This is a genomic window from Myxococcus llanfairpwllgwyngyllgogerychwyrndrobwllllantysiliogogogochensis (assembly GCF_006636215.1).
In the GTDB taxonomy this organism is placed as follows: domain Bacteria; phylum Myxococcota; class Myxococcia; order Myxococcales; family Myxococcaceae; genus Myxococcus; species Myxococcus llanfairpwllgwyngyllgogerychwyrndrobwllllantysiliogogogochensis.
Genome location: NZ_VIFM01000081.1, coordinates 1 through 40992, shown reverse-complemented (window position 1 = coordinate 40992; position 40992 = coordinate 1). Strand labels below are relative to the sequence as shown.

Here is a 40992-nt window from a genome sequence, read left to right as displayed (position 1 = left end):
AGAGGTGTATAAGAGACAGCCGTGCAGCCCCCCGCCGCCGAGGGCGAGTCCGTTACCCGTGACGACCTGGAGGCCACCAAGCAGGAGCTGCGCGGAGAGATTCGCGCGGAGGCCGCCAAGCAGTCCCTCAACGGCGAGGAGTGGAGCGAGGAGTACCCGGAGGAGAAGCGCAAGCTGGAGGTCTTCACCCTCGACGGCTACTTCCGCCTGCGCCCCACGCTCTTCTACAAGTTCGACCTGGGCAGGGTCCCCGTCCCCAACCAGGATATCTTCCCCGCCGTGTCGGGCCGCCGGGGGGAGAACACCCAGTCCTTCGCGACCATGCGCCTGCGCCTGGACCCCACGTTCAACGTGTCCGAGCAGGTGAAGATCAAGCTCCAGGTGGACGGCCTGGACAACGTGGTGATGGGCTCCACGCCGGACTCGCTCTACCCGGGCGACCAGCGCAACGTGTTCACCATCTTCTCCGAGGACCAGGAGTCGCTGGGCGACACGCTGTCGGACTCCATCAAGCTGCGCCGCGCCTATGGCGAGGTGAACACGCCGGTGGGCATCCTGCGCTTCGGTCGCATGGGCAGCCACTGGGGTCTGGGCATGCTGCGCAACGACGGCAACTGCTTCGACTGCGACTACGGCGACACGGTGGACCGCATCCAGTTCGTCACCGAGCCCTTCGCGGGCTGGTACGTGACGCCCATGCTGGACTTCAACTCCGAGGGCTCGCAGTACCGGGGCGGCGCCCAGGGCGAGCCGGTGGACCTGACGCAGGCCGATGACGCCCACAGCTGGGTGCTGGCCATCGCCCGCCGGGACACGGATGCGCAGATCCGCTCCAAGCTGGACAACAACCAGGGCGTGCTCCAGTACGGCCTGCACTTCACGTGGCGCACGCAGAACTACGACAACGTGAAGGACGCCAACAACCAGCCCACGGGCGCCTTCATCCCCCGCGACGCCTCGCTGTACATCCCGGACCTGTGGCTGCGCTACGAGGAGCGCAACTGGCGCCTGGAGTTCGAGCTGGCGGCGGTGCTCGGCAACATCGGCAACCGCGCGCTCGCGGCGAATCAGACGACGTTCGACCAGAGCCTGAGCGTCGCGCAGTTCGGCGGCGTGGCCCAGGGCGAAGTGAAGGTCGCGGACAACAAGCTGACGCTGGGGCTGGAGCTGGGCTTTGCCTCCGGTGACAAGGCGCCGGGCTTCGGCAACTACCCGGGCCGCACGGGCTCCGCCGCCAACGGCTACACCAACCCGGGTGACGTGGAAGGTCCTCAGTACCGCTGCGACGGCGGTGGCTGCTCCGACTCCGCCATCCGCAACTTCCGCTTCAACCGCGACTACCGCATCGACCTCATCCTCTGGCGCGAGCTGATTGGCGGCGTCACCGACGCGTTCTACGTGCGCCCGTCCGTGAAGTACGCCGTGGCGCCGGGCATCGACCTGTATGGCCGCCTCATCTACTCGCAGGCGCTCTACGCGGAGTCGACGCCGTCCTTCACCAGCAAGTCGCTGGGCGTGGAGGTGAACGCGGGCGTGGACTACACCACCGAGGACGGCTTCCTCGCGGGTATCGCCTACGGCATCCTCTTCCCCATGGGCGGTCTGCAGGCCTACACGGATGCCCTGAAGGCGGATCTGGAGACGCCGCACAGCATCCGCGGCTGGCTGGGCGTGAAGTTCTAGCCATGAAGCGCGCCCTCACGTCGCTCGGGGTCGCCACCGTCCTGGTGTTGGGGATGGTGGCGTGCGGCATCAAGGGTCCGGCCAAGCCGCCTCTGGCGGCGCCGGTGCCGGCGACGGAGACCCCTCCGCCGCCGTCGGACACCGCGCCCGTAAGCGTGGAGTCCTCGGGGCCGTCGATTACTCCGACGACGGACGGCGGGGTCCTGACCCCCACCACCATCGTCGACGCTGGGACACCGTGAGCTCCTTTCCGTATCGCAAGGGCGTACTGCACGCGGAGGCGGTGCCGCTGCCCGCCATCGCCGACGCGGTGGGCACGCCCACCTATGTCTATTCCACCGCCGCGCTGACCCAGCACTTCCGCGCGGTGACGGACGCGTTCGCCGACGCACGGCCCCTGGTCTGCTACTCGGTGAAGGCCAACTCCAACCTCGCCATCCTCCGGCTGTTCGCGGGGCTGGGCGGGGGCTTCGACATCGTCTCCGGCGGCGAGCTGGCCCGGGTGCGGCACGCCGGCGGCGAGGCGGCGAAGACGGTGTTCGCGGGCGTGGGCAAGACGCCGGAGGAGATGGAGGCCGCGCTCGCCGCGGGAATCCTCCTCTTCAACGTGGAGAGCGCCGAGGAGTTGGAGGCGCTGGACGCCGTGGGCCGTCGCCTGGGACGCCGCGCGCCGTTCGCGTTGCGCGTCAACCCGGAGGTGGACCCGCGCACGCACCGCTACATCGCCACCGGGTTGAAGACGTCCAAGTTCGGCGTCCCCTTCGAGGAGGCGGTGGACCTCTACGCGCGCTCGAAGAAGATGAAGGGCGTGCGGGCCGCGGGCCTGGATTGCCACATCGGCTCGCAGCTCACCCAGAGCTCGCCCCTGCGCGCGGCGCTCACCAAGGTGGCGGGGCTGTACCAGGCGCTGAAGGCCCAGAAGCACGCGCTGGAGTACCTGGACGTGGGCGGGGGCCTGGGAATCACCTACTCGGACGAGACGCCTCCCTCGGCGGCGGAGTACGCGCGCGTCGTGCTGGACGCGACGAAGGACACCGGCGCGCGGCTGGTGCTGGAGCCGGGACGTTCGCTGGTGGGCAACGCGGGGGTGCTGCTCACGCGCGTGCTCTACCGCAAACAGACGCCCGCCAAACGCTTCGCCGTGGTGGACGCGGGCATGAACGATTTGCTCCGTCCGGCGCTCTACGAAGCCCACCACGCCTTCGTTCCGCTCCTCAAGCGGCGGGGCAAGGCGGTGGAGGTGGACGTCGTGGGGCCGGTGTGTGAGTCCACCGACGTGCTGGCCAGGGCCCGTCCCCTGGTCCTCCCCCAGCCGGGCGAGCTGTATGCCTTCCTCAGCGCCGGGGCTTACGGGATGAGCATGGCTTCTAACTACAATTCCCGTCCCCGCCCGGCCGAGGTGCTGGTGGACGCAGAGGCGTGGCGGGTGGTGAGGGAGCGCGAGCGCACCGAGGATCTCTGGCGCGGCGAGCGGGCCTGAACATATAAGCGCCGGAATGAAGACCTTCGAAGGTTCCATGACGGCGCTCGCGACTCCGTTCCGGAACGGCGCGCTCGACGAGTCGGCTTACCGGGCGCTGGTGCGCCAGCAGATTGAAGGCGGCACCAGCGTGCTCGTGCCCATGGGCACCACGGGCGAATCCGTCACCATGTCGGCCGATGAGCAGGCCCGCGCGGTGCGTGTGGTGGTGGAGGAGGCGAAAGGCCGCGTGCAGGTGCTGGGCGGCGCCGGCTCCAACAACACCGCGGAGGTGATTGCGAGCGTGGGGCGCGTGCGCGACGCGGGAGCGGATGGCTCGCTCATCGTCACGCCGTACTACAACAGGCCCACGCAGGCGGGGCTGGTGGAGCACTTCCGCGCGGTGGCTCGCGCGCATCCGGGCTTCCCGATTGTCGCCTACAACGTCCCGGGCCGCACGGGCGTGGACCTGCTGCCGGAGACGGTGCAGCGGCTGTGCGACTTCCCGGAAGTGGTCGCCATCAAGGAGGCCACCGGCAACATGGCCCGGGCGGTGGACATCCTGGAGAAGTGCGGAGACCGGCTGACGCTCCTGTCCGGCGACGACTTCACCGTGCTGCCCTTCATCGCGTGCGGCGGCAAGGGCGTCATCTCCGTGTCCTCCAACGTCGCGCCCCGGCTGATGGCGGACCTGGTGGCCGCGGGTCGCGCGGGTGACTTCGCCAAGGCGCGTGAGCTGCAGGTGAAGATGAACAACCTGCACCGGCTGCTCTTCGTGGAGTCCAGCCCCATCCCCGTGAAGTGGGGGCTGCACCTGTTGGGCCTCTTCGGGCCGGAAGTCCGCCTGCCGCTGGTGCCGATGACCGCGCCCAACGCGGAGAAGCTCGGCGACGAGCTGCGACTGCTGGGCCTGCTGAAGCACTGAGCGCCACGACACGACACCGAGGAGCGCGGCCACATGATTCGCACCGTCATCACCGGCATCACCGGTCGCATGGGCAGCACGTTGCTGCGTCTGACGCGTGACGCGGAGGACCTCCAGGTGGTGGGCGCCACGGAGCGGCCGGGCAGCGCCGCGGTGGGCCTGGACGCGGGCCTGGCCGCCCGGCTGGGCGCGCTGGAGGTGCAGGTGGTGGATGACCTGGCCCGCGCGCTCGACACGGCGACGGCGGACGTCGTCATCGACTTCACCAGCGCCGAGGTGAGCGTGGCCCACGCGAAGATGTGCGCGGCGCGCGGCGTGGCCTTCGTGTGCGGCTCCACGGGCTTCTCGCCGGAGGCCACGGCGCTCTTGGTGGAGAGCGCGAAGGCGATTCCCATCGTCGCGGCGCCGAACATGTCCGTGGGCGTCAACGTGGTCATCCGCGTGGCCGCGGAGCTGGCGCGGGTGCTGGGGCCTGGCTTCGACGTGGAGGTCCTGGAGGCGCACCACCGGATGAAGAAGGACGCGCCCAGCGGCACCGCGCTGCGGTTGGCGGAAGTGCTCGCCTCCGCGCTGGGGCGCACGCAGGACGACCTGGCGTTCGCCCGTCACGGACAGATTGGGGCTCGGCCCCCCGACGAGATTGGCGTGCAGACGTTGCGGGGCGGGGATGTGGTGGGCGAGCACACCGTGTACTTCTTCGGTGAGGGCGAGCGCATCGAGCTGACGCATCGGGCCACCAGTCGAGACCAGTTCGGCCTGGGAGCGCTGCGCGCGGCGCGCTGGGTGGTGGGCCGCCCTCCGGGGCTGTATGACATGGCCGACGTACTCGGCTTCCAGAGGACTTCATGACGACCGCCCGCTACTGCCGCTTCCTCCACGAAGGCCGTGCGAACCATGGCCGCGTCGAGGGCTCCGAGGTGGTGGTGCTCTCCTCGGCCCCCTGGGTGGGCGGGGTCAAGGACACGGGCATCCGCCGTTCGCTGTCGGCGGTGACGCTGCTGGTTCCCTCGGACGCGTCGAAGGTCGTCTGCATCGGTCAGAACTACCGCAAGCACGCGGAGGAGATGGGCAAGCCCGTCCCCACCGAGCCGCTCATCTTCACCAAGCCCTCCACGGCGCTCAACGGCCCGGGCTCGCCCATCCGCATCCCCAAGGCGAGCCAGGAAGTGCACTACGAGGCGGAGCTGGCGCTCGTCATCGGCGAGCGGCTGAAGAACGCGGACGAGACGACGGCCGCGCGCGCCATCTGGGGCCTGACGTGCTTCAACGACGTCACCGCGCGCGACATCCAGAAGCGCGAGACGCAGCACACCCGCGCCAAGGGCTACGACACCTTCGCGTGCGCGGGCCCGTGGGCGGTGACGGGGCTGTCCCCGTCGGACCTCCAGATTTCCTGCCGGGTGAACGGGCAGGTGCGCCAGGACAGCCGCACGTCGGACATGGTGTTCAGCCCCGCTCGCCTGGTGGCGTTCATCTCCCACATCATGACGCTGCTGCCGGGGGACCTCATCAGCACCGGCACGCCGTCGGGGGTAGGGAAGCTGTCGGCCGGCGACTCGGTCGAGGTCGAAATCGAGGGAATCGGGACGCTGCTCAATCCAGTTGAGATGGAGCCGTGAGCACCATCATCTATGTCGGGTTGGGCTCGAACGAGGGGGACCGCGAATCCCACCTCGTCGCCGCTCTCACCGCGCTGTCCCGCATCGATGCGGTGGCCGTGCTTCGTTGTTCCTCACTCTTCGACAGCGCCCCGGTGGGGCCGCCGCAGCCGCGCTATCTGAACGCGGTGGTGGCGTTGGACTGCGATTTGTCGCCGCAGCGGCTGCTGGTCATCCTTCAGCAGATTGAAAAGGACCTGGGGCGGCGGCGCGAGCAGCGTTGGGGCCCGCGCACCATCGACCTGGACATCCTCTTCTGCGAGGGCCAGGTGGTGGCCGACCCTCACCTTCAGGTTCCCCATCTGGAATTGCACAAGCGTCGCTTCGCCCTGGAGCCGTTGGCGGAGCTGTCGCCTGCCTTGCAGCACCCCGTGCTGGGAATGACGGTGAAGGAGCTCCTCGGGAAACTCGCCCCGCAGGATGTCCGCAGGAGTGAGGCCACCGCGTGGCCCGAAGCGAGCCTGCCGAGCAACGAGACATGAACCTTTCCCTGGCCCTGGCCACCGCGGCGCTGCTCGCCGCCGAGCCTTCCCCGTTGCCCCCTGGTCACCCGCCCGTCCCTCCGGGGACCCAGGTGTCGCCCGCGAAGCCGTCCGCTCCCTCGGGAGGCGCGCTTCCCGAAGGCCATCCCGCCGTGGAAGGTGGCGCGTCGCCCACCGCGGCGCCCACGGGGGAGCTGCCCTCGGGTCATCCTCCGTTGTCCGGCACCGGCAAGGCACCGCCGTCCGCGGAGGAGCTGCTGCGACAGCTCGACTCGACGGAGGGGCTGCAGGGGCGGGAGAAGACCTTTGAAATCGCGGCGTCGCTGGGGCGCCTGTACTACCTGAACGGCCGCAACGCGGAGGCGGGCACGTACCTGCTGCAGGCGGACGAGCGCGCGAAGCCGGTGCGCGACGTGTTCCTCGCGCAGCGCAAGAAGCTGGGCAAGGCGACGCTGGCCACGGCGGAGGCGGCGGGCTGCGGGTTCACGCCCGGGCAGGCGCTGGAGGCGATGGGCGCGGTGGCTCAGGAGCGCGCGAAGAAGGGCGACGTGGCGGGCGCGGCGGCGTGTGCTCGCGCGGCGCTGGAGCCCGCGCTGGAGACGGGCGTGATGCGCGCCAATGCGCTTTTCCTGTCGGGCAACGCGGCGGGCGCGCTGGTGGCGTACGGCGCGGTGCTGGAGGTGGAGCCCCGGCACGAGGAGGCGCTCTACGGGCGCTCGGCGGTGTTGTTCGAGACGAAGGGCGAGGACCTGACGGCGCTGAAGCAGGCGCGCGAGGGCTTCGAGGCGGTGCAGGTGATGAACCCGACCTCTTCGCGCGCGGCGGCGGCGAAGCGGCTGGTGACGCTGCTGGATGAGACGGTGAAGGCGGGGGGCCGGGCGAAGCTGCTCGCGTCGCGTGCCGAGGACCGTCGCATCCGGTTGGCGCAGGCGCCGGCGGCGCAGGGGCCGGACGCGCCGCGCCCGCTGACGCGGGAGATGGTGGACGCGGTGCAGAACACCGAGCGCACGCCGGAGCTGGAGCAGGGCCTGGCGAAGCTGGTGGACGAGGGCGAGGAGCACCTGTCGAAGGGGCGCTTCCAGGAAGCGCTCGGCAACTACACGCGCGTGGTGCCCTTCCAGCCGGAGAATGGCCGCGCGAAGGCGGGCATGGCCTGGGCGCTGACGGGCCTGGGACGTCCCATGGCCGCGCGAGTGTGGGGCGTGGCGGTGCAGACGGACCCGGCGTCGGTGGAGAAGCTGGGCGACACCCTCAAGGCCAAGGGCGACGACAAGGGCGCCAAGGCCCTGTGGGAGAAGCTGGCCACGGACGCGCCGGACTACGCCAACAAGGCGGGGCTCCAGGCGAAGCTCACGCAGTAGGCGCCACATCGAGCACGGGCGTCACGCGACGCCCGATGCTCAGAGTCGCCAGTCTCCTCCGTGGCACGACGTCGAGCTCGGCGCCTCCGTCGGAGTGAGCCACCCGGAAGCAGCCACGCGACGTCTGATGCTCAGAGTCGCCGTCTGCTCCGTGGCACGCCATCGAGTCCGGCGCGCTGGGAGTCTCCGCCTCCGTCGGAGTGAGCCACCCGGAAGCAGCCACGCGCCGCCCGAGTGCTCAGACGAACTTCGCGGCGAGCAGGTCCTGCACGTCGAGCAGGCCCACGGCGCGGCCCTCGACGTCGACCACGGGGAGCTGGTCCACGCGCAGCTCGCGCATCTGCGCGGTGGCGGCGATGACCAGGGTGTCCGGCGTCACGCACCGCGGCTGCTTCCCCATGATGTCGCGCACGGGGATGGCGAAGTCGGTGAGGCCCTGCTCCACGCGGCGGCGCAAGTCGCCGTCCGTGAAGATGCCCACCAGCCGTCCCCTTCGGTCCACCACGCACGCGGCGCCTGGACGTCCCGGCGTCTTCGTCATCACCCCGACGACCTCAGACAGCGGGGCGATGTCGCGTACCAGCGGGTTGGCCGGGCCGGTGCGCATCAGCTCGAAGACGCGCTGCACGGAGCGGCCCAGCTTCCCACCGGGATGCAGGAGCGCGTAGTCATCCGTGCCGAAAGGGCGCGAGCGCATCACCGCCATGGTGAGCGCGTCGCCCAAGGCGTGCAGCGCGGCGGTGGACGCGGTGGGCACCATGCCCATGGGGCACGCCTCCGCGATGCGGCCGATGTCCAGCACCACGTCCGAGCCCTTCGCCAGCGGACTCTGAGCATCCCCCGTCAGCGCGATGACCGGCGTGGCCATGCGCTTGAAAGCGGGCATCAGGCGCAGCAGCTCCTCGGTGGAGCCGCTGTTGGACAGGGCGAGGATGACGTCTCCGCGCGCCACGCGGCCCAGGTCCCCGTGCACGGCCTCTGCGGGGTGCAGGAAGACGGAGCGGATGCCGGTGGAGGCCAGCGTGGCGGAGAGCTTCTGGCCGATGTGGCCCGCCTTGCCCATGCCCGTGACAATCACCTGGCCCGCGCACGCGCGCACCAGCCGCACGGCCTTGAGGAAGGGCGCGCCCAGCCGCGTCGTCACGCCGAGGATGGCGTTCGCCTCCGCCTCCAGCACATCGCGTGCGCATGCGAGCAGCGCCTCGTCGTCCGGCTCGGGCTCGGACGAAGGGGCTGGCGTGGAGCGGCCGGGGAGGGCGCGCAGACGGGGCTTCTTGACAGCGGAGCGAGGGGAGCGGGCCATGGCGTCGGCTTCGCCTTGTACCTGCCGGACACCACCGTGGCCACCCTTGACGCGTGGGGGGGCATCGGTTACGCGCCTGCTCGCCCGGCCCCCCAGGCCGATTCCTTTTCCAGCCCTTCACCGGGCCACCCAGGAGAGTGACGAGATGAAGTTCTTCATCGACAGCGCGGACGTCGAGGAAATCCGCAAGGCCCACGCCATGGGCTGCGTGGACGGCGTCACCACCAACCCGTCCCTGCTGGCCAAGGTCGGCCGCGGCCTGGAAGAGACCATCCGGGAGATCTGCTCCATCGTCGACGGCCCCATCAGCGCGGAGGCCGTGTCCCTGGACGCTGAGGGGCTCATCGCCGAGGGCCGCGTGCTGGCGAAGATTCACGACAACGTCGTCGTGAAGATTCCCATGGGCGTCGAGGGCGTGAAGGCCGTCAAGGCGCTGACCGCCGAGGGCATCCGCACCAACGTCACCCTCATCTTCTCCGCCAACCAGGCCCTGCTGTGCGCCAAGGCCGGCGCCACCTACGTGTCGCCCTTCGTCGGACGGCTGGACGACATCTCCCAGGACGGCATGGAGCTCATCTCCAACATCCTGGAGATCTACCAGAACTACGATTTCGACACGCAGGTGCTGGTCGCCAGCGTGCGCAACCCCGTGCACGTGCTCCAGTCCGCCCGCATGGGCGCTCATGTCGCCACGCTGCCCTACAGCGTCATCACCCAGCTGGCGAACCACCCGCTCACCGACGCGGGCATCAAGAAGTTCCTCGCGGATTGGGAAAAGGTCCCCAAGGCGAAGAAGTAGACGCACCCTGGGTCCCCGGAGGGCCTTCGTGGCCCCCGGGGTGTCGCTCGCCCCCCTGGGCTCCACTTTCCCAGGCGGGTTGGGCTGGAGATTTCGCGGCGCGGCATGTATTCGTTGACTTCCGAATCAACACGTCGACGCACCCCGAGGAATCTCATGGAATTCCAGCTCACCGAGGACCAGCGCGCGCTCCAGCAGGCGGCGCGCAAGTATGCCCGCGAGGTGGTTCGCCCCAAGGCGGCGCACTACGACGAGACGGCCACCTTCCCCCGGGACCTGCTCGCCACGGCGTTCGAGCTGGGCCTGCTCAACATGGCCGCCCCCACGGAGTACGGCGGCGTGGGCCTGTCGCATCTGGACCAGACGATTGTCGCGGAGGAGCTGAGCTGGGGCTGTGCGGGCGTGGCCACGTCCATCATCGCCAACGACCTGGCCAACCTCCCCATCATCCTCCACGGCTCCGAGGACCAGAAGAAGCGCCTGCTGAGCCACTTCGCCGAGCGGCTGAAGTTCTCCTCCTTCTGCCTCACCGAGCCGGAGGCCGGCAGCGACGTCGCCAACATGCAGACGACCGCGCGCCGCGAGGGTGACGAGTACGTCATCAACGGCGCCAAGTGCTTCATCACCAACGGTGGCCACGCCGAGCAGTACACGGTGTTCGCCACGGTGGACAAAACGAAGAAGCACAAGGGCATCACCTGCTTCGTCGTCGAAGGTCGCCCCAAGGGACTGTCGGTCAGCAAGCACGAGAACAAGATGGGCCAGCGCGCCAGCGACACCGTGTCGCTGACGTTCGAGGACGTGCGCGTCCCGGTGGCGAATCGCATCGGTGAAGAGGGCCAGGGCTTCGCCATCGCCATGGCGACCCTGGACAACAGCCGCCCGCTCACCGCCATGTTCTCCGTGGGCATCGCCCGCGCCGCGCTCGAGCACTCCATGGAGTACGCCTCGCAGCGCAAGACGTTCGGCAAGCCCATCATCGAGCACCAGGCCATCCAGTTCATGATCGCCGACATGGCCATGAACACCCACGCGGCCCGCATGCTCACCTACGAGAGCGCGTGGCTGTTGGACCAGGGGCAGCGCAACACCCTGCAGTCCAGCTATGCCAAGTCCTTCGCCGCGGACATGGCCATGAAGGTCGCCACCGACGCGGTCCAGGTCTACGGCGGCTACGGCTACATCAAGGAGTACCCCGTCGAGAAGCTGATGAGAGACGCCAAGCTCATCCAGGTCTACGAGGGCACCAGTCAGGTCCAGCGGCTCGTCATCGCGAAGGAACTGTTCAGGTAGAAAAGCAGAACTGTGTCCGGCGGCCGTTTCCCATTGCCGCCGTGACACCCGGATGCCTATTAACCCAGACCGTTCGCGCGTCGCGTCAATGCGGACCGCACGGACTGTTTTCCAGCCTTCATAAACGCCTCCCGCAAGGAGAAGCCCAGCCGTGAAGATCCTCGTCACCGCCAAGCGCGTGGAAGACCCCGAGTCCAAAATCAAGGTGAAGCCCGACGGCTCGGGCATCGTGCAGGAGGGGCTCAAGTACAAGATCAACCCCTTCGACGAGATTGGCGTGGAGGAAGGTCTCCGGCTCGTCGCCAAGCACCAGGGTGAAGTGGTGGTGGTGTCCATCGGTGGCAAGGAAGTGCAGGAGCAGCTCCGGCACGCCCTGGCCATGGGGGCTCACCGCGCCGTGTGGGTGAATCACACCGGTCCGTTGGACCAGTTCGGCATCGCCGCCCTGCTCCAGAAGGTGACGGAGAAGGAGAAGCCGGACCTCGTCATCCTGGGCAAGCAGTCCATCGACGACGACCAGAACCAGGTGGGCCAGTACCTGGCCGAGTTCCTGGGCTGGGGTCAGGCCACGTTCGCATCCAAGGTGGAGTCGATGGAGAGCGAGCAGGAGAAGAACAAGGTCCCCGCCGTGACGCTGACCGCGGACGGCAAGGCCGTGCGCGTGATTCGCGAGGTCGACAACGGGCTGGCGACGCTGGAGTGCCAGCTGCCCGCCGTCGTGACGACGGACCTGCGCCTCAACACGCCGCGCTACGCCAGCCTCCCGGGCATCATGAAGGCGAAGAGCAAGCCCATCGAGGAGCTGACGCCGGAGAAGCTGGGCGTGGATGTCGCCCCGAAGATCCAGATCGTGAAGCTTTCGTCCCCGCCCGCGCGCAAGGCCGGCATCAAGGTGCCGGACGTGGCCACGCTGGTGGACAAGCTGCGCAACGAGGCGAAGGTCGTCTAACCCTCTCGGAAGATACGGAGACACTCCCATGCCAATCGTTCTCATCGTCGCCGAGCAGCAGCCGGACGGGCACCTTCGCAAGGCCTCTCTCAACGCCATCACCGCGGGCAAGCAGCTGGCCGACAAGGCCGGCGCGGAGCTGCACATCGCCCTCATCGGCAAGGACCCCGCGAAGGTCGCCGACGAACTCAAGGGCACCGGCGCCAAGGCCGTCCACGTGGGCGCCGCCGCGGAGCTGGAGCACTACCTCGCGGAGACGTACGCCCCCGTTCTCGCCACGCTCGCCACCGAGCTGAAGGCGGACTACGTGGGCATGGCGTCCACCGCCCAGGGCAAGGACCTGCTGCCCCGCCTCGCCGCGCGTCTGAAGGCCGCCATGGCCACGGATATCACCGGCCTGAACGGCTCGGGCGCGGACATCACCTTCAACCGTCCCATGTGGGCCGGCAACGTGTTCGCCGAGGTGAAGCTCACCACGCCGGTGAAGGTGTTCACCGTGCGCGCCACGGAGTTCGCCGCCGCCGGTACGGGCGAGGGCGCCGCCGAGGTGAAGGCCTTCGCGCCGAAGGTCGAGGCGTCGAAGACCAAGTTCGTCGAGTTCAAGGAAGTGAAGAGCGCTCGCCCGGAGCTGACCGAGGCGCGCGTCGTCATCTCCGGTGGCCGTGGCACCAAGGGCGACTTCAAGGAGATTGAGGCGCTGGCGGACGAACTGGGCGCCGCGGTGGGCGCGTCCCGCGCGGTGTGTGACGCGGGTTGGGTTCCCAACGACCTGCAGGTCGGCCAGACGGGCAAGGTGGTTGCTCCGTCGCTGTACATCGCCGCGGGCATCAGCGGCGCCATCCAGCACCTGGCGGGCATGAAGAGCTCGAAGACCATCGTCGCCATCAACAAGGACGCCGAGGCGCCCATCTTCCAGGTGGCCGACTACGGCATCGTCGCGGACCTCTTCAAGGTCCTCCCCGAGCTGCGCACGGAGCTGCACAAGCTGAAGTAGCACTCCGGCCCGCAAGGGGCTCAAGACGAGGGGCGACGTGGGGCAGTGTCCCCGCGCCGCCCCTTCGTCGTTTCCGGTGTTCGCGCCTACAGCTCGATGTCGCTGTCGCGTCCGCGCTCCGGGGCGTCCTCGTCTCCAGCGGGCGGCTCCGTCGGAGGTGGCAGGGGCGCCTCTTCCGCGCCTTCGTCCTCGGGGAACGCGTCGGGCGCTTGGGGTGCGTCGTCGCGCAGGTCGATGCGCGTGCCGTCCTCCAGCTCCACCGCGAGGGTGTCGTACCGCCACTCGCCCTCGCCCTGCTTCTTGGCGTCGACGTGCAGCATGCCGTCCGCCTGGGGCCCGTCGAGGGGAATGGCCAGCCGCGCGTGCGTCACGCCGTTGACGGTCCGCACCGACGTCTGCTTGGGCAGTCCGTTGTCGATGGGCGAGCCCAGCGCGGTGCGCACCTCCGCGTCGGAGCGGGCAATGGCCACCGCCTCCGTGAAGGCGTCCATGTTCTTCAACGACGAGTAGCCGAGCCCCACGAGCGCGAAGCCCAGGCAGCCGCACGAGGCCAGCACGCCCAGGCAGCCCACCGGCACGAACCACTTCCAGTTGCGGCTCCACCACCCCTGCTGTGGCACCAGCGAGCCCTCGGGCGTCGCGTCCATGACCTCACTCCTCCTTGAGCCACCTCCCGGCGGGGCGGCGCTCCTCTCTTAGCGAGCCCGGAGCGCGCGGGATAGGGCCCCGGGTTCCAGTCGCCTCGCGTCGGTTGGTGTGGGAGAGGGGAGCGGGTAGATTCCGGCGGACGAGCGACAGGGGAAGGCTCGTGTGGGGCCGGACTTCCCTGGAGGTGGCGCGTGCCGCCGCGGAAGACGCCGTCCACCGAGGTGCTGCTGGACGTGCTGGAGGCGCTGCCTCCGGGCCAGAAGCTCTGGGTGCGAGGTGTAAGCCAGGACCTGTATCCCCTGCTGCGAGTCGGTGACGCGGTGAGGGTGCTGCGCTGTGGGCCTGGCGCGACGTCGCGCGGGGACGTGGTGCTGGTGCGTCAGGCGCGGATGCTGACGGCGCGGGTGGTGGTGTCCACCCGTCCCTGGAGGACGGCCACGCTGCTGGGCGCGGAGGAGCGCTCGGGTGGGGAAGTGCTCGGCCGGGTGGTGGCGCTGCGGCGTGGCCGGTGGCGGGTGCCGTTGCCCAGGCCCTTCCGACCGGCGCTCTGGGTGGCCCAGCGGACCCTGGCGACCGCGTGGGCGAGGCCCGAGACCCGGCTAGTCTATCGGGGTGTGAGGGACTTCTTCTTCTCCGGCTGGTCGAAACCGCTGCGGCGCCACCTGGTGGGGCCGCTGGCGGTCCGACTGCTGCGGGCGGAGGACCAGGACGCCCTGCTCCTCTTCGCGAGCGAGCGACTGGTGGTGTCCGCCAGCTTCCTGCGCCGGCAGCTTCGCGAGCGTTGGGGGCTGGAGGACTCCGAGCGCCGGGGCGCGGCGGCGGGTGCGCTGGACGCGAAGGGGAGGCTTCACGGCTTCGCCTGGGTGGACTCGTATCGGCAGGAGGGGTTGCCGCTGGAGGGCGTCTGGGTGCGTTCGTTGGTGGTGGCGCCTCAGGCCCGGCGGATGGGCGTGGCCACGCAGCTGTTGGCCTGTCTGCTGATGGAGGCACACCGACAAGGGGAGCCGAGCGTCCAGGCGGATGTGGACGAAGACAACGCCGCGTCGCTGCGAACGTTCGAGAGGGTGGGCTTTCGTCGGTCATCGGACGCGCTGACCCGGCGGACGAACGAGGCCTGGGACGCCGCGGGGCGCTCCAAGCGACTGGTGGTCCTGGAGCGGGACTCCGGGCGCTGAAGTCGCCGGGGTTGCGTGAGGGCTCGCGGTGAGTCAAAAGCACCCGCGCCGCGCCTTCGCGTCGTGAGGACTTCCGTGAGCATCTCCACTCCCGACAGCATGGGGCGCGGGCCGACTCGCCTGGAGCGACTCAAGGGCCTCCAGGCGGACGGCGCGCTGCTCTTCATCACCCTCATCTGGGGCGTCACCTTCGTGGTGGTGAAGGACGCCCTGAGCTTCGCGGACCCTTTCACCTTCCTCGCGCTTCGCTTCGGGGTGGGCGCGGTGGTGTTGAGCGCGTTGGCGGGGCGACAGGTGTTCTCCCCGACGAACCTGCGCCATGGCTCGGTGCTGGCCACCTTCCTGTTCCTGGGCTTCGCGCTCCAGACGTGGGGGCTGACGCTCACCACGCCGTCGCGTTCGGCGTTCATCACCGGGATGGCGGTGCTGTTCGTCCCGCTGTTGTCGCTGCTGGTGTTCCGGCGGATGCCGAAGCCCGCGGCGCTGATGGGCGTGGCGTTGTCGGCGGTGGGGCTCTACCTGCTCACGCGGCCCGCCCCGGGCGAGGGGGGCGGCTGGCTGAGTGTGGGCGAGCTGCTGTCGCTGGGCTGTGCGGTGGCGTACGCGGGGCACATCACCCTCACGGAGCGCTACGCGTCGAAGGAGGGCGTGCTGGGGATGGTGGCGGTGCAGCTGTGGGGCGTGGCGCTGTTATCGGCGGCGTGCCTGCCCTTCGTGACGCGCAAGGTGGAGTGGAATCCGTCGCTGGTGACGGCGGTGCTGGTGTGCGGGCTGTTGCCGAGCGCGCTGGCCATCAGCATCCAGACGTGGGCACAGGCGCGGACGTCGGCGGTGCGCGCGGCGGTCATCTACGCGTTGGAGCCGGTGTTCGCGTCGATGTACTCGGTGGTGCTGGGCTACGAGGTGCTGGGCGCGCCGGAGGCGATGGGCGGTGGGCTCATCCTGACGGGGGTGCTGGTGGCGGAGCTGGGGTCGCCGGCCTGGACGTGGTGGAAGTCAAGGCGACGGGGAGTGCAGGGGACGGGCTGACGCCGGAGGCTGCTCCCCGGGCGGACAGGCGGAGGTCGCGAGAGAAGCGGCCCACGGGTGGGTGGACGCGCTATATCCGGGACCCTTCTCATGAGCGTGGAGCTGCGTCGAAACGGGTTGCACCTGACGGGCACCCTCCTGTCCCTGGACGCGAAGCGCAAGTCGCCGCTGAGCTTCGTGAGCCACGGACATTCGGACCACATCGCCAGGCATGAGCGCACCATCGCCACGACGGCGACGCTGCGCTTCATGGAGCATCGGCTGGGGCCGGTGAGTGCGCCGCTGGCCGCGCCGTATCGCCGTCCCTTCGAGCTGGGGCCGCTGGTGCTGGAGCTGCTGCCGGCGGGGCACATCCTGGGCAGCGCGCAGCTTCGCGTCATCCGCTCGGACGGGCGGCGTGTCGTCTACACAGGGGATTTGAACGTGGTGCCGTCGTTGACGGCGGAGGCGACGGAGGTGGCGGAGTGCGACACGCTCGTCATCGAGTCGACCTTCGGTCATCCGCGCTACCGCTTCCCGCCGCGCGACGAGGTGTGGGGGCAGGTGGAGGCGTGGATTCGGCGGCAGCTCGAGCGGGACGCGGTGCCGGTGGTGCTGGGGTATCCGCTGGGCAAGAGCCAGGAGGCGATGAAGTTCCTTGCGGGCAAGGGCTTCTCGCTGGTGGCGCACTCATCGATTTTCGAGGTGGCGCAGCTCTACGCGGAGCTGGGTGTGCCGATTGAGAACCTGCGGTGCTTCCACGGGAAGGTGGAGCCGGGCGAGGTGCTGTTCTTCCCGCCGCACCAGGCGCGAGGTGGAGCGCTGGCGCATCTGTGGCCACGAGGCACGGCGGTGCTGACGGGATGGGCGATGGACCCGGGCGCGGCGCGGCGGTACGGCGCGGACGTGGCGTTTCCGGTGTCGGACCACGCGGACTTCCCATCGCTGATGGCCTACGTGAAGGCGACGGGGGCGAGCGAGGTGATTACGTGTCACGGCTTCGCGGAGGAGCTGGCGCAGGCGCTGCGGGACGCGGGCGTGGATGCCCGGCCGCTGGGAGGCAAGCCGCAGCAACTGTCGCTGCTGTGAGGCGGCGAGGGCGTGGACTGGAGTAGAACGGGGCCATGCCTTCCCGTTCTCCGCAGCTCGTGGGCCGTGCGGTCCGCGTCCTGGTGTGCACCGAGAAGAAGACCTTCGTGACTCGGGAGTTGTCCGAGGTGCGGGTGACTTTCGAGGGAATCGAAGGGGACCGGCACGCGGGGCACACGAGGCCGGCGGACGTGCGCACGCCGTGGTATCCGAAGGGGACGCCCATCCGGAACACGCGGCAGCTCTCGTTGGTGTCGACGGAGGAGCTGGCGTTGGTGGCGGAGACGCTCGGAGTGCCGAAGGTGCTCGCGTCGTGGCTGGGTGCGAACCTGGAATTGACGGGGGTGCCAAGGCTGACGCACGTGCCGCCAGGGACGCGGCTGTTCTTTCCCGACGACGCGGTGCTCGCGGTGGAAGGGGAGAACGAGCCGTGCATCGGACCGGGGAAGGTCATCGAGGAGCACCATCCGGACCGGGTGAAGCTGGCGAGTCGCTTCGTGAAGGCCGCGTGGGAGCGCCGGGGCCTGGTGGCCTGGGTGGACCGGCCCGGTGTCATCCGCGCGGGAGATGACGTCCGCGTGATGTTGCCGAAGCCGGTGTCGTACGTGCTGCCCTAGTCGGCGGGAAGGTTCAGGGACTTTTCATATTCCCAGAGGAGGGGCCAGAACCGTTCCCAGGCTGCGTCCGCAGTGGGGCTTTCCCCGATGATGGCCCCGATGGCTCCGCCCGATGTGCTCCATCCGAATCGAGTTCGAAGATATCGGGCGAACTCGCCATTGAAGTCGATGAACGGCTCTTTGATGCCATGGGCCCTGACTGCCTCTGTATATCCGGTGATGAGGACCATGAGGCTGCGGAGCTGCAGGCCACGCTCCTCTTCGAGATAGGTGAGGTAAATCTCGGGGGATTTTTCGACGAGTCGAAGCATGTCGAAGATGGAGGCCATGAAGTTCCCTAGAGGTCATGCCGAGGGCGACTGAATGCGGCTGCCTGTCATGCGGTGTCGTGGAGATAGTGAGCGTACCAACGAGAGTCCTGTCAGAGGGGCTGGACGGCTCGGTGTTTCGGCTGACCCGATGGGCTGGTTGATGATGCTGTCCATCCTGCTCGCGGTGTCGGGCTGCGCGACGTCCTCCGAAGGTTCAGGTGGCAATGTCTGGCTGGGTCATGGCGCGGCTCCGGCGCAGAGCGAGTCCGAGATGCAGCGGGCCGCCGAAGCAGAGGTCGCACGCGTCGTCGAGCAGGTAGGCGCGATTGTTCGCGACATCGACTCGGTAGGGGCTCGCCTGACGCTGACGTACTGGTCGGAGCGAGGTGCGCTCACCTGGACTGGCTACGAGTCGCATGGGCGCGTGGGCCATCGAGGAGGTCTGGCAGGAGCGGCGGATACTCGGGACGCGCTGAGAGAGGTGCTCGCTGGCTACGGATTGGCGCGTACGGGGCAGGTGGTGTTGTCGCTGCGCCGGGCCGAGACGAAGTGGTCGGTGGACTATGCGTTCCATCGCGACGCGGAGCGCCCGCTCGAGGCCAGGACGCTGCCAGTGCAGTGGGCTGATGACTCTGGGTCCGACGAGGTTCCATCGGGGCTGGCACGTCTCCTGGCTGGGGTAGGTGTTCCCAACGGGGGCGAGGCCTGGCTGGAGGCAGACGCAGTGCTGGACGACGGCCGCGTGGTCGGGTGGGAACTGCACCGTTTCCAGGTGGTTCGGAGCGGAGCAGGTGGTTCTCCACTGGCCCCGGCGTCACGAGTCGGTCGTGAGGTGGTTCGGCTCACACGCGCCTTCCAGGACGGCATCGGGCCGCGCACGGTCCGGTTCGGAATCCGGCTGATGCACAGTCGGGGTGAAGGTGACGGTTGGGTGGAGTCCGCGCGAGTCGTCGGCTTCGTGCCGTCGACGGGACTCGAACCGGAGGTCGCCGCTGAGTACCGCGCGATGCACGAGGACATCGTGCGGCGCTGGCGCGAAGGTGTCGTGGAGGGCTTCACCTGGCTGGCTCAGCGCGGCGTGCAGGAACTGGCGCTCTGGTACGTGGGCGCTGTCGCCATCAGGGGCGCTGGCTTCCTCGCGGTTCGAGGCGGTGGCGTCGTTTGGAAGGCTCTGCGTCAGGGCAAAGAGGCCGCAACTGGCTGGCTGCGGACCATGCTGTCCCGGGTGACCCAGAGCGAGGGCCGTACCTTCGAGCGACTGTGGGCGAAGGTTCAGCTCGAAGGGGAGCGAGCGCTCACCACCGGCGAACGGAGCGAGCTGCGTGCGCTCATGGCTCGCATCGAACGCCTTGCTGGGACGCCTCTTGAGTCCAGCGAGAAGACCGCGATTCGAGAACAAGCGCGCCGCTTCTACAAGTCACTCAACCCGCGACTCGAACGCGTCATGGATATCGACCCCGAACGGTGGCCGGTCCACCATCGGCGACCGCTCCAGTGCGCGCATCTCTTCCCTGCGGAGAACATCAATGCGGCGAGCAACCTCGCGGTGGTCGAGCGGTCAGTCCATCTTCGCATCAATGCGCTCTGGATGCAGTTCGGACGGGCGCGTCCCCATGCATCCTCGGCTGACGTCAGGAAGGTCGCGGAGATCATCGATCACGAATTCCAGCCCTGGTATCACCGGGTCGATGATGTTCTCGGCCGAGGTCGCACACCCGAAGAGGCGGAGACGGCTGTGATGACGATGCTGGAACGACTCTACGGTTCGATGGGCAAATGGGGTGGTCGGTGATGGCAACGCCGCTCTTGCCAGGACTCGACGGGCTGCTCGACGTCTGCCAGCGACTGGGCCTGCGGCAGGTCATTCATCCAGCGAGTTCGCATCCTCCTGCGCCAGGGGCATTGGTCGAAGGCACTCCGTTGGACCCCATGCTCGCGAGTTTCTATTCCCGGATGAGCAAGGCGATTCTGGCGGCGGATGTCGCCGGCATTTCGATTCTTCAGTGGGACGATTCAGTCAACGCGGTGGCCGAGCGGAACCGAGAGATGCGGGCAAGCTGGCAGGGGGACTTGTTCGCGCGCTTCGTCGTCTTCGCGGGAGCCCCGTTCCTTGCCCACTACTTCGCGACCATGCCGGGACTCGCGGATGCCGAGGGATATCAGCCCGTGGTTTGGGTCGACTCCTACGAAGAAGGCTACGCACTGCCGCTCGCCTCGAATGTGGACCGCTTCTTCGACCTGTACGCGCGATATCTGGAAGTGCTCATCGCTCACGAGGACTACGCGGAGCGGGGTTCGGCGGCGCTCGGCTTTCCCTGGAAGGTTCCGCACCTGGTCGCGCGTGACGACCGCCTCGTCCAGCTCATCGAGGAAGGCCGCTTCGACTTCCCCCAGGCTGGCCACGACGCCCGCACCTGGGCCCACCAGGTCAGCGAAGCCCGCCGACGCATCATGTGACGTAGGCCGCGTCCTCCGCCCGCGACGCATGCACACGCTGAAGAAAGCGCCGCATGAGGAACGCGATTTCATCCAGGTGCGTCTCCAGCGCCCAGTGCCCCGCGTCGAGCAGGTGCAACTCCGCATCTGGCAAGTCTCGCAAGTACGCCCGCGCCGACTCCTCGGGCATGTACCCGTCGTGCGGCCCCCACACAATCAACGTCGGCGGCTGGAACTCACGCAGGTACGCCTGGAACCTCGGCATCCACGCCAGCGTCGTGCGCTGATCCGCGAGCAGTTGGACCCAGTGTTCCTTGCGCCGCTCCCGCTGCACCAGCAGCCAGGACAGCGTCCACAGGTCCGGGCTCACGCGGTCGACCAGAGACTCTGGAATCTCTCCAATGAACTCGCCCCGGAAGCCCTCCTCGCTCACCGCCGCGGCGAGCTTCTCGCGCCCCTTCGCCGTCGGGTTCTCCCAGTACTCCCGAAGCGGTTGGTACTTCGGTCCGAACGCGTCCTCGTAGATGTCGCCGTTCTGGATGACGAGCGCCTCCACGCGCTCCGGCGCCTTCAACGCGAGCCGGAACCCGAACTGCGAGCCGTAGTCATGCAGGTACAGCGCATAGCGCGTGAGCCCCAGCGTCTCCACGAACCGCTCCAGGTACCGCGCGTAACCGTCGAACGTGTAGTCGAACCGACTCGCGTCCGGAGTCTCGCTGTACCCGAAGCCCGGATGGTCCGGCGCAATCAACCGCCACGAATCCCCCAGCGCCGGCAACAGGTTCCGGAACTGGAACGACGAGCACGGATAGCCATGCGGCAGCAGCACCACGGGGGCGTCCTCGGGGCCGGCCTCGCGATAGAAGATGTCGATGCCGTCCACCTTCACCGTCCTGTGATGGACCCCTGGCATGAGCACACCTCCTCGTACGAGCCCTCGCGTCGTGTACGCGGAAGTCGGGACGCGAGGGCCTGCTGTGTCCTCAGCCAAGCTGCGCATCCACGGGCCGCCGGGAGAGCACCTGCCGAGCCTCGCCGCAGGGACGCCTCCAGACCATCCAGGCTGGCGCGAGGCCGCTGTCTTCCAGGCTCACCCCAAGGCCCCCGCGTGCCTTCGCGGAACGGCCTCCGAGCGTGGCTGCTCAGTCCATGAACCAGAACATGTATTTCGGTGTGCTGGCGAACGCGAGTACCGTCGTGGCGAGGCTGAGCAGCACGCCGATGGCGAACGCACGCGTCATCCGCTTCTTCTCATGGAAGAGCCGATAACCGATGCGAGGCACCGCCACTGCCGCGATGGGGTAGAGGAGAAGAACGCCCACTTCGAATGGCAGGCAGCGGGCATCGCGGAATGGATAGAGCCCGACCGGGTCGAAATCGTGGACCCGCGCTTCGCCGACGTAGGCCCGGTAGATGCCCAGCGCATAGTAGGGATAGTTCCGCCACCCGATGACGAAGGCGCTGAGTAGCAGGCTCATTTGAAGCATCGCGGGCCCCGGATGTGTCTGCCTCCGCCTCCAGCCGATGAAGGCGAAGGGCAGCGCGAGGACCGGAATCACGAGCCCGGCGACAATCAGCGCCGTGCGGACCGGATACAGTGGGTCCTGCTCATGCGGGGCATTGTAGGGACCGTCGATGTAGATGCGCTCGAACGGCACCATCGACGCCGCATACGGCACCGCGGCGAACAGGGCGCCAGTCAGCAGCACCTGCGCCATGAGGGCCCACGAAGCACTCCGCTCCAGCGGTGCCGCCGTCACCTGACCGTGGTCGACCATGACCTAGCGTGGACTCACGCCCGCTTCGACGTCAACGCGCGCCCCCGTGCGTCGGCGCCTGGACTCCAGAAACACCTCGGGGCCGCCGAGTCCCGAAGAGGACTCCAGCGGCCCCGAGGGCCCCACCGTTCAACTCGCCGTCACTCCGCGTCGGGCGACTGAACGATGAGCTTCTCCTTGCCACACACGTCACAGCGCAGGTGGATGAACAAATCCCCGTCGCTCTCCTCGGGCACCGAGCCCTCGGGAACGCCGAGCTCCGCCTTCGCCAGCGCCGCCACCTTCGTCGGGATGTCCTCGGCCTTCAGCGACTGAACGTAGGTCATCTCCCGCTCGTGGCACTCGCGCGTCTCCGGCCCGTGCAGCCACGCCGGCTCCATCCCCTCCGGCAGCCGGCTGACCAGCTCCAGGTTGGACACCGACTCGGCCAGATACGCCAGCCGGCGCAACCGCGCCTCCTCGGGCAGCGCCGAGAAGACCTGGAAGCCCTCGAACAGCGTGTCGCGGTTGTCGCCCGTGGCCAGGTGCGCCAGCTCCAGCGCCGCCTCGCTCGACTCCAACGCCTCGTCCCAGTTGTTGTCCGGGTTGAAGCCCGCCTCCAACAGCGACGTGTACAACTGCGTCGCCGCCAGCCGCCGCCGAGCCTCCTGCAGGTGCTCCACCACCTCGTGCGTCAGCCGCAGCTCCAACAGCGCGCCCGTCGTCCGAGGGTCGATGGACCCCGTCAGGTCATCCACGTCCACTTCCTCGCGCAGCGCCGCCTTCAACACCTGCGCCGCGGAGAAGCGGAACAGCGGCAACACGCCCACTTCGCGCAGGTACATGGCCGACACGGCCGCGTCCTTGGCACCCATCCGCAGCGCCTTCTGCGCCTTCTCCACCACGCCCGGGTCCGCCGACGGCTTCTTGTTCTCCAGCCGCGTCTTCACCGCCTCGCGGTAGAGCGTCTCCAGCGAGCTGCCCGGAGGCATCCGCTGCGGCACCAGCGGCCGCAACCCCGGCACATCCAGCACCCACAACGGCGGCATCGCCAGGCGCTTCAGGCCCCGGAAGAAGAGCGAGCCGGGCGGGTCCTGCGGCTTGAACGGCGGCAGCTCCTCCGCCGGCTCTCCCATCATGAGCGCCGCGGCCTGCACGCCCAGCGCCTTCTCCCGCTGTTCGCGGGTGAACGCGGTGATGCCCTGGGCCGGAGGCGGAGGCGGCGGAGGCGCTTCCTCTCCGTCCAGACCGACCACCCGGTCCATGTCCACATCGTCCATCTCCACGTCGTCCAGACCCTTGGCGCCCGTGAAGTCACAGCGGAGCAGCTTCAGCTTCTCGAAGGTCGCCCCTTCGAGGTTGGCCCCCCGGAAGTCACAGTCCTGGAGCCGTCCGCCGTGGAAATAGGCGTTCGACAGGTCCGTGTCCCGGAAGTTGATTTTCGACAGATCGCACCGCTCCCACTCGGAGCCGACGAGCCCGAGGCCCGACAAGTCCGCGTTGGCGGAGAAAAGTTGCGTGAAGGTGGCGCCAGTGTGCTCGGTCGGGACCTGACCGCCCTTGCGCAGTCGGTTCCACTCGGCCGACCCGTTCTGGAGGAGCTTCTCGATACTGGGGGCTTTCGGCATGGACCGGGGATTATTCGTATGGTCTGGTCCGCGCGCCAGCACAAATGATCGAGTACCGAATCGAGACCGACACCGCCGGGATGCGCCTGGACAAGCTCCTGCGCAAACGGCTCCCCACTGTCCCCGTGAGCCACCTGTTCAAGATGATTCGCACCAAGAAGGTGCGGGTGAACGGGAAACGTGCCCAGCCCGAGCAGTTGCTCGCGGACGGAGACGTGCTCACCATCCGTGGAGACGAGCAGACGCTCAGGGGAGAGGACCGTCCGAAAGTGGACCGTCCACCCCCGCCGGTGGACCCCAGCCGGCTGGTCATTCTGAGAGAGGACGACTGGTTGATGGCCGTGGACAAGCCCAGCGGGATGGCCGTCCATACCGGAAGCGGCATCACCGGCGGCACGCTGGTGGACTACGTGCGCGCCTATCTGGGACCCAAGGCCGTCCGAAACGACTTCACGGCCTCACCCGCCCACCGCCTGGACCGGGAGACCTCCGGCGTCATCCTGGTCGCCAAACGGCGCCCGGCGATGGTGCACTTCACGGAGGTCTTCACCCATGGCCTCTCCAAGAAGCGCTACATCACCCTGGTGAAGGGGAAGATGCCCAAGGAGTCCGGGGTCATCGACCTGCCCCTGTCGGAGCACCAGCAGACAGCCGAGTCCAAGGCCCGTCGCGGGGTGAACATGCAGGAGGCCCTCACCCGATGGAAGGTCGTCAAGCAGTCGGGCGAGGTGGCGCTCCTGTCCTGCTCCATCGAGACCGGGCGCACCCATCAGATAAGAAGGCACCTGGCCTCCATTGGCCACCCCGTGGTCGGGGACAAGAAATACGGTGACTTCGCCTTCAATCGCGACGTGCAGGCGCGCTGGGGGCTCAAGCGGTTGTTCCTGCACGCCGAGCGCATCGAATTTCCCCACCCTGAAGGCGGGGCGAAGGTGGCCGTGGAAGCCCCCATCCCCCCCGAGCTCCGAGACGTGCTCAAGCGGGCCGCATTGCTGCCCTGAGGCCGTGACGCCCGCGAGGTTCCGATACACGTATGTCCGACTCCAAGACGACTGACCGAAGCCGCTCGAAGCTGGTGCTCAAGGGGGTTCCCCCCGGGCGCTGGTGGAAGGTGCTGCTGAAGCTGGGTGGGTGGCTGGCCCTCACGGGCGCCACGGCGGGCGCGGTGGGCCTGGTGGCCATCTACTACGTGTACTCGGACGGACTGCCGGCCATCCCCAAGGTGGACGAGTACTGGCCGCCCATCGTCACCGAGGTCTACACGGACGACGCGGTGCTCGCGGGCGAGTTCTACAACGAGCGGCGCAAGGTCGTCCCCTACGAGCGGATTCCGAAGCGGCTGGTGCAGGCGTTCATCGCCAGCGAGGACTCCAGCTTCTTCGACCACTTCGGCGTGGACATCCTGGGCACCTCGCGCGCGGCCTTCAAGACGATTGGCTCGAAGCTGGGCCTGCGCTCCGGCGGCATCCAGGGTGGCTCCACCCTGACGCAGCAGACGGCGAAGGCGGTGCTCATCTCCGCGGAGGGCTACAAGTCCGCCACGGCGAAGACGCTCACCCGCAAGATTCGCGAGGCCATCCTCGCCCTGCGGCTGGAGCAGTCGCTCACCAAGGAAGAGATTCTCTACCTCTACCTGAACAACGTCTTCCTCGGGCACCACAGCTACGGCGTGCAGAGCGCGGCGGAGAACTACTACCGCAAGGACGTGCGCGATTTGACGCTCGGGGAGATGACGCTCATCGCGGGTCTTCCCCAGGCGCCCAGCCGCTACTCACCCTTCCTGCGTCCGGACGCCGCTCGCAAGCGCCGCGCCTACGTGCTGCGCCGCATGCTGGTGGAGGGGATGATTTCGCAGGCCGAGCACGACACGGCCAACGCGGAAGTGGTGAACGTGTTCCCCGTGGAGGACGTCTTCCACGAGTTCGCCCCGTACTTCGTGGAGCAGGTGCGCAAGGACGTGGTGGAACGGTACGGCAACCCCGTGCTGCTCAAGGACGGCCTCAAGATTTTCACCACCATGGACAGCGAGCGCCAGCGCGCCGCGCAGGACGCGGTGATGGATGGCCTGCTCTCCGTGGACAAGCGTCAGGGCTGGCGCGGGCCGGTGCAGCAGCTCACGCCGGAGGCGCTCAAGGCCTTCATCGAGCGCGCGAAGAGGTACATGGGCAAGGAGGACCTCACCGAGGGCCGGCTCTATGTGGCCGCCGTCACGCAGCTTGACTCGGACGGCAGGGGCGCGGACATCCAGGTGGGCCCGCATGCGGGGCGGCTGCCGCTGCTCGGCATGCGCTGGGCGCGCAAGGTGAACCCGGAGGGCTACTACCCGGCGATGATGATTTCGTCGGTGAAGAAGGCCATCGCCGTGGGCGACCTCGTCGTCGTGCGTCACGTGACGAAGAAGGACCTCACGGACGACAAGGAGCAGTGGGACAAGAAGCTGGCCGAGGACATCCCCGAGGAGGGCGTGAAGCTCTTCCGGCTGGAGCAGACGCCCGAGGCCCAGAGCGCGCTCGTCTCCGTGGACCCCCACCGCCAGTACCTCACGGCCATGGTGGGTGGGTACGACTTCGACGACAACGAGTTCAACCGCGCCTTCCAGGCGTGCCGTCAGCCGGGCAGCTCGTTCAAGCCCTTCGTGTACTCGGCGGCGCTGGAGCAGCTGAACTGGACGGAGGCCTCCGTCATCGTCGACTCGCCGATTGTGGAACACGACCCGGACAACAAGGTGTCCTGGAAGCCGGCGAACTACAGCGAGGAGTTCGTGGGCGACGTGCTCTTGCGCACCGCGCTCGTCAACTCGATGAACATCCCCGCGGTGAAGACGTTCGGCGCGGTGGGCGTGAAGAACATGGCGGCGTGGAGCACGAAGCTGGGCATCACCACCCCCATGAACATGGACTTCTCCGCGGCGCTCGGCTCCTCGTGCGTGTACCCGGTGGACCTGGCCAACGCCTACGCGACGTTCAACCGCTACGGCCGCAAGAAGCCCACGTACTTCGTGCGCAAGGTGGAGGACCGCTTTGGCCGCACGCTGGAGGACCACACCGCGTTCGACGACGCGTGGGCGCCGCTGCAGGACCGCGTGGCCGCCGGCTACGCGCGCCTCTTCGAGCCCGGTGAACAGGTGATGAGCGCGGAGGTCGGCTTCATCCTCACGCACCTGCTTCGCGGCGTGGTGCTCCAGGGAACGGGTGGCCCGGCCACGCGCCTGGGCAAGCCCGCCGCCGGCAAGACGGGGACGACGAACGACTCCTTCGACGCGTGGTTCGCGGCGTACACGCGGGACCTCGTGACGGTGGCGTGGGTGGGCTACGACTTGAACCCGCATCCGCTCGGTCGCTACGAGACGGGTGGCCGCGCGGCGCTGCCCATCTGGCTCAACTACATGAAGCGCGCGCTGGAGGGCCGGCCGCAGTCGGAGTTCTACCCGTGGCAGTCGATGGACCTGGTGCGGCTCCACATCGACAAGAAGACGGGCAAGATCGCGAGCCCCGGCGCGAAGGGCTCCGAGCTGATGTTCTTCAAGAAGGGCACCGAGCCGAAGGACGCCGTGCCCGACAAGAACACTGTCGACGTGGACCAGTTCATGATGGGCGCGCAGTAGCGCTCACCGCCGTGGACCTCCGGGCCCCGTGCGCCTCCCTCGGGAGGACGCGGGGCCCGAGTCGTTTCAGGTGCCCATGCGGAAGCGGCGCGCGGGCTCCACGTGGCGCTGGATGGCCGCGCGGAGGGAGGCGACATCGGGCCCCGCTTCCAGCACGGAGCGCGTGGCGGTGGGGATGACCTGCGCCTCGCGACCGGCGAACAGGCTCTTGAGGTCGTCGAAGCCCGCGCCCTGCGCGCCGATTCCAGGCGTCAGCATCAGCGCGCCGCCCAGCCGCTTCACGACGCCCCGGTCCGAAGCGGGCAGGGTGGCGCCCATCACCGCGCCAGCGGGCAGTTCGCCCGGCCCCGCCTTCTCGTTCAGCTCTCGCAGGCCGTCCGCGAGCACCTCTGCCACCGTGCGACCATCGGCCCCCATGGACGTCTGGAGCGACGCGCCCTCCGGGTTGGAGGAGCGCACGACGAGGAACGCACAGGCACCGGACGCCCGCGCCCGCTCAATCGTCTTCACCAGCGCGCCCAGGCCCAGGTACGCGGTGAAGGTGGCCGCGTCCGCCTCGTACGGACTGCCCGCGCCGAAGACGGTCTCCGCGTAGGCGTCCATGGTGGTGCCGATATCACCGCGCTTCACGTCGAGCAGCGTGAGCGTCCCCGCATCCTTGAAGCGATACATCAGCGACTGGAGCACCAGGAGTCCCGAGGGGCCGTGGCGCTCGAAGAACGCGCTCTGCGGCTTCACCACCGCGACGCTGTCACCGGCCGCATCCAAGATGCGCTCGCAGAAGTCGGAGAGGCCCTTCGCGGTGTCGGGCAGCCCCCAGCGCGCGAGCAGGTCCTTCGACGGGTCGACGCCGAGGCAGAACGGGGAGCGCTCGTCGGCGAGGCGGGCGAAGCGCTGGGCGAAGGATTGAGGGGACGTCATCGTTCCAGCTCCTGGCTAAGAGGAAGGGTCAGCGCAGCCGACGGGCGGCGGCGTCGAAGAGGGGATTGGGCAGCACCTTCGCCAGCCGCGAGGGAAGGGCCAGCTGCCACGGGAAGGACAGCTCCGTCTCGCCGCGCAGGATGGCCGTGCCCATCAGCTCCACGGCCGCGTCCGTCTCCATCAGGAAGGGCATGGGGAAGTGGTTGTCCGCGGTCATCTCGCTCTTCACGAAGCCCGGGTAGATGCAGGTGACGCGCACGCCGGTGCTGCTCAGGTCCACGCGCAGGCTCTCCATGAACGTGGCGAGGAACGCCTTCGAGGCGGAGTACGCGGCGTGGCCCGCCAGCCCCCGGTGGGCCGCGAGGCTGGAGATGCCCACCACGTGTCCGCGGCGGCGCTCCACCATGCGCGGCAGCACGGCCGTCAGCGTGGCGGCGGCGCCCGTGACGTTGGTGTCGATGATGGCGCGCACCTTGTCCCAGTCCAGGCGCTTGCCGTGCGTGACTCCGCCGACGCCGGCGTTGGCCACGACTAGGTCCAGGCCGCCACACTCCGAGTCGAGCTCGCGCAGGCGCTCCAGATGGGCCTCCGTGCGCGTGACATCCAGCTCCAGCGGCTCCACCGTCGCGCCAGCGGCCTGGGCCTCGGCGGCGAGGGCTTGCAGCTGCGGCAGCCGGCGCCCGGCGGCGAAGACGCGCAGGCCTCGCTTGGCCAGCCACAGCGCCAGGCCCCGTCCCAGCCCGCTCGAGGCGCCCGTCACCAGCGCCGTCCGGTAGCTCATCTCCGCCATGGTGTCTCCTCCTGGCTGCGTGGCTGCTTCTCGCACGGTTGGCGGCGGAATTGGGACACAAATCCATGCCGCGCGGCGGCCCCGGCGATGGGGCGGGGCCTCGTCTGTCCGGTTGGAACCGGGGCGCCGCGTTGTTGACGAGCGTGCACGCACTGGCCCCGCCGGGCGTGCCTCGCCAGGCAGCAGGGCGATGACGCGGGGCCTGTTCGTCCGCACCTTGTCTACACGAGGAGAGACTCGGACATGACGCCCTCGAATTACGTGCTCGCGGTAGACGACGACCCCGACATCCTGCTGGCCTTCAAGGACGTGCTGGAGCTGGAGGGGCATCGCGTGCTGCTGGCGCGAGGAGGGCGCGAGGCCTTGGAGTTGCTGCGCCATGGCGCGCGCCCCTCCGTGATTCTGTTGGACTTGATGATGCCGGACGTCAATGGCTGGGAGTTTCGCGACAGGCAGCTCGCCGACGCCTCGCTGGCGCCCATCCCGGTAGTCGTCATCTCCGGACAGGGCGTGAGCGCGCGCGAGGTGGCCGCGCTCGGCGTGGAGGACTACCTGCGCAAGCCCGTGGACGTGGAGCAGCTGCTCGGCGCCATCTCGCGCTACGTGCTCGCCGAGCAGGAGCACCCCCAGCCCGTGTGAGCCGGAGGCGCGCGCCGTCGCACTGGACGACGCGGGCCTGGCTCATGCGCTCAGTGCATGCCGGAGGGCGCGCTCTCCAGCTTCGCGACGACCTGATCCACGGAGAAGCTCGACGGACGCTGACGCGGCGGGAACTCTCGGAAGCTCGAGAGGAACCGGGCCACGGCCTGCTGCGCGGGCACGAAGTAGAAGGCGTGGTCGATGAGCCAGGACTGGTAGCCGACGGCGTCCTGCGAGCGCTCCAGCGGGTCGGCGCGCAGGTCGAAGGCGAGCGGCGCGCGGCGGATGGTGAAGGGCTCACCCCAGGCCTCGATGCCCTTGGCGTTCTGCTCCGCGAAGACGAGCTTCATGCGCCCGTGGCGCACGGCGACCAGCTCTCCGTCGTCACCGAAGTAGAAGAACTCCGTGCGCGCGGAGGGCCCCTTGCCGGACAGCAGCTCCCGCTGGTCATAGCCATCCAGGTGGACCTTGAAGCTCTTGTCGTTGGCCTCATGGCCGCTCTTGAGCTTGTCCACGATGTCCGGGTCGCCCGCGGCCGCGAGGAACGTGGGCAGCCAGTCCTCGGAAGAGAACAGCTCGTTGATCTGCGTGCCGGGCTCAATCACGCCGGGCCAGCGCACGACACACGGCGCGCGGAAGGCGCCCTCCCAGTTGGTGTCCTTCTCGCCGCGGAAGGGCGTCATGCCGCCGTCGGGCCACATGCACGTCATCGCGCCGTTGTCCGTGGTGTAGACGACGATGGTGTCCTCCGACAGGCCCACTGAGTCGAGCTTGTCGAGGAGCTGCCCGACCATGCCGTCATGCTCCACCATGCCGTCCGGGTAGAGGCCGAGCCCCGTCTTGCCGCGCGACTCCGGCTTCAGGTGCGTGTGGACGTGCATGCGCGTGGTGTTGAACCACATGAAGAAGGGCTGGTCGGACTTCTTCGCGTCGTCCAGGTAGTCCATGGCGGCGGAGAGGAACTCCTCGTCCACCGTCTCCATCCGCTTCTTGGTGAGCGGGCCCGTGTCCTCCACCTTCTGGCCGCCCTTGCCATCCGACTTGCACCGCAGCACACCGCGCGGACCGAAGCGCTTCCTGAAGGCCGGGTCCTTGGGGTAGTCGGGGTTCTCTGGCTCCTCTTCCGCGTTGAGGTGGTAGAGGTTGCCGAAGAACTGGTCGAAGCCGTGGACGGTGGGCAGGAACTCGTCGCGGTCTCCCAGGTGGTTCTTGCCGAACTGCGCGGTCCGGTATCCCTGGGCCTTGAGCAGGTCCGCGATGGTCGGGTCCTCGGCCTGCAGGCCGACCTTGGCGCCCGGCATGCCGACCTTGGTGAGCCCCGTGCGGAACGGACACTGGCCGGTGATGAACGCCGCGCGCCCCGCCGTGCAGCTCTGCTGCGCGTAGTAGTCGGTGAGGAGCGCGCCTTGCTTCGCCAGCCGGTCGATGTTCGGCGTGCGGTACCCCATCACCCCGAGGTTGTAGGCACTGACGTTCCAGTAGCCGATATCGTCACCGAAGATGACGAGGATGTTGGGTTGCTTCTTCGTTTCCTTCTTCTTCTGGGTCGCCATCGAATCTCCCGGACGTGAATGTGGAATAGGAGTGAGCGTGGCGGCCCCGGGGAACAAGACGGGGCGGACGGGGGGCCAGGCCGACGGTGCGACGGCCCGGCCCGACTTCGTGGCCCGTGGACACCGGACTGCGTTCGCGGGGCGATGGCGCGGGCGCTGGCCGGTGGTCACCTTGCGACGTTCCGCGAGTCCCGGGTGGATGGATGCCAGGAGTCAGGCCGTGGGGGTTGTTGCTGCTTCTCCTGATGTCGCCCCTGGCCCGGGCACAGGACGCGCACTACTGGACGCGACAGTTCGGCAACCGGGCGTGGCTGCTCGGCGGCGCGTTCATCGCGAACCCGGGTGACATCAGCGCCGTCTATTACAACCCGGGTGCGCTCGCGCTCCTGCGCACGCCGGAGCTGGAGTTGACGGGAACCGTCTTCGAGTCCACGCGCCTCTCCGTCCAGAACGGCCTGGGCAACGGTGAGGGCCTCACCGAGTCGAGAGTCGACGTGCTGCCCTCCCTCATCGCGGGTTCGCTGCGCTGGGGCTTCCTGGGCAGGTCGCGGCTCGCCTATTCGCTGCTGACGCGGCAGGGGTTCATCGCGTCGCTGGAGTCTCGCGAGCAGGGCACGGGTACGGACCTGGGTGGGGTGCCAGGCATGGACCAGCTCGCGGCGGACGTGCGGTTGGACCAGGACGTGGGGGAGTACTGGGCGGGGCTCACGTGGTCCTTTCCCCTGGGACGACACGTGGGCGTGGGCGTCAGCCCCTTCGTGGCGGTGAGGGACCAGGAGACGAACATCCAGGTGCTGGCGCAGGGCTCGGGCCCCGGAGGCAGCGCGCTGCTGTCCACGCTCGGCCGCGACTTCCACCTGCGCCACGTGCGGCTGCTCGCGAAGGTGGGGGTGAGCTACCAGCGGGAGTCCATGTCCGCGGGCCTCACCGTGACGACGCCGAGCGTGGCGCTGTGGGGGGAGGGCGAATCGAGCTTCGAGCGCGCGGTGCTGGAGCGGGGCTTCGGGCTGTCGTCGACGCCCGCGTCCGCCTTCGACTTCCAGGAGGGGCTCGCCGCGAGGTTCCAGTCGAGCTGGGCGGTGGCGCTCGGCGTGAGTGGGACGCTGGGGGGCACGTCCGTGTACCTGGCGGCGGAAGGCTTCGCCCGGGTGAAGCCCTTCACGCTGGTCGATGCCGCGTCGTTCTCTCCCCGGGACTCCCAGGAGGTCATCGACCCGGACGTCGACTTCGCGCTCGCGCCGCTGGTCAACGTGGCGCTGGGCGTGGAGCAGCGGCTGGGGTCCCGGCTGCGCGCCTACGTGAGCGCGCACACGGACTTCAGTGGCGTGACAGCGACATCTCGCATGAACGCGCTGCTGGCGGGTTGGGACCTCTACCATGTCGCCACCGGACTGCACTTCACGGTGGGCCGCGCCCGCTTCACGGTGGGCGGCAACGTGGCCTGGGGCCAGGAGGTCACCGAGCGCCTTGCCGACGCTCTTCAGCGAGCGGGCCTCCAGCCCCTGTCCCCGAGCCAGAAGGTTCGCTTCCTCCAGCTCAGCGTCATCATCGGCGCGAGCTTCGCGCTGGCGCAGCAGGACGAGAGTCCCGACGAGGACGCCGATGACGAGGCCCCGTCGATGCGGTGACGCGGCTTCGCATGGAGCGCGACACGGCGTTGCCCCGGAGGGCTGCTTTCCGCGTGCCTGACGGGTCCCCACCTCCAGGTGCGGGCGGTTCGGGTTCGTCGAAGGGAGACGGGCTTCCGTCGGAAGGGCAGGTCGCCAGGAGGGCGGCGCGCATGAGCGAGGCACCAGAGTCCGGGGCGCTGCTCGACGAGGACGCGACCGTGGCCTTGCTGCTCGACCTCGCGCGGGCGCTGCACCTGTCCTACGTGCCTTCCTTCGGCGTGGAGAATCGCGTGAAGAAGGCGGCGCGGGCCTGGGGGCTGGAGGTGGAGGTCTTCACCCTCCAGACGCTCGCGCTGACGGAGGTGCGCTCGGGCGCGAGTCGCCGCGTCGACTTCCACCGGCTGCCCTTCAATCCGCATTGGAACCTGACGCGTGCCGCCTCGCTGCTCCTGCTGTCGGAGTCCATCGCACGAGGGAAGCGCACGGTGGCCGAGGCCCGCGCCGAGCTGGACCGCATCATGGCGTCCCATCAGCTGCACCCCGAGTGGCTCGTCTACCTCGCATATGGCGTGTACGGCGCGGCGGTCGCCGCCCGTGTCGGCGGCGGCTGGTGGGAGCTGGTGGCGGCGCTCGTGGTGGGGGTGCTCGCGGGAGGCATTCACTTCGGCACGCTCAAGTCCGAGCGTATGGACCTGCAGAAGAGTTTCCTCGCCGCGTTTCTAGGGACACTGCTCGCGTTCGGGCTGACCTTCGTGCTGCCGACGTTCGATGCGGCGCGCGCCCTCTTCGGGGGCGTGACGCTGCTCGTGCCGGCGATGGTGGTGACGCTGGGCTCGGCGGAGCTGGTGGGTGAGTCGGTGGAGGCGGGGATGTCACGGCTCACCTATGGGCTGCTGCGCTTCCTCATGCTGGCGGTGGGCATCGGCGCCGCGGGAACGCTCTGGAGATTGTTCGGGCCGCTTCCGGTGCAACTGCATGCGAACGCGCTCCCTGAGCCCGTGGTGCTGGTCATCATCGCAGCGGGGGGCCTGGCGCTGACGGTCTGCATGTCCGCGAGGCGGCGCGATACGCCGTGGATTGTCGGCGCGGTGCTGCTGGCCTGGGGCGTTCAGGAACTCACCAAGGGCGTGTTCGGCGACAATGGCAGCCCGCTCATCTCCGCCTTCGTGCTGGGCGTGGCGGGCCAGCTCTACAGCCGACTGCCGGAGCGACTCCCGTCGACCATCATCATGCCCGGTCTGCTCCAGCTCGCGCCGGGCTTCGTCGGCACGCGGGCCATCCTGGCGCTGCTCGGTGTGCCGGGGCAGGGCGACGACGCCCGCGTGTTCCAGGTGCTCCTCGTGGCCTTGCAACTGGTGATGGGCCTGCTGTTCGCCTTCATGCTCGGGTTGTCGCATGACGCCCGGGCGCGCACGGAAGACGCCAGGCGCGCGAAGCCGGCGGAGTCCTCCCGGCACGTGTGACGGCTTCACGTGCTGCCTCAGCGAGAGGGTGTCGGGAGCCGCTCCTCGTACCAGCGCCGTGCGTCCTTGAGCTGCACATGGGTGTCACCGGGCTTCACTTCGATGGCCCCCGAGAGGATTCCCACCTTCGCGTAGATGAGCGCGTGCGTGGTTCCCCGTGCCGTATCCAGGCGGCCCTCCAGTTCGAGCCCGTCCGCCTTCGCGTGCAGCGCGCGTACCTGCAATCCCGCGTCGCTCATCCGCGCCTGCCCGGTGACCCTCAAGTCCCGTGCCTCCAGCAAGGGCGACAGGAACCCCGGGAGCTTCTTCTCGGCCGTGAGCAGCGCGACGAACGGGTCCGCGTTGGAGAAGTGCGCGGAGAAGTGTGCCTCCAGCTCGACGGGCTCCAGGGTCAACCGCGCGTGGGGCAGGTCGAAGCGCCCACTCCATCCGCGAATCGTGATGTGCGGTACGTCCGCTGAGACGTGGTTCAGGTGAAGCGCCGAGCCATCCAGGCCCAGGCTCTTGCCGTGCAGGCGCAGACGCCGCGCGTCGATTTCGGCGGAGGCCTTGCCGAGCATGAGGATTCCCGCCCACCGTCCTTCCACGAGGTTCGAAGAGAGGTCCAGGCGCAATCGCTGTGATTCCTCTTGTCCGCTCGTGCTGTCCGATGCCTCCAGCGTGGCGTGACCCGACTCCACGTGGAAGGTCTTCCCCATCCATGCGTTGAGCATCCGCAGGTCCACGGGCCGACTGCGCATCACGTGCAGTTCGTGCTTCACCTGGGGCTTCGCGTCGGGGGCATCCGTCTTCGCCCGCAGCGTGAGCGAGACCTCCGGTATCTCGAGCACGCGTCCCGCCTTGCCCTCCACGTGGACAGGGGTGAAGCGCATCTTCAGCACGCTGTGAGCCCCGGTGCCTCCGTCCTCCGTCACCTCGCCGTGAACACTCCAGGGGGCTCGCACGCGCACGGGGCCCACCCGCAGCTCCAGCGGAGCACCGCTCGCATCCACGCGACTGCCCGCGGCCAGGTGTCCTCCCTGGATGCGCACCTCCGCGTCGAGCTGTCCGGCGCCCTCACGCAGCAGGTCAGGATGCTCCCGGGACAGCAGCGCCCCGAGCCACGCGAGGTCGAGAATTTCCAGGCGCACGCCCATCCGTCCGTCGAACTTCGCCACCCGGCGCGGCTCCTCCGGAGCGGCTCGGATGGCATCGAGGTCCAGCACGCCCGACACCTCCCTCACGCGCGCCACGGTCCGTCCCTCCTGCTCCAGCGCGCCGTCCTCCAGGTGGAGCGTGTCGAGCGTCACGGTGAGTCGTTGGCCGGTGACCAGCCGCACCGAGCCCTTCGCCTGACCCGGGCCCACGTAGCGCACCGGCTTCAACGTCAGCTCGTGCAGGTCCTCCAACTCGATGTCCCGCAGCTCGATTTCCCACGGATGCGAGTGCCGGCGTCTCGTGGGCGTGGTCTCCATCGCGGGCATGGGCTCCGCGTGCACGCTCACACCTTGGGCACGCACCCCTTGCGCGTGGACCCGCCGGGACAGGAGCGCGAAGAGGGACGCGTGGGCTTCCACGGTCTCCGCGTCGATGCGCCACTCCGCGCGAGCATCCCGCTGCCACACGGAGAAGCCTCGGAGGTGCACGGGCCCGGGCCACAACCACCAGCCTCCGCGCCACTCCACCCGCGTCCTCGGCGTGGCCCTGGCGAGTTGCGCGGGCACGAGCCCGACATTGAGCACCAGGTTCAACAGCCCTTCGACGGCCAGCACCACCACGAGCCCCCAGCCCAGGAGGAGGCGCCACCGGCCTCGCCGCGCGCGAAACCAGGGCGGGGCGCGCGACGCCCGGGGCGCTTCGACGGACATGAAGCCCTCCCGGGCACGGCGGGTCCGTCAGGAGGTAGCCACGCGCGCGCTTCCAGGCATCGCACCCGGGGGCAGCGTCACGTCGACATCCGACTACGACAGCGCGCTCCAATACTGCTTCATCACCTGACGGCTCGCGGCCAGCGCGTCCTTCGCGTCCGTGTGGACGTCGCCCGTGGGGAAGCTGTCGGTGCGCCCGGCGAGCACCTCGATGCAGGCATGCACCGACTGCGACAGGCCCTCCAGCGAGTAGCCCCCTTCGAGCAGCAGCACCAGCTTGCCGTCACAGACGCGCTCGGCGAGCGCGCGCATCGCGGAGCACATGGCGGCGAAGCCCCGCTCCGTGACGTCCATGCCGCCAATCGGGTCGTGCTGATGCGGGTCGAAGCCCGCCGACACCAGCACCAACTGGGGACGGTAGGCCTCGGCCACCGGCAGGAGCAGCTCCTCGAAGAGCATCCCGTAGTCCGCGTCCGAGTTGCCGCCCGGCAGGCCCACGTTCACGGTGTAGCCCTCACCCGCGCCCCGGCCCACTTCGGGCGTGGCGCCGGTGCCCGGGTAGTAGGGGAACTGGTGCACCGACTGGTACATCACGTCGCGGCGCCCCCAGAAGGCCGCCTGCGTGCCGTTGCCGTGGTGGACGTCCCAGTCGAGCACGAGGACGCGCTCGGCGCCCAGCCGTCGCCCCGCCTCTGCCGCGATGGCCGCGTTGTTCAGCAGGCAGAAGCCCATGGCGCGGTCCGGCTCCGCGTGGTGTCCGGGAGGACGCACCAGCGCGAAGGCGTTGCGCGCCTGTCCCGCCATGACGGCCTCCACGGCCTGCACCGAGGCGCCCGCGGCCAGCCGTGCCGCATCCACGCTGTCCGGAGAAACGTGGGTGTCCGCGTCAATCTGGGCCTGGTGTCCGCTGAGCTTGCGCAGGCGCGTGAGCAGCTCCGGGGTGTGGACCGCCATCAACTCCGCGTCCGTCGCGGAGCGGGGGGACGCCATCACCGTGCCCCGCACCGGCGCGCGCGAGAGCACCCCGAGGATGCGCTGCAAGCGCGCGGGGGATTCCGGGTGTCCCTCTCCCGGGTCGTGCTGGAGGAAGAGGGGGTCGGTCAGCAGCAGGGTGGGCTTCATCGGGTATGACCTTACGCATCCAGACGGGGGGAAGTCAGGCTCCCGCCGGGCGGAGGGGCGGACGAGGGCTCCACCCCGGTTCTTGCCCTGTCGGTGTTTCCATTCCTACAGTGCCTCGCCTTGGCTCCGCGCTTCAAGAAACCCGGCCTGCGCAGCATCCTGCTCGGCTCCTTCGCCGTGGTGCTCGCTATCATCCTCGGGACGCTCTTCTTCGTCGTCCCCGCCCGGGTGGAGGACTTCCTGGAGACGCGCCTGACGAAGCACGGCGACGACAAGGCCCTCCAGGCCGCGCGAGATCTGGCCAACACCTCCGTCTCCGTGCTCCCTCCGCTGCTGGAGGCCCTGCACGGAGGAGACGACGACTTCGCGCTCATCGCCGTCCTCGGCGCCGACGGCCGGATGCAGGCCGTCCATCCCCCCGGCGCGGAGGCGTGGCTGCTGAAGAACCTGAGGCAGCGGCTGGAGGGCAGTCCCGGCGCGCCCCTGGATGGTGCCCTGTTCGACAATGGCAACCGGGCGATTGTGCGCCCGGTGGTGCTGCGCGAGGGCCCAGGCCAGGTGCTGGTCGCGGTGAACTTCTCGTCGCTGGACGAGGTCGTCACCTCGCTGCGCCAGGTGGTGCTGCTGGCGTTCGGCATCGGCCTGGCGCTCTTCCTCGTCGTGGCCTTCTTCATCTCCCGCGCGTTCATCCTCGTGCCACTGGACGCGATGATGACCATGGCGCGGAGGCTCGCGGAGGCGGACCTCACCGGCCGCGTGGACATCAGCTCGCGCGACGAACTGGGCCTGCTGGCGGAGGCGCTCAACCGCATCGCCCAGAGCTGGCGCGACACGCTGGGCCGGGTGCGTGGCGTGTCGGACGTGGTGGCCGGGGTCATCGAGCAGATCCACCGCACCGGCACCACCGTGTCCTCCGGTGCGAGCACCGTCCAGGCCCGCGTGGAGGAGACGTCCTCCTCCATGGTGGAGATGATGGCCTCGCTGCGCGGAATCGCGGAGAACGTGGAGGTCCTCTACCAGAGCGCGGAGGAGAGCAGCTCCTCCATCATGGAGATGGCCGCCACCAATGACGAGGTGGCGGAGAACGTCACGGCGATGGCCGCGAGCGTTGAGGAGACCACCAGCGCGATTGAGGAGATGACGTTCTCCATCAAGGAGGTGGCCAAGAACATCCAGGAGCTGTCGTCCTCCACGGAGGAGACGTCCTCGGCCATCAGCCAGATGGATGCGGCCATCGGTCAGGTGGAGGCGAACGCGAAGGAGACGGCGCGCCTGTCCGAGCAGGTCTTCGACGACGCCCAGACGGGCGTGGAGGCGCTGCGCAAGACGCTCACCGGCATCGACCGCATCAAGGACACCAGCCGGGCGACGGCGGACGTCATCGACAGCCTGGGCCGGCGCATCTCCGAGATTGGCAACATCCTCAACGTCATCGACGACGTGGCCGAGCAGACCAACCTGTTGGCCCTCAACGCCGCCATCATCGCCGCGCAGGCGGGAGACCACGGCAAGGGCTTCGCGGTGGTGGCCGAGGAAATCAAGGACCTGGCCGAGCGCACCGGTGCGTCCACCAAGGAAATCGCCGAGCTCATCCGCAGCATCCAGGAGGAGAGCCGCAACGCCGTGGTGGTGATGAACCAGGGCGCGCGCAACGTGGACGAGGGCGTGCAGTTGGGCCGCGAGGCCGAAGGGGCGCTGCGCAAAATCAACGACAGCACCCAGAAGTCCACGCAGATGGTGAAGGCCATTGCTCGCGCCACCGTGGAGCAGGCGCGCGGCAGCAAGCAGGTGACGGCCTCCATCCACCGCATCAGCGAAACGGTGCAGCAGATTTCCAAGGCCTCCAACGAGCAGGCCAAGGGCGGCGAGCAGATCATGAAGAGCGCGGAGAAGATGAAGGCGCTCACCGCCCACGTGCAGCGCAGCAGCCAGGAGCAGGCGCACGGCAGCAAGCAGATCACCCGCTCCATCGAGAGCATCAACGAGATGGTGACGCACCTGAACCGCGCCCAGAAGGAGCAGACCAAGGGCAGCGAGCAGGTGCTCAAGGCCGTGGAGACCATCAAGGGCGTGTCCGAGCACCAGACACGCTCCGTCAAGCAATTGGAGGAGGCCATCGACAACCTCCAGCGGCAGGCGGAGATCCTCCGGGGCGAGGTGCGTCGCTTCCGTGTGTAGGAGTCGTGCGCTGCGCCCGCGAATGGCTTAGGACTGGGTCGGCATGCCGACAGAGCGACAGGTTTCCGAGCGCTGGGTGGTCTTCCTGATTGGCGCGGTCCAGTTCGTCAACATCCTGGACTTCGTGATGGTGATGCCGCTGGGCCCGGACTTCGCGAAGGGGCTGGGCATCGCCTCCTCTCACATCGGCACCATCGGCGGCGCGTACACGGCGGCGGCCAGCGTGGCGGGGCTCGCGGGCGGCTACTTCCTGGACAGGTTCGACCGGCGCAAGGCGCTGGCGGTGTCCATGCTGGGCCTGGTCCTCGCCACGGCGGCCGGAGGGCTGGCCACGGGCATGTCCACGCTGCTCATGGCGCGCGTCGTCGCTGGCATCTTCGGTGGGCCCGCCACGTCGCTGTCCCTGTCCATCATCGCGGACCTGATTCCAGTGGAGCGGCGGGGCAGGGCGCTGGGCGCGGTGATGGGGGCCTTCTCCATCGCCTCGGTGGCGGGGGTGCCCATGGCGCTGAAGCTGGCCGAGCACGGAGGCTGGCGTCTGCCCTTCTTCGTGGTGGCGGGCCTGGGCCTGCTGGTGGCGCTGGGCGCCATCTTCTTCCTGCCACCGGTGCGAGGACACCTGGTGAACGGTCGCGGGCCGGTGCAGACGGTGGGCGTGCTGGAGCTGCTCGGTCGCCGCGAGGTGCAGCTGTCCTACCTCATGACGGCGGTGGTGATGATGGCGGGCTTCGTCCTCATCCCCAACATCTCCGCCTACCTCCAGCAGAACCTGGGCTACCCGCGCGACCTGCTGTGGCTGCCGTACTTCGTCGGCGGCATCGTGAGCTTCATCACCCTGCGACTGGCGGGGCCGCTGGTGGACAGGCTCGGGGCCTTCAAGGTCGGCACGGCCGGCTCGCTGCTGGTGCTGGTCGCCACCTACGTGGGCTTCGTGCGCTACCCCCAGTGGCTGCCGATTCCGCTGCTCTTCGTGCTCTTCATGACGGCGATGGGTGTGCGCAACGTGTCCTACAACACGCTCACCTCGCGCGTGCCGGACAACCCGGTGCGCGCGCGCTTCATGTCGTTGCAGTCCGCCGTCCAGCACATGGCCGCGGCCCTGGGCGCCTTCCTCAGCGCGCAGCTCCTGACGGACCTGCCGGACGGCACGCTGGGCGGAATGGGGCTCGTGGCCGGGGTGTCCATGGGCATGTCGCTCTTGCTGCCGCCGGTGTTGTGGGTGGTGGAGCGTCAGGTCCGCTCGAAGGAGCAGGCCCGGGCGCTGGCGGTGCCTGCCGAGCAGGGCCTGGCCGTCCCCTTGTCGCCCCAGGCACACCCACACCAGTAGTGTGTGGGCCCGGTGGTGGGCCCGGTTGCCCCCCGCCCACGGTGACGGGCGGACGTCCGGAAGCGTCGAGCGGTTGCGCCAGGGGGCCCGGGGCGCGATAAACCGGGCTGCTTCGGGGAGCCCGTCAGGACATGTTCAACATCGGCGCAGGCGAAATGGTGCTCATCGCGGTGGCCGCGCTGCTCATCCTCGGGCCGCAGCGGCTGCCCGAGCTGGCGCGTGCCATCGGCAAGTTCATGCGGGAGTTCCGTCGCCAGACGGACGAGGTCCGCAACGTGGTGGAGCGCGAGTTCTACACCATGGACCACGAGCTGAACCGCGACCCCACCCCGCCCATCCGCCCCGGGACGGCCTTCGCGCACT

The 40992-nt window shown here is 68.9% G+C and carries 37 protein-coding genes; 26 read left to right on the top strand and 11 right to left on the bottom strand.

Annotation, left to right across the window (positions count from 1 at the left end; translation table 11 throughout):
• Positions 1 to 21: 21 nt before the first annotated feature.
• The 8 genes from FJV41_RS21050 to FJV41_RS21015 are packed head-to-tail and all read left to right on the top strand — an operon-like array spanning position 22 to position 7568.
• Positions 22 to 1683 carry a TIGR04551 family protein gene (locus FJV41_RS21050; protein ID WP_141644310.1) on the top strand — a complete coding sequence of 554 codons (1662 nt, stop codon included), beginning with the start codon at positions 22 to 24 and terminating at the stop codon, positions 1681 to 1683.
• Between the two features lie 2 nt (positions 1684 to 1685).
• Positions 1686 to 1925, top strand: a complete 240-nt coding sequence (locus tag FJV41_RS21045) for a hypothetical protein (RefSeq protein WP_246137320.1) — start codon at positions 1686 to 1688, stop codon at positions 1923 to 1925.
• Positions 1922 to 3163, top strand: a complete 1242-nt coding sequence (lysA, locus tag FJV41_RS21040) for a diaminopimelate decarboxylase (RefSeq protein ID WP_141644308.1) — start codon at positions 1922 to 1924, stop codon at positions 3161 to 3163. The genes FJV41_RS21045 and lysA overlap by 4 nt, the downstream gene beginning before the upstream one ends.
• Before the next feature lie 16 nt (positions 3164 to 3179).
• Entirely contained in the window at positions 3180 to 4067 is an 888-nt protein-coding gene (gene dapA / locus FJV41_RS21035) for a 4-hydroxy-tetrahydrodipicolinate synthase (RefSeq protein WP_141644307.1), read from the top strand.
• A 33-nt stretch (positions 4068 to 4100) separates the two neighbouring features.
• Positions 4101 to 4916 carry a 4-hydroxy-tetrahydrodipicolinate reductase gene (gene dapB / locus FJV41_RS21030; RefSeq protein ID WP_141644306.1) on the top strand — a complete coding sequence of 272 codons (816 nt, stop codon included), beginning with the start codon at positions 4101 to 4103 and terminating at the stop codon, positions 4914 to 4916.
• Entirely contained in the window at positions 4913 to 5686 is a 774-nt protein-coding gene (locus tag FJV41_RS21025; protein ID WP_141644305.1) for a fumarylacetoacetate hydrolase family protein, read from the top strand. Before dapB ends, FJV41_RS21025 begins: the two co-directional genes overlap by 4 nt.
• Positions 5683 to 6207 (top strand): 2-amino-4-hydroxy-6-hydroxymethyldihydropteridine diphosphokinase, encoded by a 525-nt coding sequence (gene folK, locus FJV41_RS21020; RefSeq protein ID WP_141644304.1) that lies wholly within the window; start codon positions 5683 to 5685, stop codon positions 6205 to 6207. Before FJV41_RS21025 ends, folK begins: the two co-directional genes overlap by 4 nt.
• The gene (locus FJV41_RS21015; RefSeq protein ID WP_141644303.1) at positions 6204 to 7568 is read left to right on the top strand and encodes a tetratricopeptide repeat protein; all 1365 of its coding nucleotides are present in this window, start codon (positions 6204 to 6206) and stop codon (positions 7566 to 7568) included. Before folK ends, FJV41_RS21015 begins: the two co-directional genes overlap by 4 nt.
• 238 nt (positions 7569 to 7806) lie before the next feature.
• Here FJV41_RS21015 and FJV41_RS21010 read toward each other — a convergent pair whose 3' ends face one another.
• The gene (locus FJV41_RS21010) at positions 7807 to 8871 is read right to left on the bottom strand and encodes a KpsF/GutQ family sugar-phosphate isomerase (protein ID WP_141644302.1); all 1065 of its coding nucleotides are present in this window, start codon (positions 8869 to 8871) and stop codon (positions 7807 to 7809) included.
• Between the two features lie 145 nt (positions 8872 to 9016).
• Here FJV41_RS21010 and fsa point away from each other — a divergent pair, with 145 nt between their 5' ends.
• The 4 genes from fsa to FJV41_RS20990 all read left to right on the top strand — a co-directional run bounded on the left by fsa (position 9017) and on the right by FJV41_RS20990 (position 12906).
• Positions 9017 to 9670, top strand: coding sequence for a fructose-6-phosphate aldolase (gene fsa / locus FJV41_RS21005; RefSeq protein ID WP_141644301.1), 654 nt, complete (start codon positions 9017 to 9019; stop codon positions 9668 to 9670).
• Between the two features lie 156 nt (positions 9671 to 9826).
• Positions 9827 to 10963 (top strand): acyl-CoA dehydrogenase family protein, encoded by a 1137-nt coding sequence (locus FJV41_RS21000; protein WP_141644300.1) that lies wholly within the window; start codon positions 9827 to 9829, stop codon positions 10961 to 10963.
• A 151-nt stretch (positions 10964 to 11114) separates the two neighbouring features.
• Entirely contained in the window at positions 11115 to 11912 is a 798-nt protein-coding gene (locus FJV41_RS20995; RefSeq protein ID WP_141644299.1) for an electron transfer flavoprotein subunit beta/FixA family protein, read from the top strand.
• Positions 11913 to 11940: 28 nt separating this feature from the next.
• Positions 11941 to 12906, top strand: a complete 966-nt coding sequence (locus FJV41_RS20990; protein ID WP_141644298.1) for an electron transfer flavoprotein subunit alpha/FixB family protein — start codon at positions 11941 to 11943, stop codon at positions 12904 to 12906.
• A gap of 86 nt (positions 12907 to 12992) precedes the next feature.
• On the opposite strand, the gene FJV41_RS20985 is transcribed toward FJV41_RS20990, so the two are convergent.
• Complete coding sequence (locus tag FJV41_RS20985) at positions 12993 to 13553, bottom strand: cytochrome c oxidase assembly factor Coa1 family protein (RefSeq protein ID WP_141644297.1); 561 nt, start codon at positions 13551 to 13553, stop codon at positions 12993 to 12995.
• A gap of 192 nt (positions 13554 to 13745) precedes the next feature.
• On the opposite strand from FJV41_RS20985, the gene FJV41_RS20980 reads away from it, so the two are divergent.
• The 4 genes from FJV41_RS20980 to FJV41_RS20965 all read left to right on the top strand — a co-directional run bounded on the left by FJV41_RS20980 (position 13746) and on the right by FJV41_RS20965 (position 17443).
• Positions 13746 to 14729: a GNAT family N-acetyltransferase gene (locus FJV41_RS20980; RefSeq protein ID WP_181790809.1), complete on the top strand. Its 984-nt coding sequence runs from the start codon at positions 13746 to 13748 to the stop codon at positions 14727 to 14729.
• A gap of 75 nt (positions 14730 to 14804) precedes the next feature.
• Positions 14805 to 15758 carry a DMT family transporter gene (locus tag FJV41_RS20975; protein WP_246137319.1) on the top strand — a complete coding sequence of 318 codons (954 nt, stop codon included), beginning with the start codon at positions 14805 to 14807 and terminating at the stop codon, positions 15756 to 15758.
• A 90-nt stretch (positions 15759 to 15848) separates the two neighbouring features.
• Entirely contained in the window at positions 15849 to 16826 is a 978-nt protein-coding gene (locus FJV41_RS20970; protein ID WP_141644296.1) for an MBL fold metallo-hydrolase, read from the top strand.
• Positions 16827 to 16861: 35 nt separating this feature from the next.
• Positions 16862 to 17443, top strand: coding sequence for an MOSC domain-containing protein (locus tag FJV41_RS20965; protein ID WP_141644295.1), 582 nt, complete (start codon positions 16862 to 16864; stop codon positions 17441 to 17443).
• Here FJV41_RS20965 and FJV41_RS20960 read toward each other — a convergent pair.
• On the bottom strand, positions 17440 to 17772 hold the full coding sequence (locus FJV41_RS20960) for a hypothetical protein (RefSeq protein WP_141644294.1): 333 nt from the start codon (positions 17770 to 17772) through the stop codon (positions 17440 to 17442). The two genes, FJV41_RS20965 and FJV41_RS20960, sit on opposite strands and share 4 nt — an antisense overlap.
• A gap of 142 nt (positions 17773 to 17914) precedes the next feature.
• Between FJV41_RS20960 and FJV41_RS20955 the strand changes: the two genes are divergently transcribed.
• Positions 17915 to 19546 carry a hypothetical protein gene (locus FJV41_RS20955; protein ID WP_141644293.1) on the top strand — a complete coding sequence of 544 codons (1632 nt, stop codon included), beginning with the start codon at positions 17915 to 17917 and terminating at the stop codon, positions 19544 to 19546.
• Positions 19546 to 20211 (top strand): hypothetical protein, encoded by a 666-nt coding sequence (locus FJV41_RS20950; RefSeq protein ID WP_141644292.1) that lies wholly within the window; start codon positions 19546 to 19548, stop codon positions 20209 to 20211. Before FJV41_RS20955 ends, FJV41_RS20950 begins: the two co-directional genes overlap by 1 nt.
• Here the strand turns inward: FJV41_RS20950 and FJV41_RS20945 are convergent.
• From FJV41_RS20945 to FJV41_RS20935, 3 genes are all read right to left on the bottom strand, one after another.
• The gene (locus FJV41_RS20945; protein ID WP_141644291.1) at positions 20204 to 21103 is read right to left on the bottom strand and encodes an alpha/beta fold hydrolase; all 900 of its coding nucleotides are present in this window, start codon (positions 21101 to 21103) and stop codon (positions 20204 to 20206) included. The genes FJV41_RS20950 and FJV41_RS20945 overlap by 8 nt on opposite strands.
• Positions 21104 to 21332: 229 nt before the next feature.
• Positions 21333 to 21908, bottom strand: a complete 576-nt coding sequence (locus FJV41_RS20940) for a hypothetical protein (protein ID WP_174485340.1) — start codon at positions 21906 to 21908, stop codon at positions 21333 to 21335.
• Positions 21909 to 22108: 200 nt separating this feature from the next.
• Positions 22109 to 23575 (bottom strand): pentapeptide repeat-containing protein, encoded by a 1467-nt coding sequence (locus FJV41_RS20935; protein ID WP_174457538.1) that lies wholly within the window; start codon positions 23573 to 23575, stop codon positions 22109 to 22111.
• 44 nt (positions 23576 to 23619) lie between these two features.
• Between FJV41_RS20935 and FJV41_RS20930 the strand changes: the two genes are divergently transcribed.
• Positions 23620 to 24576, top strand: a complete 957-nt coding sequence (locus tag FJV41_RS20930) for an RluA family pseudouridine synthase (RefSeq protein ID WP_141644288.1) — start codon at positions 23620 to 23622, stop codon at positions 24574 to 24576.
• Positions 24577 to 24608: 32 nt separating this feature from the next.
• A complete protein-coding gene (locus tag FJV41_RS20925; protein ID WP_141644287.1) occupies positions 24609 to 27179 on the top strand; it encodes a penicillin-binding protein 1A in 2571 nt (856 codons plus the stop codon).
• 66 nt (positions 27180 to 27245) lie between these two features.
• Here FJV41_RS20925 and pyrF read toward each other — a convergent pair whose 3' ends face one another.
• Together pyrF and FJV41_RS20915 are read right to left on the bottom strand one after the other, a co-directional pair.
• Complete coding sequence (pyrF, locus tag FJV41_RS20920; RefSeq protein ID WP_141644286.1) at positions 27246 to 28100, bottom strand: orotidine-5'-phosphate decarboxylase; 855 nt, start codon at positions 28098 to 28100, stop codon at positions 27246 to 27248.
• A 28-nt stretch (positions 28101 to 28128) separates the two neighbouring features.
• Entirely contained in the window at positions 28129 to 28890 is a 762-nt protein-coding gene (locus FJV41_RS20915) for an SDR family NAD(P)-dependent oxidoreductase (RefSeq protein WP_141644285.1), read from the bottom strand.
• Between the two features lie 243 nt (positions 28891 to 29133).
• On the opposite strand from FJV41_RS20915, the gene FJV41_RS20910 reads away from it, so the two are divergent.
• Entirely contained in the window at positions 29134 to 29529 is a 396-nt protein-coding gene (locus FJV41_RS20910; RefSeq protein ID WP_141644284.1) for a response regulator, read from the top strand.
• Positions 29530 to 29579: 50 nt separating this feature from the next.
• Here FJV41_RS20910 and FJV41_RS20905 read toward each other — a convergent pair whose 3' ends face one another.
• Positions 29580 to 31082, bottom strand: a complete 1503-nt coding sequence (locus FJV41_RS20905) for an arylsulfatase (RefSeq protein ID WP_141644283.1) — start codon at positions 31080 to 31082, stop codon at positions 29580 to 29582.
• 227 nt (positions 31083 to 31309) lie between these two features.
• Here FJV41_RS20905 and FJV41_RS20900 point away from each other — a divergent pair, with 227 nt between their 5' ends.
• Both FJV41_RS20900 and FJV41_RS20895 read left to right on the top strand, forming a co-directional pair.
• Entirely contained in the window at positions 31310 to 32710 is a 1401-nt protein-coding gene (locus tag FJV41_RS20900; protein ID WP_141644282.1) for a hypothetical protein, read from the top strand.
• Positions 32711 to 32862: 152 nt separating this feature from the next.
• The gene (locus FJV41_RS20895) at positions 32863 to 34155 is read left to right on the top strand and encodes a threonine/serine exporter family protein (protein WP_141644281.1); all 1293 of its coding nucleotides are present in this window, start codon (positions 32863 to 32865) and stop codon (positions 34153 to 34155) included.
• A 17-nt stretch (positions 34156 to 34172) separates the two neighbouring features.
• Here the strand turns inward: FJV41_RS20895 and FJV41_RS20890 are convergent, their stop codons facing one another.
• Positions 34173 to 36002: an AsmA family protein gene (locus tag FJV41_RS20890; RefSeq protein ID WP_141644280.1), complete on the bottom strand. Its 1830-nt coding sequence runs from the start codon at positions 36000 to 36002 to the stop codon at positions 34173 to 34175.
• 93 nt (positions 36003 to 36095) lie between these two features.
• The gene (locus FJV41_RS20885) at positions 36096 to 37124 is read right to left on the bottom strand and encodes a histone deacetylase family protein (protein ID WP_141644279.1); all 1029 of its coding nucleotides are present in this window, start codon (positions 37122 to 37124) and stop codon (positions 36096 to 36098) included.
• 120 nt (positions 37125 to 37244) lie between these two features.
• Between FJV41_RS20885 and FJV41_RS20880 the strand changes: the two genes are divergently transcribed.
• The 3 genes from FJV41_RS20880 to tatB all read left to right on the top strand — a co-directional run.
• A complete protein-coding gene (locus FJV41_RS20880) occupies positions 37245 to 39302 on the top strand; it encodes a methyl-accepting chemotaxis protein (protein WP_141644278.1) in 2058 nt (685 codons plus the stop codon).
• 43 nt (positions 39303 to 39345) lie between these two features.
• Positions 39346 to 40629, top strand: a complete 1284-nt coding sequence (locus FJV41_RS20875; protein WP_141644277.1) for an MFS transporter — start codon at positions 39346 to 39348, stop codon at positions 40627 to 40629.
• 131 nt (positions 40630 to 40760) lie between these two features.
• Positions 40761 to 40992 (top strand): Sec-independent protein translocase protein TatB (gene tatB, locus FJV41_RS20870; RefSeq protein WP_141644276.1); only part of this gene is annotated, 232 nt, incomplete at its 3' end.

Bases quoted from the DNA above. Each gene is read 5' to 3' on its own strand.
- FJV41_RS21045 (WP_246137320.1), top strand. From the start codon at position 1,686: ATGAAGCGCGCCCTCACGTCGCTCGGGGTCGCCACCGTCCTGGTGTTG.
- dapA (WP_141644307.1), top strand. From the start codon at position 3,180: ATGAAGACCTTCGAAGGTTCCATGACGGCGCTCGCGACTCCGTTCCGG.
- dapB (WP_141644306.1), top strand. From the start codon at position 4,101: ATGATTCGCACCGTCATCACCGGCATCACCGGTCGCATGGGCAGCACG.
- FJV41_RS21025 (WP_141644305.1), top strand. From the start codon at position 4,913: ATGACGACCGCCCGCTACTGCCGCTTCCTCCACGAAGGCCGTGCGAAC.
- FJV41_RS21015 (WP_141644303.1), top strand. From the start codon at position 6,204: ATGAACCTTTCCCTGGCCCTGGCCACCGCGGCGCTGCTCGCCGCCGAG.
- FJV41_RS21010 (WP_141644302.1), bottom strand. From the start codon at position 8,871: ATGGCCCGCTCCCCTCGCTCCGCTGTCAAGAAGCCCCGTCTGCGCGCC.
- fsa (WP_141644301.1), top strand. From the start codon at position 9,017: ATGAAGTTCTTCATCGACAGCGCGGACGTCGAGGAAATCCGCAAGGCC.
- FJV41_RS21000 (WP_141644300.1), top strand. From the start codon at position 9,827: ATGGAATTCCAGCTCACCGAGGACCAGCGCGCGCTCCAGCAGGCGGCG.
- FJV41_RS20990 (WP_141644298.1), top strand. From the start codon at position 11,941: ATGCCAATCGTTCTCATCGTCGCCGAGCAGCAGCCGGACGGGCACCTT.
- FJV41_RS20985 (WP_141644297.1), bottom strand. From the start codon at position 13,553: ATGGACGCGACGCCCGAGGGCTCGCTGGTGCCACAGCAGGGGTGGTGG.
- FJV41_RS20970 (WP_141644296.1), top strand. From the start codon at position 15,849: ATGAGCGTGGAGCTGCGTCGAAACGGGTTGCACCTGACGGGCACCCTC.
- FJV41_RS20965 (WP_141644295.1), top strand. From the start codon at position 16,862: ATGCCTTCCCGTTCTCCGCAGCTCGTGGGCCGTGCGGTCCGCGTCCTG.
- FJV41_RS20960 (WP_141644294.1), bottom strand. From the start codon at position 17,772: ATGGCCTCCATCTTCGACATGCTTCGACTCGTCGAAAAATCCCCCGAG.
- FJV41_RS20955 (WP_141644293.1), top strand. From the start codon at position 17,915: ATGATGCTGTCCATCCTGCTCGCGGTGTCGGGCTGCGCGACGTCCTCC.
- FJV41_RS20950 (WP_141644292.1), top strand. From the start codon at position 19,546: ATGGCAACGCCGCTCTTGCCAGGACTCGACGGGCTGCTCGACGTCTGC.
- FJV41_RS20945 (WP_141644291.1), bottom strand. From the start codon at position 21,103: ATGCCAGGGGTCCATCACAGGACGGTGAAGGTGGACGGCATCGACATC.
- FJV41_RS20940 (WP_174485340.1), bottom strand. From the start codon at position 21,908: ATGGCGCAGGTGCTGCTGACTGGCGCCCTGTTCGCCGCGGTGCCGTAT.
- FJV41_RS20935 (WP_174457538.1), bottom strand. From the start codon at position 23,575: ATGCCGAAAGCCCCCAGTATCGAGAAGCTCCTCCAGAACGGGTCGGCC.
- FJV41_RS20930 (WP_141644288.1), top strand. From the start codon at position 23,620: ATGATCGAGTACCGAATCGAGACCGACACCGCCGGGATGCGCCTGGAC.
- FJV41_RS20925 (WP_141644287.1), top strand. From the start codon at position 24,609: ATGTCCGACTCCAAGACGACTGACCGAAGCCGCTCGAAGCTGGTGCTC.
- pyrF (WP_141644286.1), bottom strand. From the start codon at position 28,100: ATGACGTCCCCTCAATCCTTCGCCCAGCGCTTCGCCCGCCTCGCCGAC.
- FJV41_RS20915 (WP_141644285.1), bottom strand. From the start codon at position 28,890: ATGGCGGAGATGAGCTACCGGACGGCGCTGGTGACGGGCGCCTCGAGC.
- FJV41_RS20910 (WP_141644284.1), top strand. From the start codon at position 29,134: ATGACGCCCTCGAATTACGTGCTCGCGGTAGACGACGACCCCGACATC.
- FJV41_RS20905 (WP_141644283.1), bottom strand. From the start codon at position 31,082: ATGGCGACCCAGAAGAAGAAGGAAACGAAGAAGCAACCCAACATCCTC.
- FJV41_RS20895 (WP_141644281.1), top strand. From the start codon at position 32,863: ATGAGCGAGGCACCAGAGTCCGGGGCGCTGCTCGACGAGGACGCGACC.
- FJV41_RS20890 (WP_141644280.1), bottom strand. From the start codon at position 36,002: ATGTCCGTCGAAGCGCCCCGGGCGTCGCGCGCCCCGCCCTGGTTTCGC.
- FJV41_RS20885 (WP_141644279.1), bottom strand. From the start codon at position 37,124: ATGAAGCCCACCCTGCTGCTGACCGACCCCCTCTTCCTCCAGCACGAC.
- FJV41_RS20875 (WP_141644277.1), top strand. From the start codon at position 39,346: ATGCCGACAGAGCGACAGGTTTCCGAGCGCTGGGTGGTCTTCCTGATT.